This window comes from Pseudomonas promysalinigenes, from assembly GCF_014269025.2.
In the GTDB taxonomy this organism is placed as follows: Bacteria; Pseudomonadota; Gammaproteobacteria; order Pseudomonadales; family Pseudomonadaceae; genus Aquipseudomonas; species Aquipseudomonas promysalinigenes.
This window is the reverse complement of the sequence record NZ_CP077094.1, coordinates 2,966,658-3,024,328: the sequence shown is the minus strand read 5'-3', so window position 1 is coordinate 3,024,328 and position 57,671 is coordinate 2,966,658. Positions and strand designations below refer to the sequence as shown.

Genomic DNA, 57,671 nt, shown 5'->3' with positions numbered 1-57,671 from the left:
ACTGGTGTAACGATCATCTTCGGTGCGATGGTCGCCGGTAGAATGGTGAGCAGCCTAGGTCTGGGTAAATTGTCCATGCTGGGGGTTACATGCATGGCGATAGGTGCGACGATTTCCCTAGGATCAGCCGCTTTAGGTGTGGGGCTGACGGGAGTGGTGGCAGGGATGGCTATCGCACTTTTTGGTCTGGGTGTTGCTGAGTCAACACTGATGTCGCTGGTAATGTCATCGCAGGAGAAAGCGTTGGGTTCAACAGCGGCACTCTTGGGCGCATTCCAGCTTTCAATTTCCTCTACCGCCACACCGGTTGCCGGCCTGGTACTGGAATACGGGCCAGTGGCTTGGGTGGGCCTACTTGCTGCCAGCGCTTTCGTCGTATGCCTCCTTACCAAGATAAGCGTACCTAGTTCGGCTTCTGAGACTTACAATCTCGCGGAACACTGAGCGGAGGCTGCATGACGTATAAAGATCTGAGTGCAACGGCTGGGCGCATTGCCCAGCTTGCACTCAACCATTTTGCTGAGCGCGGTTACGACGCGGCCTCCATGAATGATATTGCCGTGTTGGCTGGGCTCAAGAAGGCTTCGCTTTACGCTCATTTCGAAAGCAAAGATGCTCTCTACGTCACTGCACTGGAGATAGCTCTGGATGCGGAAATCGGCTACGTGCGTGCTCATTTTGCCAACAGAGAGGGGGCGAGCGTTGTACCAGGCGAAGGATACTGGTCTCAACTCCGCGATCGATACACGCAAAATGACTCACTGCGATTTCTGTTGAGGGCAGCGTTCTACCCGCCTCATGCGCTTCGACAAACGGTTATGTCGGGCTACGACGTCTATTTGAGAGTGCTCCGAGGCTGCTTCACGAAAGTCTGCGTGGCTGAGCGTCAGCATCTTTCAGCTGAGTTCGAGCACTGGCTGGTGGAGGCCTACATGGCGGTGATCGACAGTCTGACTGTCGAGCTGATTTATGGAAACGATGATGGTTACCGGCGACGGATAGAGGCCTTCAGTGGTCTGTATGTATGGGCGAGCCAAGCTGCGACGGCCAAGAATCGATGACCAAGGATCTAACCGGATATCTGATTGCGGGGGCTTGATCCTCTTGTGTCGCGAACTGTTTCAGCTGGATGCGGAGGCGGTTATGCACCTCTGCATCTCACTCAAGCATGAACTCAGGTCACGTTCACAAACACAAGATCACCGATGCGCTGTGCTGCTGCTTTGGCGCAGAAGACGTCATTCGCCTCACTTGATCCAGACACCCCGATGGCGCCAACGACTTGCCCATTGACCAGAAAGGGTTCGCCGCCGCCAAACAGGGCTATGCCTGGTTGAAGAGGAAGTCCAGTTTGTACAGCCGCAGAGCAGCCTTGCAGGCGATCTGTCCACTCTGACGTGGAACTGGCGAACCCAACGGCGGTTAGCGCTTTATTCAAAGCGATAGCTTGGGATGGGCGTGGCGCCCCGTCCATATGACACATATGAATTGTCATGCCACCAGCGTCAACGATGACTAGGCTGACTTTAACATCTACCAGTTGCGCTTGCTCGATAGCGGCTTGCATCCCTTGGATGGCGAGGTCAAGCGTAATCGTCGGTTGCTGTCTCAACCAAACAGTCATTCTATGGCACCTTGGCGACGAGTGAATACGTAATGGCACTAGCAAATGACGCCGCGTCAGTGCCGTGGCGATGTGGGCTCACTTGGCACATGAACCATTCGCGGTCGCAAGTAGACGGTAGCTCCGAATTCGATCATCTAGGCTATGCGTCACGGTCACGATTCCAACTTCGTCGCTGCCGAAAGCATGAGCCAGTTCCTGGATTTTTTTATGGCAGTTTTCGGGTGATCCAACCACCATGTCGCCAAGCGTGGCGTCGAATTCTAAGCGCTCTAGTTGGGTCATTTTCTGGTAACGCGTCCTAACCTCAGAAGGGGAGAGAAGGCGCTCCCGTGGAGCCCCCGCCGCCATCATTTTTCGGTGCACAGCGGTACCGGCTATAAAACGCGCTTCTTCGTCTGTCGGCGCGCAAATTACCGCCAAGGCGAGGAGTCGAGGAGGGGACGCCCCATGGCCGGCCTTCTGGTAGACGTCGGCGTGATACTTGAAAATGGCGGGTGAGCAAAACCGGGGAGCAATGAACTTCGCTAGCGCCAACCCCATTCCCAGTTGGCCGGCCAGATCCGAACTTCCGCCACCAGATCCGAGCATCCACAGTGAGGGCATGGTTGACGCTTCAGATGGGATCGCCAGCGCTGAATACGGGTGTTCAGTTGGAAAGCTACTCCGGATGAAGGCGCAGAGTTCGGCCGCCTGCTGAGGAAAGCGATCCTCCTGAGTGAGAGTTCCTGGCGCCGCCAACGCCGCAGAGCTGAGGTGATTTCCTCCAGGTGCGCGTCCGATTCCTAGATCGATACGTCCTGGGAACAATCCTCCTAGCAATGAAAAGGTCTCGGCGACTTTGTAAGGGCTGTAATGAGTGAGCATCACGCCACCGCTGCCGATCCGCATCCGATTGGTGGCGCTCGCAATTCGAGTTATCAAAACCTCAGGAGCGGCTCCTGCGAACTGGATACTGTTGTGGTGCTCAGCCAACCAATAGCGGTGATAGCCCAATTTTTCGCATTCGATTGCGAGATCTACTGATGTCGAGGGCGCGGTTACCGAGGTGCAATTTTCATGGATGGGTGTTTGATCAATTACGGTCAGGCGCAAGGTCACAGGCGTGCTTCCGTCATACGGTAGGTTGTGCGCAGATCGAGCTTCGAGGCCAAAATCTCACTGATCTAGCTTAGGGGGCCCGAATCCACTGCTTTGTTCAAATGTTAACTAAACCTTCAGGGGGCTGCGACAGGAACCGAATATTTCCCATGAAAAGTACAATTTTCCGCTCGTAACGTGCATTTCAGTCGGGAAGGTGGCGTCACATACTGGATTGGTCATCGAGCATAAGGCGAGCTGAGTTGGCTTACGCACCTACATGGGCGGGCACCAGCTGCCGGGTAATAATTTCCCAATAATAAAGAGACCATCCATGAAAAAGCCCAATCCGCTGCTGGAAGATCTGAAGTCCGTCCTGCCTACCATCGCGGCCAATGCTCCGCAGGCGGAGAAAGACCGTTGCGTGCCGGCCGAGAACATCGCCTTGCTAAAGGGCATCGGTATGCACCGAGCCTTCTTGCCAAAAAAATTTGGCGGCATGGAAATCTCGCTTCCTGAATTCGCGGAATGTATCGCTGTCCTTGCAGGTTCTTGCGCAAGCACTGCTTGGGCGATGAGCCTGCTTTGCACCCATTCGCACCAAATGGCGATGTTCCCCGCCAAGCTTCAGGAGGAGGCGTGGGGAACCAATCCTGACGCAACTGCCAGCAGCAGTATTGCCCCCTTCGGCCGTACGGAAGAAGTAGAGGGTGGAGTGACCTTTAGCGGTGAAATGGGTTGGAGTTCTGGATGCGATCACGCTGAGTGGGCGATCTTGGGATTCCGGCGTAAGAACGCCGAAGGTACCCAGGACTATTGCTTCGCCGTTTTGCCGCGTAGTGACTACGAAATTCGTGACGACTGGTTTGCCATTGGCATGCGTGGCAGTGGTAGCAAAACCCTCATCGTCGAGAACGCCTTTGTGCCTGAGCATCGTATCCAGAAGGCAAAGGACATGATGGAAGGTAAGTCGGCTGGGTTCGGTCTCTACCCAGACAGCAAAATTTTCTATGCACCTTACCGCCCTTACTTCGCAAGCGGCTTTTCTACAATCAGCTTGGGCGTTGCTGAGCGCATGCTGGAGGTATTCCGTGAGAAGACCAAGAATCGGGTGCGTGCATACACCGGCGCTGCGGTTGGCGCTGCTACGCCTGCCTTGATGCGTTTGGCTGAGTCTACTCATCAGGTAGCCGCTGCTCGCGCTCTGCTTGAGAAGAGCTGGAATGAGATCGCCGACTACAGCGAGCGTCATGAATATCCTGACCGCGGTACGCTGGCGTTCTGGCGAACCAACCAAGGCTACGCTACCAAAATGTGCATCCAGGCGGTCGATCGCTTGATGGAAGCAGCCGGCGGTGGGGCTTGGTTTGAAAGCAACGAGATGCAGCGCCTCTTCCGTGATTCCCATATGACTGGGGCTCATGCGTACTCGGATTATGACGTCTGCGCGCAGATCCTCGGTCGCGAACTGATGGGCTTGGAGCCCGATCCTTCGATGGTCTGAAGCATCTTCGCGACCCTACTGCCCCATAAAAACAATGAGAGCAGGCTACTAGCGGCCTGCTCGGGAGTCTTGCATGGCCTCTGAAAACGTAGATTTTGAGTTTGACGCGCGCGCGTTCCGTCGCGCCCTGGGTAACTTTGCCACTGGCGTAACCGTGATTACGGCTCGCGATGCTGATGGCCGCCAAGTGGGGGTTACCGCCAATAGCTTCAACTCGGTGTCGTTGGACCCGCCGCTGATTCTGTGGAGCATCGACAAACGATCCGGTAGCAACGACGTTTTTGAATCGGCGACGCATTTTGCTGTAAACGTTCTGGCAGCTGATCAGATCGACCTCTCCAACAACTTTGCTCGGCCGAAGGATGACCGTTTCGCTGATATCGAATATGAAGCGGGCGTCGGCGGAGCCCCGGTGTTCGAGGACTGCTCAGCGCGCTTCCATTGCGAGAAATACCAGAAGCTGGATGGTGGTGATCACTGGATTCTGGTCGGAAAGGTATTGGCCTTCGATGACCTAGGCCGAGCGCCGCTGCTCTACCATCAAGGCGCCTACTCCATGGTGCTGCCGCACACCCGTATGACAAAGCGCGAAGAAGGGCAGCCGCCTAGCAGTAATTTCCAGGGGCGTTTGAGCCACAACCTCTACTACCTCATGACCCAAGCGCTGCGTGCGTATCAGGCGAGCTACCAGCCTCGCCAGCTCTCGACCGGACTGCGTACCAGTGAAGCGCGGATGCTCATGGTCCTTGAGAATGACGCCGGTCTCAGTCTCACAGATTTGCAGCGTGAAGTCGCAATGCCTGCCCGAGAGATCGACGAGGCCGTCGCAAACCTGAAACGCAAAGGCCTAGTGGAAGATGCTGGCGAATGTGTGCGGCTTACCGTTAAAGGTGTCGATGAAACAGAGGCGCTTTGGACGATCGCAGGTGAGCAGCAGGAAAAGGTATTCGGCCAGTTCAGCAAGGAGCAGGTTGAAACCTTTAAGGAAGTACTCAAGGCAGTCATCCGGACTTGACCTCTAGCTAAGTACAAAACGGCGCTCAGGCGCCGTTTTTTTGGACCGTGTACTGCGCGTTGCGTAGCTGCGAGACGCCGTTGATTGGTTCTAAATGGATGCCTTCATGATTAAGTTCCGGCCATCGCTGACCCTAAATTTGCTCCAGGCCAGAGAGGTTGCCATGCGATTTTTCCGCCCTTCATTGAAGGAGCATGGGCTGACCGAACAGCAGTGGAGGGTGATAAGAATTCTGCATGAGCAGGGGCCAATCGAGATTCTGAAATTGGCAGATTTAGCCTGCATTCTCGGCCCAAGCATGACGGGGGTTGTCTCACGCATGCAGAATGCGGGGCTCGTGGTGAAGCGGAAGGTTCATCACGACCAGCGGATCGTATTGGTTGACCTGACTGTGGCTGGCTTGGAGTGCTTCGATAGCATGAGTGCCCGCATGAACGATAGCTACCTGCGCCTGCAAGATCAGTTGGGCGAGGAAAAGCTAGAAGTATTGCTGGGGCTTTTGAATGATCTCAAGCATCTGAAGCGCTGACAGCGCAAGATGTGAATGTGCTGGAGAGGGTTGGCTCTGTCGTCGGGCGAATGAAGTTAACGATGCAGCTGACCTATGTTTCCAGTCCGAAAATCAATCCTTACCGGGTGTCCGAAAAGGGCAGGCAAGGCGAGATTACGCCTTGCCTGCTCCTGATGGGTATCAGTAAACACCACCAGCAGTGCTGTCGAGCGTTGGCAGCTCTTTGAACTTGCTCGCAAGCGTTTGCAAGCCACGCATCAGTACAGTGGTATCCACGCCTACTGCAACAAACGCTGCACCTAGCTCAATGTAGCGTCGAGCCAGTTTTTCATCCGCACTGAGAATCCCGGCAGCCTTGCCTGCCTTGCCGATTCTTACGATTGCATCCTCGATGATCGCCTGGACTTCTGGATGACCAGGATTTCCGCGATGACCTAAAGCTGCGCTTAAGTCAGCTGGCCCAATGAAAACGCCATCTACGCCCTCTACAGAAAGAATCTCGTCCAGGTTTGCCAGACCTTCCTTGTTTTCAATCTGCACCAGCAGGCACATTTGCTCGTCCGCGAGATCCAGATAGCCCGGGATGCTATTCCAACGAGACGCACGAGCTAGCGCACTCCCTACACCACGAATGCCACTTGGGGGATAGTGAACGGCTCTCACCAACTGCCGTGCCTGCTCCGCGCTTTCCACCATTGGCACAAGAAGAGTCTGTGCGCCGAGATCCAGAACCTGTTTGATGAGTGCAGTGTCGCCAATCACTGGACGAATCACCGCCTGGCTAGAGTAGGGCGCCACCGCCTGCAACTGTGAAAGCATGCCGCGCAGATCGTTGGGCGCGTGTTCGCCGTCGATCAGCAGCCAGTCGAAACCGGCATTGGCGGCCAGCTCTGCGCAGTAGGCATCTGCCAGGCCGAGCCACAGGCCGATCTGCGGCTTACCATTGCGCAGGCGTTGCTTGAAGTGATTGATGGGCATCTCCATGGTCAGGTCCTCAAACAAAGCGGCAGGCGATTGAGCCGAGCATGTCGTAGTCGACGTGGAAGGTGTCGCCAGGGCGCGCAGCGACCGGGCGGGTGAAAGAGCCACCAAGGATGATCTGGCCGGGTTGCAAGGTCACGTCGTACGGGGCCAGCTTGTTGGCCAGCCAGGCAACGCCTTTGGCTGGGTGGTTGAGCACGGCGGCGCTGACCCCGGACTCCTCGATCACTCCATTGCGGTAGAGCACCGCCGGCACCTTACGCAGGTCGATCTCGGTAGGACGCACGGCGCGGCCTCCCATGACCACGCCGGCATTGGCCGCGTTGTCGGAAATGGTGTCGAACACCTTGCGGGTGGCCTGGGTTTGCGGATCGACCTGCTGGATGCGCGCGTCGATGATTTCCAGTGCCGGGATTACCCATTCGGTGGCGTCCAGCACGTCGAACACAGTGACGTTGGGGCCCTTCAGCGGTTTGCCGAGGATGAACGCCAGCTCCACTTCAACGCGTGGCACGATGAAGCGCTCGAAGGGAATGTCGCTGCCTTCGTCAAACAGCATGTCGTCAAGCAGGGCGCCATAGTCAGGTTCGGTGATGTTCGACGATACCTGCATCGCACGGGAGGTCAGGCCGATCTTGTGGCCCACCAGCTTGCGGCCGGCGGCAATCTTTTTTGCCACCCAGGCGCGCTGGATTGCGTAGGCGTCCTCGATGGTGATTGCCGGTTGGTCCAGCGAGAACTGGCGCACTTGCTCGCGGCTGCGCTCAGCCTGGTCAAGGCGTTCGGCGGCTTGTTGAATGAAAGCATTGTCTAACATGGTTAAAGTCTCTTGATTCAAGGATTGACGATGGCGGCTTGGGTGCGCAGCACCAGCAGGGCGCCTATGGCGATGAAAATGGAAAGTACGTACAGGGCCAGGCTCGGACTGTGGGTTGTGTCACGCACCCAGCCAATGAAGTAGGGGGTAGCGAACGAGGCGATGCTGCCCAATGAGCTGATCAAGGCAATGCCCGCGGCTTGAGTGCGCGCATTAAGAAACGCAGGCGGAAGCTGCCAGAACATCGGCAGTGCGGCACTTGCCCCCATTCCGGCCAAAATCAAGCCGGTCAGTACTGGAAGTGGCTGCTCGGGTGCGAGGGCTGCAATGGTGATCCCGACGGCAGACATCAGCAGCGGCACGCACAGGTGCCAGCGTCGTTCACGCCTGCGGTCGCTAGAACGGCCGCACGCAAGCATGAACAGACATCCGGCCAGGTACGGCACAGCGCTGAGTAATCCGACGGTGGCGTCACTGGCAATCCCTGTACCGTGAATCAGGCTTGGCATCCAGAAAGCAAGCGTGTTGACTGCCAGCATCACTGCGCAATAGACCGCCACCAGCAGCCACAGCGCTGGGCTTGCGAAAATGGCGCTGAACGAGGTCACTGGCTTGCGTTGTTCTTCCACACCAAACTGGGTGCGCAGCGTGGCTTTTTGCTGCACGCTCAACCAGGTCACGCGCTCGAAGTGCTCTGGCAACACGGCCAGTACTACTAGGCCTAGCAGAACTACTGGCGCGCCTTCAAGCAGGAACATCCACTGCCAGCCACGAAGCCCGGCGGTATCGTGCATGAACGCCAGAATGGCCCCGGAAACCGGCCCGCCGACGACTCCGGCCAAGGGCACGGCTATGGCGAACAGCGCAGTGACCTGGGCGCGCCGCCCGGCCGGGTACCAGCGGTTGAGGTACACCAGGATGCCTGGGAAGAACCCGGCCTCGGCCGCGCCCAGGGCAAAGCGCAACAGGTAGAACGCGCTGCTGCTTTCGATCAGCAGCATGCTGGTCGACAACAGCCCCCACACCACCATCAGGCAGGCAATCCAGCGGCGTGGGCCAACGCGGTCGAGCATCAGGTTGCTGGGGACGCCGAACAGTGCATAGGCGATGAAGAACAGCCCGGCACCCAGGCCGTAGACCGTGTCCGACAAGTGCAGGTCCTGGCTCATCTGCATCTTGGCGAAGCCGATGTTGATGCGGTCCAGGTGGGCGAACAGGTAGCACACCAGCAGCAACGGCATCAGCCGCCATGTGACTGCCCAGTGGGTCGAGTCGGCCCGTTCAATTTTCGTCTCGCTGTGCGAGGCTTGGTCAAGTGTGCTCATGTTCTTGTACTTATTTTGAAATGAGTCAGGAGGGTGTTTGATTCAAAAGCGCTAGCGATTGAACAGCGGGTGCAAGGTGCTGTGTTTGGCGTCGTAGACTTGGGCGGTGCTTTGGTCGATCTGTAAGGTGATGCCGACCGGGCGCTGTTGCAGCAAAGGATCCAGACGGGTTTTGAGTACCGCCAGCAAGTTGTCCCCCACTGCCTTGTGAACATCAGAACTACGGCCTGCGCCCATGCGCAGGTTGGCGTACAGGAATCCATACTCCCCTTTGCCGTCGGCCACTGCGCAATGCGCGGCAGGATAGGCCAGCACACGAGTGCCGCCAGTTGGGAACACGGCTTTGCCACTGGCATCGCGCTGTTCGAGCATGGTGTCTGCCAAGGCGCGGCAGAGACCTGGAATGTCGGCGTCGGACTCCAGGTCGGGGGTGTAGAGCAGAACCAAATGTGGCATGACGGGCATCCTCGGCTAAGCGCAGCTGGCCATTAGCAGGAGAGCCAGCTGCGGACGGGTAGGTTAAAGGCGGCTGGTGGAAACCACAGAGGCTGGATTGGAGGCCTGCGCGCCAGGGATGGCAGAGCCGTCCTGAGGGGTGACAGGGAAGATCGCGTTGATCTGGCCGGTTCCCGACGAGCCGAAGTAGGGCGTCACCACTTCCGCCTTGCCATCGTATTTCGACCAGCCGAGAACACCGAGCAGCATGGCGGTGTCATGCATAAAGCCTTCACCGTGGCCTTTGGCGGCGTACTCTGGGAGCATCCCGCAGAAGGCATCCCATTCGGCGTTCTCCCACATGTTCACCACGCGGTGGTCCAGGGTCTCCAGGAACGGGCTCCAGACCTTGGTGGCAAAGTCAGGTGCCTGGCCGTTCTGCGCGAAACGATGGGACAGCGAGCCGCTGGCCAAGAACGCCACGGTACCGTCGTAGTGATCTTCTACCGCCTTGCGCATGGCCCAGCCAAGACGGGCGCTATCAGCGAGGTAGTGCGAGGTGCACAGTGCCGAAACCGAAATCACCTTGAAGTGTTTGTCTTTGTTCATATAACGCATTGGCACCAGAGTCCCGTATTCCGGGCCTAGCGTTGTAGCGTGATGCGCCATTGTTTCAACGTTGAAGCGGTTGCATTCCTCAGCCAGAATCAGTCCCAGTTCCTTGTTTCCAGGGAACCCATATTCCATATTGCTGATGAAGTGCGGCAACTCGTTTGAGGTATAGACTCCCTCGAAGTGATCGCCGCAGAGAATGTGGTAGTTGGCATTGACCAGCCAGTGGGTGTCGAACACCACGATGGTGTCCACGCCCAGCTCACGGCAGCGTCGACTGATCTCGTAGTGCCCGTCGATTGCGGCTTGACGGAACCCTTGTCGCGGGCCCGGCAGCTCGGACAGATACATGGAGGGTACGTGGGTGATTTTGGCTGCAAGTGCCACTTTGCCCATGACAAAACTCCTTATTCTTGTGGATCCCGCGGCACCGGGTGAGCCTGGCGGTCGTCAGAACAGCAGGCGACCCGGTGCGTTGGGAAAAAGGTCACACACCCCAGCGAGGAATGTGATGGCTACCCATAGAGATGCAGACGTTCTTGATCTCGGCGAATACTTCAAAGCTGTACTGGCCACCTTCGCGGCCAGTACCTGAGCCTTTGACGCCACCGAACGGTTGGCGCAGATCGCGAACGTTCTGGCTGTTGATGAACACCATGCCTGCCTCGATGCCACGGGCCAGGCGATGAGCCTTACCAATGTCCTGAGTCCAGATGTACGAGGCCAGGCCGTACTCAGTGTCGTTCGCCAGTTGTAGGGCTTCAGCTTCGTCTTTGAACGGGATCAGGCAGACCACTGGGCCGAAGATTTCTTCCTGAGCGATGCGCATCTTGTTGTTCACGTCAGCGAACACAGTCGGCTGGATGAACTGGCCCTTAGAGAGATGAGCCGGCAGGTTGGTCGGACGATCCAGACCACCTGCGAGAAGGGTGGCGCCTTCTTCAATACCGATACGGATATAGCCGGTGACCTTGTCGTAGTGAGCCTGAGTGATCATCGAGCCAACCTGAGTTTTCGGGTCGGTCGGGTCACCGACGATCAGGCGCTTGGCGCGAGCGGCGAATTCGGCAACAAACTGCGGGTACACGCTCTCTTGGATGAAGATCCGGCTGCCAGCAGTGCAACGCTCACCGTTCAGCGAGAAGATGGTGAACAGCGCGGCGTCCAGGGCGCGTTCCAGGTCTGCGTCTTCGAAAATCAGTACTGGCGACTTGCCGCCCAACTCCATGGAGTACTTTTTAAGGCCGGCGGTTTGCATGATCTTCTTGCCGGTGGCAGTGCCGCCGGTGAAGGAGATAGCGCGTACGTCCGGATGACGTACCAGGGCGTCGCCAGCGGTGGCACCGTAACCCTGGATGACGTTCAACACGCCATTGGGGATGCCTGCCTCTACGGCCAGACGACCCAGCTCATTAGCGGTCAGCGGCGACAGCTCGCTCATCTTCAGTACCGCAGTGTTGCCCAAGGCCAGGCATGGCGCGGTCTTCCAGGTGGCGGTCATGAACGGCACGTTCCATGGGCTCACCAGACCACACACACCGACCGGCTGGTACAGGGTGTAGTTGAGCATTTGGTCGTCGACCGGGTAGGTGTGGCCGTCCATGCGCGTGCAGACTTCGGCGAAGAAGTCGAAGTTGTGCGAGGCGCGCGGGATCAGCACGTTCTTGGTCTGGTGAATCGGCAGGCCAGTGTCGAGGGTCTCCAGCTCGGCAAGCTTCGGCACGTTCTGGTCGATCAGTTCACCCAGCTTGCGCATCAGGCGGGCGCGTTCCTTGGCAGGGGTGTTGGCCCATTTCGGGAAGGCTTCCTTGGCTGCGGCCACGGCCTGGGCGACTTCCTCAGCTCCACCACTGGCAACTTCGCCGATGGCTTCGCCGGTGGCTGGGTTGTAGTTGACGAAGGTGTCTTTGCTCTCGACCTCACGGCCGTTAATCCAATGCTTGATCATGCGAGTTAAGCCTCAGCGAGTTTTTTGTTTTTGAAGAAGTCAGCTTCGCTGACGATTCGATTGACCAGGCGACCGACGCCTTCTACTTCCACCACCACTTCATCGCCCGGCACCACGTCAGCCAGGCCTTCTGGCGTACCGGTGGCGATCATGTCGCCCGGTTGCAGGGTCATAAAGCTGGAGAAGTATTCGATCAGGTGTGGGATGTCGAAAATCATGTCCGCGGTGGTGCCTTCTTGCTTCAGCTCACCGTTGATCCAGGTGCGAAGCTTCAGGTTGCTCACGTCCGGCACATCAGCGGCATCGACGATCCACGGGCCGACCGGAGTGGTGGCGTCGCGGTTCTTCACCCGCAGGTTGGGGCGGTAGTAGTTCTCAAGAAAGTCACGGATGGCATAGTCGTTACACACTGTGTAGCCGGCGACATATTCCAGAGCGTTCTCACGCTTGACGTTCTTTGCAGGCTTGCCGATAACCGCGACCAGTTCGCACTCGTAGTGCATGTACTCGACGTTGTCCGGGCGCCATGTGATCTGATCGTGGCCGGTGTAGGTGCCTGGCGACTTGATGAACGCCAGCGGCTCGGTAGGCGGGGCGAAGGCCAGTTCGCGGGCGTGGTCGGCGTAGTTCAGACCCAGGGCGAACATACTGCCGTTGGCTGGCGGAAGCCACTCAACGTTTTCTTCAGCAACTAGACGGCCATCGCTAAGGCGAACCGCATTGTTGGCCTCAACGGTGACAGCATGAACGCTGCCCTCATAACGGATGCGAGCGTGTTTCATGCTTGGTCCTCTGATTCAGCCACGATGTTGTTAGCCAGACGGCCGAGGCCGTTTATTTCGACTTCGACAAAGTCTCCAGGCTGAACGTCGACGCGCCCTTCAGGCGTACCGGTGATCAGCACGTCGCCTTCGTGCAAGGTCATAAACTCGCTCAGTTCAGCGATCAGTTGTGGGACGCCCCGTACCAGATTGGCAGTGGTGTTCTCTTGCACAACCTTGCCGTTCACAGAGAGCTTGATTGTCAGTTGGTGTGGGTCTGCAATGGCCGCAACTGGTACCAGCTCTGGGCCAATGGCACAGAAACCATCGCGGCACTTGGCCTTCACAGCCGGGCGGTAGTAGCTGTCTTCAGGCAGACTGAACTCGTTGACGATGGTGTAACCGGCCACATAGTTCAGCGCCTCAGCGGCGCTCACTCGGCTGGCGTCCTTGCCAATAACCACACCCAGCGCTGGGCCTGGTTGCAAGCGCTCGCCAGCGGGCTGAACCACTTCGGCGCCATGAGCGTTACGAGTGTTGGGGGTTTTGATGAACAGCACCGGCTTGACCGGGGCTTGTTTGTAGGGCGGTTGCTCAAACTCGGCGAGACGTTTTTTCAGCAGACCGGTGTAGTTCAGCGCAACGCCAAACAAGGTGCCGGTTGCAGCGTTATGCAGGGCAAGGCTCATGCTTTTCTCCTGGCAGGGGTAGGGCAGCGAGAGCCCTACAAAACTCGTTAATGTGTTAACGTTATATTTAAGATGTTAACGACCGTCAAGCATTCATGCCATAGCGCTTCCTCTGACACAGGTGCACCATGGGCGTAGCGGCCAATTGCAACGACAAGAAAAACGAGTAGAAATCGATGACTGATCGCCAGCCAATACCGAATATCAACATCGGCCAGGTGTACGACCAACGCTACAGCGATAGCGAGGTTCACTACGACCGACTGGGCAATCTCGCCGGATTTTTTGGCAGGAACATGCCTGTCCATCGGCATGATCGGTTCTTCCAGGTTCACTACGTGAAAACGGGTACCGTCCGTGTGTATCTCGATGATCAGCAGTACATCGAGTCCGGCCCGATGTTCTTCCTTACGCCCCCGACGGTCGCGCATTCCTTCGTCACTGAGCAGGACAGCGACGGGCACGTGTTGACGGTTCGCCAGCAACTGGTATGGCAGCTGATTGAGGCAGATGGCAGTCTCGTGTCTTCTGGTCTCCAGGTGGCGCCGGCATGTGTTGCGCTGACCGGCCTTTCGTCGGCTTATGCGGCTGAAGCGAGGCGTGTTGAGCTGATGTTTGAAGAGCTGAGTAATGAAATCGCTGATCAACGACCAGGCCGCGGTGCGGCTTTGGAAAATCTGACGAGATTGATCATGATCAGCCTGCTTAGGCTGTGCTCCAACTCTGTGAAGGCGACGCCGGCACGACGGGAGGATCTCAAGATTTTTCACCGATTCAATGAGCTGATTGAAGCTCATTACCGTGAGCATTGGCCGCTTTCTAGGTATGCAGCTGGTATTGGAGTCACAGAGCCAAGGCTGAACGATGTATGTCGTCGAATCGCAGACCTTCCATCGAAGCGACTCATCCAGGAGCGGCTCATGCAGGAAGCCAAAAGGCTGCTGCTTTTCAGTGGCAGCTCCGCGAATGAGGTCTGTTACCAGCTGGGTTTCAAAGATCCGGCCTACTTCAGCCGGTTTTTCCAACGGTACGCTAACCTCACGCCGGGAGATTACCGGCAACGACATTCTGGACTGAGCTGATCTGGACACGGCTCAAGCGCTCCGGTCATCTTGATTGTTGTACCCAGATGGTCGCAGCTAACCCCTCCCTGGAGAATGAGGTTTTCGTGGGAGAAATTGTACTTTTCATAGGATTGGCTCAAGCAACCTCTGCGATGCATCCCAAGGCTTTAATGGTGATGCGACAGAGCTTGGCCTTTCTTGCACCTATACAGGCATACTAATAAGCTGCCGTTTCGCTCATTTGACGTGGTTTGATCATGGCTAAACCTAGACCTTCTCTCACTCTGACTCTCCTGCAAGCAAGAGAGGCCGCAATGGCATTTTTCAGGCCGTCACTGAATGAGCATGACCTCACTGAACAGCAATGGCGGGTCATTCGTATTCTTAGCCAGCAGGGTGAACTTGAAAGCCATCAGTTGGCACACCAGGCGTGCATTCTGAAACCCAGCATGACCGGTGTGCTCAGCCGACTGGAGCGTGATGGTGTCGTTCTGCGTCAAAAATCACAGCAGGATCAGCGGAGGGTTTTCGTCAGTCTCACTGAGCGGGGGCAGGCTCTTTTTGCTGCCATGAGTGGAGACATGGAGAGAAACTACCAGAAGATCCATGCCCAATTTGGCCAAGAAAAAATGGACCAGCTCATTGCCTTGTTGAACGACTTGAAGAAGATAGAGCCCTAGGAACAACGTGCTCGCAGAGAGAAGGTGCGCGACATAACGTTAAGATGTTATCGTTTTTCTCGCCCTTTGAAATCGCTGTGGAGCACACATGCTGGACAACCCGCGACGCCTGATCATTTTGCTGGCTGCCCTTGTGGCGTTTGCACCGTTATCTATAGACACGTACCTGCCCAGCTTGCCCTCCATAGCAGACGATTTGAACGCTAGCGCTGCTAGTGTGCAGATGACCATCGGTGTCTTCTTGACAGGTCTTTGCATTGGCATGCTCTTCTACGGCCCGCTTTCGGATCGGTACGGGCGAAAGCCATTGCTGCTTGGGGGGATGGCGCTGTATCTGGTGGCTTCGGTGGGATGCATGTTGGCGACTTCGGTGGAACAACTTATCGCCTGGCGTTTCCTCCAGGCGCTCGGTGGCGCCGCAGCATCCGTGCTGGCGCGTACCATCGTCAGGGATCTTTTCTCCCTGGGCGAAGCCGCTAAAACCTTGTCCTTGATGCATCTGGTCACCATGCTTGCCACGCTCGTGGCTCCGCTGGCGGGCAGTTTCCTGATGCTTATCGATGGCTGGCGGGTGATTTTTGCCGGGCTGTTCGTTTTCGCGACCACTTGCCTGCTCGCTTCTATATTCAGCATCCGGGAGACGCATCATCCCGACAATCGGAGCCAGTCGGTCGCTGCTGCGCTGTTGGGTTACTGGCGCATCGCGACCGACCCAACGGCGGTCGCCTACATTCTGTGCATGGGGCTTTCGTTTGGTGGAATGTTCGCCTTCATCACGGCGTCTCCCTACGTTTACATCGGATACTTCGGCGTCTCTCCACATGGCTACGGCTGGTTGTTCGCACTGAACATTGTCGGCGTGATAATCATGACAGTCGCTAATGCCCGCTTGGTGAGCCGGCTCGGCGCCCTGCCTATGCTGGGGATCGGGGCGACATTCGCAGGCGTCTCCGCAGTGGGCTTGATCGTGCTAAGCAGCAGCGAGACGATGACGCTCTGGGGTATTGTTGGTTTCGTGATCCTGTACGTCAGTGTCACGGGGCTAATGGGCGCGAACTGTGTTGCGAGCTTGCTCAAACGCTTTCCTGAGAACGCGGGAGCCGCCGCGGGGCTGGCGGTCTCGACCCAGTTTGCACTGGGCGCCGTGTTCAGTGCCTGGGTTGGAAGCCTCGCCCATGACTCACCACGACCGATGTGTATCGTGATTGCTGCCGCAGGTATAGGCTCTGCGTTGAGCTACCTGATGATCAGGTTGCGATCCACCTGTGCAGTGGCTCAGGCATGATAAGACACCAACGAACACGAGCATCTTGAGGCGCTGCCAAATAGTCGCTTGGCTCAGGAGGGGGAGTATGGAAAGGCTGACATTGGAATCATGCTTTGCCGAGAAAGAACTGCCTGCCATTCACTCGACGATGCAAGGTTTGCTTTGGAAAGTAGAGCTACATACGCTCGATGGGAATCGTAGCTTCAAGGGGCAGTTCAGTACTCAATCCATAGGGGCCTTGAAACTGACTCGCTCTGAAGTCTCGCCCCATCTGATCCGCCATCAGGCTGACCATACCGGTACAGCACCCTATGCGGTGACAGTTAAGTCATCAGGCAAGGCAAATCTCAATGTAAATAGTCAAGCGGTCGAATTGAAAGATGGTGAGATTTTTTTTCTGGATACTGCGTTCGAATATGACTTTTTCTGTCAGAAGTCTGCGACCTTCACATCGTTGATAATCCCACGGTCAAAATTTGATCGGAGATTTCCCTGTGCAAAGATGCTGTCGGGTAAAGCGCTGCCTGACTCCGGGAGCAGCCGAATCATTCATGAGTTGATGGAGTCGATTTTTTCTAATGGCCCGTCTTCTCAAGAACTGGACAGTGATTTCCTGGCAGAAATGCTGTTGGCGACCTGTCAGACCGCGTTTACGTCATATTTGTCTAACGGTAATAGACAAGCTTCTGTCTCTAACTCAATGCTTCTGGCGTCAGCCGTCCGAGAAATCGATAGCCGGCTTCGAGATCCCGAGCTAACGCCCGAGCAAATCGCTATGGTATTGGGTGTGAGTTGCCGCCATTTATATACCGTTATGAAGCAAATCGATACCTCGCCCGCAAAGTACATCAGGGAGCGACGATTGGACCTGAGCAGGAAAATATTGCGGGAGCCAGCATTCAGGCATTTCACCATCAGTGAAGTGGCGTATCACTGCGGTTTCAACAGTAATACGCACTTCTCCCGGGAGTTTCGTCAGCGATTTGGCATGCCCCCAAAGGCGTGGCGCCAAGGTGGGGCCTTTGCGCTTTACTGAGGTGAGTTTCGCTTCAAAGTGTCATGGTGTGACTGATCGCGACGCTCGGCTCAAAAGTACCAGGGCCAGTGAGGCTGAACACAGAGCTGCTGAGCCCAGGAGTGTGAGGGTATAGCTGCCCTGTGCCTGGATCAGCTGCCCGGCCAGGGCGGGCCCCAGCGCCAAACCGCCGCCCACCACCAGATTGGTGACATTCATCAAGCGGCCGGATGGGTCGAGGTCCGCAATGCACGCCATCACCAAAGGAAGAACGAAAGTCCAAGTGAACTTGAATGCCAACGCCGCGAAGGCGAAGCGCAGCAGGTCAGGCTTATCGACGAGTAACAATACCGAGGTGATCAGTGCGGCATAGCCCATTACCGTCATAGGGATTCTCGATGGGCGGCTGCCTGTCAGCGAGGCAGCACCGGCACCTGCAACTCCCATAAGCGTAGCTACCGCGAGGATGGTACTGCTGCTTTGAATCGAAATACCACTGGCAGCAGCGATGCTTCCAATGAATGTCCACACGCCGCTTATGCTCAAATCAAACACGAAGACTGCAAGCAACCCGAGTATGACGCTCCCTTTATGTGCCAGTGAATGGGTTGTTGCCGTTCCACTAGGTAGGGATCTGGGGAATGCTTTTGTAAGCGTCAATGTGGCTGCCATCAGGGCTGCCATCAGCATATATCCAACAGCCAAGCCAAATCGTTCGAACAACCCCGGTAAGATCTGGATGCCTATCGCGCCCATGAGCAGTTGCCCGAGAACCCAAAGCCCATAGGCTTTAGCAGGGTTAGGAAGGGTCGCTGCGGTACTCATGCAAATGATCATGAGTGATCCGCCACCTAGGGCCGTGAAGAAACGTAGAGGCAGTAAATAGCTGTAACTGGGAACAGTGGCGGATAACAGGTTACCAGTCAAAAATATCAAGCTTGAAACCACCGCGGCGGTACGAAGATTCACGCGCTTGATCCAAAAGAGTGCAGGCAGTGTCGCAAGGCTCATTGCACCCAGTTCCGCCATGAATAGGCTGCCGATCTGAGCAGGGTTCAATGCCAACTGTGTAGAAAATTGAGCAGTGAAGGCCGGCGCGGTCATCATGACAAGCGGAAGGAAGGAAGCCAGTACAATAATTGCTGTCAAGCGTAGCGTTGAAGAAGAGGACACCTCTGTAACTGCATGCTGTCCGGTTGTGCTATTTATAGTCATTATGGTATTCGCTCAGATCAGTATACATGAACAAAACGAAGCAACGCTTGCGCGCCCTGGAATGTATTGCTTGAATCCAAGTCCTTTGTTAATGCGAGCATGAGTTGGTTTTTTTTATCGAGCTTGTTCCCAAGTTCAAGGCCGAGTTGGGTATAATCCTGCTCGGTATCAGCAAGGGTCGCCCCATCAAACCGAGCCTCTCCGCCGTGCCCCTGAATGAAGCGAAGTGCGCCATAGGTGTTATCGGTAAATGCATAAGACAGAAAAGTCTGGAGCCGAAAGACAGGCTTTTGCTCCAACGATTCGCCGTAGTAATCGTCGTTTTTACCAAATAGCAGAGCTTCGATATCAGCTTCGACGACCCAGCGCTCGCCAAACCCTTGAGTGTAGTTGTAAAGAAGATCAAGCACCCACCTGTTTCCACCAGGAGAAACATCAGGACTTTGCGAGTGATATTCACCAATCGGAACCGTCAGCAGCGTCATAAAGCCGCTGTAGGTCTGCGTGCTGGGGTTATTGACCAAAAATAGTGTGCCGCCAATTTGAGGGTCGCCCACGCCGCTACCAGACCGACTCCCCATCTGCCCTGGTGATCGGCTGTCAATGTCGACATAGGGAATGACGAATTGCGGTGTACAGATAACGCCGCAGAGGTCGGTATACAAGACCTGGCGGAAAGCGAAGGCTGAAACAGTAGCTTTTGCATTTTTATAGATGTCACTGTCACCGCGATAGCGGGTCGAGTGTGAGTAGGATAGGTAGTAGGCGCTTAACACTGTTCCATCAGGTGCCGCTATGAAGTCTCGTGCATTCATATCGGCTGCAAGCGTATTAAAAGATACAACGATTGCAGTGAAGCAAGTGATGAGGGTGCGCATTGTCATAGCCTTTGCTTGTAATTGATTTAGGCTTGCACGCAAATCTGCGTGATGAGTTGAGTGGTGCGTAAATTGACGGTGCTCTGCGATAAGAAAACGATCGCAGTTGGGTGCCGGTATTCTTAATAAATTGGTAAGGCTCTAGTGTCTGGCGTGCACGATGGGAGGGTATGGGTATCTATGCGCGTAATCGCTGGCGTAAGTGCTCGGCAATGACGTTTGCATCGGTTCCAAGGCTGATCAAGGTTAGGCTCGTATGGGTATTACCTTTGAACGGAAGGGCTTCTGGTTGCATAAAGATCCCGCGCACACCATGTATTACAACTGGAGTGCTCACTTCCTTGATATTGACAACACCCTTTACACGCAATAGGTTTTGTCGGTAGGTTTCGCTCAGTTCATCCAGTGCGCACGCCAGAAATTCCCAAGGCAGGGCATCTACAATGGGGACATTGGCCGCACTGTATTCCAGAAGATGGTCCACTGGCGGTTTGCTAATTTGACGCATGGCGTGTGTACGAGTGGGGCCTTGAAAATAATCAGCCGCGGACTTCATATCCTTGCTGCCGGTTCCTTTGATCTTCACACGAGGGTTTATCTTCAGTACGCACTCGGTGAGAAGCACGGATTTTTCAGCGCTCACTTTGTCTTGTTTGCTCAGCATTACAGTATCGGAATAGATCACTTGATCAACTGCAAGCTCAGTGGATTCAAGGGTTTCCAGGCCGAATTCGCAGTCAATGATTCCAATGACCTGTGAGAGTCGGAATCGACCTCTCAACCACTGATCTTGAGCCAGTTGAAGGATGACGGACGCAGGGCTTGCAAGACCGGATGTTTCGATCACAATCTTGTCAATCGGCGGCCTGTTTCCATCGGGCCATTTAAGGTACACGTCTCTCAGTGTATAACCGAGGTCATACTTCATCTCGCAGCACAAGCAACCCCCTGCTAGCAGTATGGGATCTTCAGCACCGGAGGCTTGTAGCAGTTGTTGATCTAGGCCCACTTCGCCAATTTCATTGACGATGAACAGTGTTTTTTTAAGATCGCCTGCTTCGATCAACGTGCGTAGAAAGGTTGTTTTTCCTGCACCTAGAAATCCGGTGACCACGACAATAGGAATGGGTGAATTCATCATGGTAAACCTCATGCCTCCAGTGGATAGCACATGACGGCTTCGCACAGCCACTCTTCCCCGGCCCACGTCCAGAAGAACAGTGCTCTAAATGTCCAAGGTTGAGCATTGCTGTTCATGGGGGTGACATGCCAGTTTCGGCAGTCCCACCCCCTAGTCTCGCTGAACGCGCTTGGGCCTTGGCTATGGGACACCGTCTGAGCGGTGACGACTTCGCAGAACATCTCCCTGAGTTGCTCGTGACCCCGGCGTTCCGGAAGCCCGGCGCCGCTCCAGAACGCATCGAACGTGAAAAAGTCAGCAAGCAGTTCATCGACCTGGCCGGCATTGAAGTGCGTGCAATGCCGGTCGTATTTCTCAATGACTCGTGGAGGAACGAAATTTGTGGTTTTCATCGAGAGCCAGCCTCGGCCGAGTAAACGGTTTTGCCTTTGAACACGGTCTGCAATACCTGGGTATCGCCAACTTCATTTTTTGCGATTTCGAAGAGGTTGCGATCAAGCACAATGAAGTCAGCGGACTTTCCTGCTTCCAGCGAACCAAATTCATCTTGTCTACCAACCGCTTGTGCACCTGCCATTGTCATCATGAACAATGCGGTTTCTAGATCCACACTTTCAGTATCACGGAGCAGCATGCCTTGGAGGGCAGGGAACAGATTAGGATTCTCAGTAATGATCCAATCCGATCCCACCGTGACGTGTGTACCCAGCCTGTGCATCGTATTGAACTTGAAACCGGTGCGCAGACATTCGAATTCAGGTGAGGTATTGTGCCAAAGCGCTGGTGACATCTCGGCGACCACGCGAAGCCCTGCCAATCGATCTCTGTCTTCCACGTGGATGAAGCCGGCATGCGCAATTTCATGAAACGGGCCTAGATTCCCGTTGTGCACCCGCATGCGTTCAACGGCATTGAGCGCGACGCGCGCAGCACCCTCTCCAGCGCAATGCATCTTCAGCGTCAGGCCATCACGGTCAAATCTGATCAGGGCAGCAGTCAGATCATCTTCGCTGATGACGATTTTGGAGAGATCGATTTTATTTTCGTTGTCTATTCGAGACTCAGTGAAATAAGGGGGAAGCGGCGCTCCATCCAGCCAGCACTTCACAAAGCGAGTGTCGACATGCTGCGTCAGATGCTCCCTGTGCCTCGATATAAGGTCGTCCTGTTGCTCAAGCGAGGCGCCACCCGAGAAGGTGACTTCTTGCCACACCAAGTGGGCAGCAACGTGCAGGTTGAGTTCATCGATTGAGTCCAGCGCCTTCAGTGCCTTTAGCTCAGGCAATGACGCAGACGCTTCCTGAACGGAAGTGATGCCGTATCGATGGGCCATGCTCACCGACCAGCGAAGTGCATCTTCGTAGATATCCGATGAGTACTCGGGAATAGCGGCACTTACGGCCCATCGCGCCCGCTCGACGAGTTCGCCAGTGAGTTCACTGCTTCCTTCACGTCTGACGAAGTGGCCGCCATGAGGATCCGTGACGTCGCTGCTCAAGCCCGCGATTTCCAGCGCCTTGGAATTCACCAATGCATTGTGGATGGTGTAATCGGATATGAAGACCGGCCGGTCGGGGAAGTGCTCATCCAGCAGTTTTCTGTCAAGGTGGCTTTTCTCTATTGCAAAAGGGTTGTATTCGCCAGCAATAACCCAGCCGCTAAGCGTCCCGCTTTTGCATTTTCGGCAATCGCAGATGTCTTCGATAAGTTGCTTGCTATTTGCGTTTGGTCGGATGCGGCACTCAAATCCAAATTTCAGCCCGCTAAGCAGCAAATGTATGTGAGCGTCGTGAATCCCAGGCATTACCATTTTTTGCTTGAGATCAGTTGCCGCTCGGCCTTTGATTATCTGTTGCAGATCTGACGCAAAACCGACGGCTACAAGTCGGCCGTTTTCGATGAGCAGGGTGTCCGCCCATGGTTGAGAGGGGTTGCCAGTGAAGATTCTACCATTGGTATATATTGTTTTTTTATCCATCGGATTCACCTTAGCGGCGCCATTTGCACAAGGCGCTAGAGCAAGAAGTCACCATCTCCGTCAGGATGGGGCTGCCAGATTAAGCGCTAATCCATCTATAAATGTCTTATCTATGCTCGCTCGAATCGTTATCCAACAGCGCTTCCCGCATGGTTTGACTCGAAGGGAGGAGATAGCCTCAATGACCTGATGCTCTAGCGCAGGCATTCAAGGGGGCAGCGGTGGTGTTTTGGGCGCGGGTTCAAATCTCAAATCGGGCTTACCGCTTTGTCGAAAAATACAGCCGAAGGTCCCCATTTCCTCAGCGTCGCGCATCAGACGTTGGATGCGGACAATCATGACGAAGCTTCTGGGACGCTTTTCTGCTCGACAACATGGATAGATGATTGGCAGCGAGTGAGGCTTTTCTGTGCCAGAAAACACAAAAACCGTTTTAAAACAATAACATATGCTTTCGTATACCGTTTGGCATATGGACGTCCTCATGACTCATACCTACCTTCCTTTCTATCGATTCGATGATTGATAAATCAGGAGGAAGCGTAATGGGACGTCTTGCAGGAAAAGTCGCTCTGATCACGGGCGGGGCAGGAGGCTGTGGTCTCGCCGCATCCGAGTTGTTTGCTCGTGAAGGAGCTAAGGTAGCTATCCTCGACCTACCGAGCAGCGATGGGGCCGCCGTTGCCGATCGCATCAACGCTGAGGGTGGGAGCGCCTACTTCCTAGCCGCCGACGTATCAAATGGCGCGCAGGTGCAGACCGCAGTGGCAAATGTCGAGCAGCACTTTGGAGCGATCACGGTACTGATGAATCATGCGGGTACCATTCATGTCGGGCCGTTTCTGGAAACCCGTGAACATGACTGGGATCGACTGATGGCGATAAACGTGAAGAGCATGTTTCTGGTAACCCGTGCGGTGTTGCCGAGCATGATCGCAGCAGGTGGCGGCAGTATAATTTGCACCTCATCAATCTCTGGGGTAGTAGGTACGCCTATGGAAGTCTTGTACTGCACCTCTAAGGGTGCTTGCCACATGTTCGCTCGTGCCATTTCAGTTGAATTCCGAGAACGAAACATTCGCAGTAACGCCATCTGTCCAGGTTTCATCGGTACCGCGCATGGTCGTCGTGAACTGGACTTGCTACGTGAACATGGCACCTATATTTCCGACGCTACTCTACAGAGCATGCAGGGCCGGATGTGCGAACCAAGCGAGGTAGCGAAAGCCGCACTATTCCTTGCCAGCGATGATTCCAGTTTCGTAAATGGTACGCATTTGTTCGTCGATAACGGCTACACCGCGGCCTAACCACTCGGAGCCCGTGCACAAGCTCCACACTAATAAAGCGCGGCTCTTGAAAGCCTGTACTGCCAAAAAACAAAATTTACAACACCCGGCAAGAAGGAACAAATAATGGAGATCGAAAGCAGAAGTGTAGAATTCATTCCCGAGAATGAACGTTATGGATCGCCCAAGCGGCTCTTTACTATCTGGTGCAGCGCCAATATGCAGGTCACCACAATGGTAATTGGCGCACTCGGCGTGGTGGCGGGGCTTAATCTTGGCTGGACCGTGGTAGGCCTGATCTTGGGAAACCTGATTGGCTCGATCTTCATGGCGGCACACTCCGCGCAAGGCCCACACCTAGGGATCCCGCAAATGATCCAAAGTCGAGCGCAGTTCGGCGTTGTTGGCGCCGGCTTGCCGCTTGCTATTGTAGTGCTCGCTTATATCCTGTTCACGGCGGCGAATGGCGTAGTGATGCGGGACTCAATCAAGGCAGTTGTACCGGTCTCTGACAATGATGCAATCATCCTATTCGGCGTACTCACCCTAATCGTAGGTTATGTGGGATACGAACTGATTCACCGTATCGGCGTTTGGATGAGCGCGATTTCCAGCATCATCTTCGCACTAGCGGCCTATACCGTGCTTAAACACGGCTTGCCGGACGGTGTGTGGCAGTTGACAGGCAGTACTTTCAAGTTTGCCATCTTTTGCCTAGTCGTAACTCAAGCTGCTTCTTGGACCCTCGGGGCAGGTCCTTACGTTGCCGATTATTCGCGTTATCTCCCAACCAGCACTGCTACGCGATCCACATTTTGGTACAGCTATTTGGGTATTGTGGTGGGATCCTCTGTTGTAATGCTGCTGGGGGCGGTCATGGCTACAGCGGCTTTGGACGTTATTTCTGACCCTGGTAGCGCGATTGCAAAACTGTTTCCCGGTTACGAGAAGATCGCTTATATAGTGATTATTATCGGTGTGCTTGAGTGGAATGTGATGAACCTGTACAGTTCGTATATGTCCACTACCACCATTTTTACCGGTTTTAAAGGTACCGCGCGGATCGGAAAATTGGCTAAGTTTTTAATTATGGCTGTCGTGGCCGTTATCGTCACTTGGATCGCTATAGCAGCTCAGTATAACTTTAGTGCGTACTTTAGTGATATTCTGATCGGTCAGGTATATGTTTTGGTACCTTGGAGTGCAATCAATCTCGCGGATTATTACTGGATTCGCAAGGGGCGTTACAGCGTTGTAGCGATGTACGATGTCAATGGAATTTACGGCAAAGTCAACTGGAATACGCTGTGCATCTACGCACTCGCCGTGGTAGTACAGATTCCTTTCATGGAGCTTTCCTTCTACAAAGGCCCTATCGCGCATCTCGTTGGTACTGACATCTCGTGGCTACCTGCTCTGGTCGTTCCAGGTGTGCTGTACTACCTCGTTAATCGTAACAAACAGTTGCATTTGACTCCTTTCGAAAGCACACCATCAATCGCAGCGTCCGTCAGGCCACTGAAGCGCGCATGATTCGGAAGGTTCGCAGAGCCCTCAGACGGCCTCTGCTTCGCAGAACCGCATTTGTGCTCAGTGCGCTAGGCAAAGCGCCCGCGAAATTAACCGGCGTTTCGGATAAACATCGCCCGGCCGCTGAGAGTGATGTGACTTCTTAGCCGAGCGTCCCGTAATCTTTGATTCTCATTAGCATGCGGCATGGACGCCGATCCGCTATGCATTTGCGTATTCTCCATGTAGGTCGTGCAGGCCATAGGTTGTCTGTTCGTCGAAAAAAAGCCACTCCATCCCCAGAAAAAGACGCGGTTACAACGCTATTTCAATGATTTTTAATCGCATTCTCGCGTCATTTTCACCATGGTTGGCCAGTTTGCGTCATAGCCGATTCTCTGCCATCGGGCGAAAGATGTAGGTAGAAATGAATCTTGGCACTCTATATGTCACATATGAGGAACCCCAGGATTTTGCTCGGATTGGTCGTGTTTTGGTCGTAGATTCCCTACGTCTGACTGAGATAGCATAGTAGGGTGATCTCTTCAGGATATGAAGAGTGTCGTCGAGCCGGGTAAGCCGCTTTGACAAGTGGAGCGAGAGCGCTATCCCTCCAGGCGTCGTCGGACAGGAGAATTATGATGGACGGCCAAGATGCCAGCGTTGTGGCAAAGTTGATTACGGCCATCGGTAGCACCAATCTTGGACAGTGTGTCTGTACGCTACTGGATGGCATGGTCTGTTTCGATATGAGCTGCCTCTACCTATTTCGCTTCGACCAACCAGCGGTACTGCTTTATAACGGCTATAACGGACAAATTTCCTCACGCACGCTTGATGCTTATAGCCGAGGTGGTTACCTGCTCGATCCCTTCTACGTTGCTAGTATGAACCGCCATCCTGGTGGGCTATGGAGAATGGCTGAGCTTGCTCCGGATAGTTTTTTTTCTTCCGGCTTCGCCATCTCGCCTGACATCCATCCCTGTGTGTCATCCACGCACGGCACACAGATAGACGAGATTGGTTATATCGTTCATTTGCAGGCACGCGCCGCGCTCGTATTCAGCTTTATGAAAGCTCAAGAGCATGGCTCCTTCAGTGACAACGAAGTCGTTTATTTGCAACAACTCACGCCGCTGATCCGTGCCGTGCTGGAGCAACATGGTCGCCAATTGCCCTACGCTGTAGAAGCCGCTGATGTGGACAGCAAGCTGGAGAGTGCGTTCGTCGGTGCACTCGGCCAACTGACCGAGGCCCAGCGATACATAGCCAAGCTACTGCTTCAAGGCCATAGCAGCACCTCCATCGCCCGTCAGCTCGGCCTCTCTGAGGGAACGGTAAAAGTCCACAAGCACAACCTCTATCAACGGCTGGAGATTTCCAGCCACTCTGAGCTGTTCCGCCTCTTTATCAGCTATATCTCACAGACGACGCGATAAGAACCGCATCACGCCTTTGCCTGCATTGCTGAGCACTGCGGCAGAGGGGATTGCGGACTGCTAATGAGCGGTACGGCTTAGGCTACGTTTCCACTCCTATGGACGACCCTGACTAGAGAGAGGGGATGACTACATCTGGAAGCAGGGGCCGCGTCAGGCGTGACAACCTATACGATTGTGATGAGCCCTGACTGGCCACAAATATCTAGCGAACTTCGGTTGGCGCAGCGGGCGCGCTCAAGAGGAAGTGGCGTACGTTCCAACGGTACGCCACAGAGGCGGAGCAATAATGTACTTGTACTTTGCTAGCCGGGTAGGAACTCCTGCATTGCATCCAAAATTGCGCCGTGGAAGTAGTCGCGCGAAGCTCGGTCGAACAGCAAGTGATAACACGGTGTGTCATCCCGCTTCGAGCGGATCACAATCACATTGATGCGAGCTGCTGAAGTCTGAGCCACCTGACCTTCGCTGAAGGACGTTGATCGAAGATCGACGCCGCAAACCTTGGCCATCACTTGCTCGATTGCCGGGCCGCTCAATTCGAACCAAGCGTGGCTATCCTCCCGTGGTAAGAGGTAGTTTGCACGGTGGTCGAGTTCCCAGGTTGCTTCCTCATCCGCAACGCGTTGACCCAGATCGCTGCCACATCCAAGAATGAAATACTCCGTTTGCGATAAGCGCGCCACGACTGTCCCGTCCTGCTGAGCCAGCGCTCGGTTGGGGGTATCTGGCAAATCGAAGCCGCGGCCTCTCAGGTACTCAGCCGCATCTGCACCGCGAAATCCAACTCGTGGAAATTCCGTCAGGTCCTGCAAGGCGACGGGGAGAACTGCCGTGCTGCTCGCACTCCTTACTAGCTGGAGATTGCTCATCATTATAGCTCCTGTCGCTTGTTGTCAGGATCGAAGAAGGGGAGCGCTTCAACCGTTGCGTTTACCATCACGCCACCTTCGACCCGGATCGGGATTTGTTGGCCGACGGTGCTTTGATCGAAGCCTGCATACGCCAAGCCGATTATCTTGCCTAACGATTCGGAGTATTCGCAGGAGGTGACATTGCCGCTGATGTCATTTCCCTTGAGAACCAAATGACCTTCTAGCGGTTTGGGACTTCCCTTAGGCAAGCTAAAGCCCACGAGTTTCCGAGTCATCGGCTGCGCTTCCAGGATGTCCACTGAGCGTCGGCCGACGAAGAAGGGTTTGTTACGGCTGACGGCCCAGCCCATGTCGATTTCCGATGGATGAGTCATGCCATCGGTATCTTGGCTGATGATCACATGGCCTTTTTCCAAACGCAGCAAGCGTTGGGTTTCGACACCAAATGGACGAATGTCGAATTCTTGACCCGCTTCCATAATGGCATCCCAGAGCTTCAGGGCATGGCGAGCAGGGACGTGAATCTCATAACCGAGTTCACCTACAAAACCAACGCGCAACAGGCGCGCTTTAATACCTGCTACTGTGCCCTGGCGGACGCCGAGATAAGGGAAGCCTTCTGGCGAAACGTCCACATCGTTGCAAATCTTGGCAAGCACCTTGCGAGACTCAGGACCAGCTACGTTCACTGCGGCAATTGCGGCCGTGACGTTGGCGATATCTACATTCAACCGCCACTGAGCATTCCACTTCAGCATCTGTTGGTAGATGCGGTCTACGCCACTGGTTGTCGCGGTCACATAGAAGTGGTTGTCCGCAAATCGAGCACAGACACCGTCATCGATCACGACGCCATGTTCGTTTGTCATGAGGGCATAGCGGGAGCGCCCAACTGGCTGCTTCAGGAAAGCGAAGGTGTACATGCGGTTGAGAAGCTCCGCCGCATCAGGACCACGAACATCCAAGCCCCCCAGCGTCGAAACATCAATAATGCCGACTTTGTTACGTACATGTAGGGCTTCTGCCTGCATGCACTTTTCCCGCTCATGCGATTTGCCGTAGAAGGCAGGACGTTGCCAAGCTCCTGCCGGCATTAGCTTGGCACCAAGCTCTACATGGCGGTTGTGCATTGCCGTGTGACGATAGGGATCGAAGGACCTGCCAGCTACGTGGGCTAATTTCTCCGGCGAGAATGGTGGGCGTGCCGTCGTTACTCCGGTCTCGCTTACGCTTCGGTTCGTTGATGCCGCTACGAGCCGTGCAGTTGGCAAAGCAGAGTGCCGGCCTTGCGAAGGGCCCATGCCAACTGTCGAGAATCTCTTAACAAGCTGTACATCGCGATAACCACTTTTCGTCGCATTGATGATGTCTCGGACCTGAAGGTCCTCGTCGAAATCGACAAAGTCCTTTCCCTTAGGGTGAGGGAAGATGGGCCATGGGAAGTTCACCTTGGGCTCTTCGCAGACAGGGTTCTGGCTCTTGACTGATTCAAAACCCAAGTCCTTGAGTGCGTCCACAGTCGCGTTGGTAGCATCCGCCAAGACGTTATCGAGGTTATGCAGACTGTTAGCTGATCCAGCAATGCGCACGATTTTTGGGAGCCCGCTGATTTTGAACTCAGCCGACTCATCGTCGTAGGCAAGCTTTGCTCCTGCTTGGCACAACAGCTGATAGACAGGCATGTAGCCGGCTGACATACAGACGAGGTCACAGGGGATGACTGTGCCAGCTTGCTCAACTTGGCCCTGCCCGGTGATCTTACGTACATCAACTGCCGTAACGTGCTTCATCCCCTTGTTGTGCATTGCCTCATAGATAGTTGAGCTGCTGAGGCACTGAATTCCTCGTTCACCCAAGACCCGAGGCAGACTACGATCGTCTGCGGTTGGACGCATATCGAGCAGAGCAGCCACTTTCACGCCTTGCTCATGTAGATCCAGAGCAGCGTAGTAACCATCGTCGTTGCCGGTGAGCACAACCGCTCTTTTGCCCGGCTTTACCGCCCACAGCTTCATCAGGCGTTGCGCGGCACTGGTCAACATGACGCCCGGCAGGTCGTTGTTGCGAAAAACGACGGGCTGATCAAAGGAGCCGCTTGCGACCAGGCATTGAGTGGCGCGCAATTTGTACATGCGCTTGCCTTGGATCACTGGCAGATAGTTATCGGTGAACCAACCATTGCAGGTGGCCTGCTTGAGGATGGTGATGTTTGGGTGGCCCTCGACTGCCGCTACCAGCTTGCGACGAAGCGCATCGGCCCGAACACCTTCAACATCAAACCGTGCGTATGTCAGCGAGCCGCCGAGGATAGGTTGCTCCTCGATCAGGACGACCTTGGCGCCCGCGTTACCTGCGGTCAATGCCGCTTGCAAGCCAGCAGGACCAGCCCCTATGACCGCAAGATCCGAGAACAGATAAGCCTTATCATAATATTCGGGCTTGAAGTTAAGATTCAGTACGCCCAACCCAGCTTTCTTACGGATCAGCGGCTCCCACACCTTCCACATGCCCTTGGGCTTGTAGAAGGAGCGATAGTAGAAACCGACAGGCATGAACCTGGAGAATTTGCCCAGGTAGGCATCCTTGTCACCTTCCAGCGAGCCATTGAAATTCTGGCCCGTCACAGTGAGACCATTTCTGATCAGCTGCGTATCAGCCAACACGTTTGGCTCCTCAGGGAGCTGTACCAGAGTATTGGCGTCCTGGCCTGCCATGGTAAGTGGCGCGCGAGGCCGGTGATACTTGAATGACCGAGATAACAAAAACTGCCCATTGGCGAGGAGGGCGCTAGCGATGGTGTCGCCCTCAACACCCTGATAACTCCGTCCATCAAAACTGAAGGTCATCGACTGATCACGATTGATCAGCAAGCCCATCGGGGGAAGTAGTCGGCTCATCTGGCGATCTCCTGGGCGGGGCTAGTGAAGTCAACCCGGGTTGCGAACATTTCTTTGGGGTCGAACGTACGAATCACCTCATCTGTAGCGGTATGGCGTTCGGCCAGGAACCAGTAGCTAGAGGCGTTGTGCAACCACCATTCAGTGACAACCCCAATACGGTTGTCGCTGTTGAATACGTAGTCAGCCCACTCGATGTCGCTGCAAGTGGCTGGGTCAGGCATGGTCTTGAACTCACCGCCATAGGTGAACTCGCTGATGTTGCGCGGACCGTTCAAGGGGCAGGTCAGGATCTTCATCTTCGTTGCTCCTAGTGGCTGGCCGCAGTCGCGCCCATTTCGTTGACTTGCTGGAAGCGGCTGAAGCGCTCCAGGGCGAACGGCGCGATCAAGTCTGGCACCTTGCCACCGCTGGCGACTAATTCGGCCATGGTCTTGCCGCAGATCGGCGTCGACTTGAAGCCCCAGGTGCCCCAGCCAGCGTCCAGGTAGTAGTTGTCGACCGGCGACAGGCCCATGATCGGGCTGTAGTCCGGGGTCATGTCGGTCATCCCGGCCCACTGGCGCATCAGCTTGGCGTTGGCCATGAACGGGAACATCTCGATGGCGTGTGCCAGTAGGCTTTCCTTCAGATCCAGGGTAGAGCGGGTGTTGTACAGCGGATAGGGATCGGAGCCGCCACCAAATACAATCTCGCCGCGGCTGGTCTGCTGCACGTAGCAGTGCAACGCCGAGGAGCTGACCAGCGGATCGAGGAATGGCTTGAACGGCTGGGTGACCATGGCTTGTAGCGGGTAAGTGTGGATCGGTGCGCGAATCCCAGCCTTGGCCATCAGCAGCGAGCTGGCTCCGGCCACCGCCTGAACCACGCAGCCACACTGCACGGTGCCGCGGTTTGTCTTGACCTCCTCGATGCGACCATTACGGATGACCAGGTCTTGCACTTCGGTGAGCTGATGGATTTCTACACCGCGTTTGGCTGCCTGCTTGGCGTAGCCCCAGGCCACTGCGTCGTGGCGTGCGGTGGCGCCGTCGATGTGCCACAAGCCTGCAAGCACCGGCAGATGACCGGGGTCGAGGTTCAGGCTTGGTACCAGCTCGCGGATCTGCTGGCGGTCGATCATTTCGGTGCGCCCGCCGAAGTGCTTGTTGACCTCGGCGCGCTGACGGAAGGCACGCACCGTGGCGTCGGTGTGCGCCAGGGTCAGCTGGCCGCGCTCGGAGTACATGATGTTGAAGTCGAACTCGTTGGACAGGTTCTGGAACATCCGCACCGATTCGGCGTAGAAGCGCACGCCTTCGGATGTCAAGTAGTTGGAGCGGATCACCGCGGTGTTGCGCGCGGTGTTGCCGCCACCCAGGTAGGCCTTTTCCAGTACCGCGACGTTGGTCACGCCGTGGTATTTGGCCAGGTAGTAGGCGATGGCCAGGCCATGGCCGCCGCCACCGATGATCACCACGTCATAGTGGGGCTTGAGTTCACACGGAGGCGGTAGATCGACCTCAACTGGATAGTCGGCACTCAGGCCATACTTCAGGAGATTGAAAGGCATGATGCCTCCGACTTAGCTCGTGATTGAGTTTGCTGTTTCGCGGCGGTGAGTGTGTTTCGCATGAGGAATGCGATAGTCATCGGGCCTACGCCGCCAGGAACAGGGGTGATGGCTGATACTTTTGTCAACGCGCTTTCCATATCAACGTCACCCACGAGTCGGCTGCGGCCACCAGCGTTGATTCGATTGATGCCAACGTCGATGACTACTGCCCCTGGCTTAAGCCAGTCAGCATCGACCATCAAGGGGCGACCAACTGCTGCAACAACGATGTCAGCTTGACGGCAGATAGTTTCAGCTCGTTCGCTGCGTGAGTGCAGGATGGTGACTGTGCAATTCGCTTTGAGGAGCAAGGCTGCCATCGGCTTGCCAACAATGTTGGAGCGCCCGATAACAACTGCGTGCTTTCCGCTCAGATCACCCAGTGTTTTGTGCAGCAGGTACATGCAACCAGTTGGGGTGCAGGGGGCCAGAACATCAAGACCTTGGCTGAGCCCGCCGACGTTCTCGCTATGGAATCCATCGACGTCCTTCTGCGGGTTGATTGCTTGAAGGACTACAGATTCATCGATGTGCTTAGGTAGGGGGAGCTGCACCAATATGCCGTGCACCGCAGCATCCTGATTGAGCACCTCAATCATATGAAGAACATGGGCTTGACTGGTGTCAGAGCCCACCTTGTACTCCAGAGAGGTGATCCCACACTCTTCGGCGCGCAGCACTTTGTTACGCACATAGACTTCACTTGCTGGATCATCGCCAACGAGAATCACCGCGAGGCAAGGGTGCACGCCACCGGCTTTCATGATCTCAACGTCATTTTTGACCTGCGCGAGGACTTCGGCGGCTGCAACCTTGCCGTCGATCAGTAGCGGGCTATTCATCGGAAAATCACCGTGCGGTCGTTGTTCTGGAAGACGCGATGTTCAAGGTGGTACTTGACCGCTTTGGAAAGGGCGACGGTTTCGGTGTCTCGTCCGACTGTGACTAGATCTTCTGGTTTGTAGGCGTGGTCGACGCGTTGAACCTCTTGCTCAATGATCGGCCCCTCATCCAAATCACTGGTGACATAGTGTGCGGTTGCGCCGATCAACTTCACGCCACGCTCGTAAGCCTGGTGGTAGGGTTTGGCGCCCTTGAAGCCGGGAAGGAAGGAGTGGTGAATGTTGATTGCTCTGCCCGAAAGCTGCTTGCAGAGATCGTCGGAAAGGATCTGCATGTAACGCGCAAGCACCACCAGATCAGTCTGAGTTTCATCGACGATTTTCATCAGCTCAGCTTCCTGGGCCGCCTTGGTCTCTTTGGTGACCGGCAGGTGGATGAACCGAATTCCTTGGCGCTCAGCCATAGGACGAAGATCTAGGTGATTTGAAACTACTGCCGTAATCACCATGTCCATCTCGCCCTTGCCATGACGGTAGAGGAGATCGCTCAGGCAGTGATCGAATTTACTCACCATGAGCAAAACGCGCATTGGCTTGCTGGAATCGAACAGTTCCCAGGACATGCCAAACTTCTCGGCAACGTCGGTGAAACCACTTTTCAAAGCTTCGATGTTGCCGTCGATGCCGGCGTTGAAGCGAAAGACTGCACGCATGAAAAACCTGCTGCTTGTCTCATCGTCAAACTGCGCCATTTCTCCGATGTAGCATCCGTTTTCAGCGAGGTAAGACGTCACTGCGGCCACGATGCCAGAGGTGGCAGGGCAGCTTATTTTCAGGACAAAAGCGTTGGGTTGGCCTTGCATGGTGGTTCCTCCGGAGGGGCGACGGGCAGGTCATCACCAAAGAATTGAGACGGAAAATGACTGTCAGGAATATTTTATTCTTTTGCGTGCTTTATAAGGGAAGCGAAGGGGTGTGTCCACCTTATAGGAATAAAAATTTCCTCCTGGGAAATCTTTGTTGGCGCGACCCACCCCGCGTATGGGGCGAGCCGATGCCGGGCTCAGTCGTCGTTGGAGCTGTAATTCACTACGGAAAGGAGGCGAATTGGTACTTGGGCAAGCTGCTCTGGACCATGGGGTATATCGGCTTCGAAAGTCAGGCTGTCTCCAGCCTCCATTGCGTAAAGCTGGTCACCATGGCGATACGTAAGCGCTCCCTCCAGCAGAAAAAGGAATTCGGTGCCCGGATGGGAGAAGGTTGGAAATTCTTCGCTCGCATCATCCATGCTCACCATGTATGCCTCGAAGCTGCGTTTCGGCCCTCTGACGTGGTTGAGTAGATGATAGGTATGCCCTTTGTCCGTTCCTCGTCGAACCACCTCCAAGCCCTCATGAGCCTTCACCAGCAGTGCCCCACCACCTTGCTGGTCGTACTGGCTAAAAAGCTTTGACATTGGGATCCCTAGTACATCGCAGAGGCGAGAGAGGGTGTCCAAGCTGGTGGATACCTGAGCATTGTCGATCTTGCTCAGCATTCCCTGACTTATTCCGGCTATCCGCGCGACGTCGGCGAGCTTCAGATCTTGAGCCTGTCGCTGCTTCCTGATCTGAATTCCTAGGTATTGCTCCAGCTTTAAGCGGGGCTCTTGATCATCGGCTCTAGGCATTTTTTTGCTCTTTTTGGTTGCGTGTCTTCTGAACGTGCACCGAATGCGAGCGATCGCTCGAATCGTGGCCCCTCCACAAGACCATAAAAATATTCCCTTTGTGAATATTTTTTTCACGAAATTCACGGGCTGCAATGATTTTTTGAGCTTTCGATGGACCTCAATACCAGGAATTGGCAAACGGCTTGCATTCTCGGAGGGAAATTAATTTTCCTTGTGGGAATTTTGAGGGTGGGTTACAAAGGCGCTGCGATCGCTTCGGTCACTCGAATGGTTCAGCCCAGCTGCTCTCATCCAGTCAATGAAGCGTGTCTATTCAGGAGTTCAACCATGTTGCCAGCGGAAACCCAGCGTCTGATCGAGGAGCACGGAATTAAGTACGTGCTTGCTCAATTCGTCGATATCCACGGCGCTGCGAAAACCAAATCTGTACCGATCACCGGTCTCAAGGCTGTGGCCGAGGATGGTGCCGGTTTTGCGGGGTTTGCGATTTGCGGTATGGGGATGCAGCCTCACGGTCCAGATTTCATGGCTCGTGGTGACCTTTCCACACTTACCCCGGTGCCTTGGCAGCCTGGCTATGGGCGGGTGGTCTGCATCGGTCATGTGAACGGTAAGCCGTGGCCGTACGACAGCCGATACGTATTGCAGCAACAGGTCGAGCGCTTGAAGGCTAAGGGTTGGACGTTGAACACGGGGCTGGAGCCAGAATTCAACCTGATGCGCCGTGATGCCAACGGTGTTCTTCAGCTAGTCGATTCTAGCGATACCCTCGACAAGCCTTGCTATGACTACAAAGGCTTATCTCGTTCTCGGGAATTCTTGGAGCGTTTGACTGAGGCGCTGCAACCAGTCGGTTTTGACATCTATCAGATTGACCACGAAGACGCGAACGGTCAGTTTGAGATCAACTACACCTACAGCGATGCGATGGAGTCGGCTGACCGGTTCACCTTCTTCCGTATGGCTGCCGGTGAGATTGCAAACGATATGGGGATGATCTGCTCGTTTATGCCCAAGCCAGATCCTAAGCGTGCTGGCAATGGAATGCATTTCCATCTCTCGATCTCTAGCGCTATTAGCAAGAATCTGTTCCACGACGATTCCGACGTTAATGGCATGGGGCTCTCAAAGCTGGCCTATCACTTTGCCGCCGGACTTCTCGCACATGGCCCCGCACTGTGCGCCTTCGCGGCCCCAACTGTTAACTCATATAAGCGACTGGTAGTGGGTAATTCACTTTCCGGTGCGACTTGGGCGCCAGCTTTCATCGCGTTCGGCGCCAATAACCGATCGGCGATGGTGCGTGTGCCCTATGGGCGATTGGAGTTCCGCCTGCCTGACGCAGGCTGCAACCCATATCTGGTTACTGCGGCCATCATTGCAGCAGGTTTGGACGGTATCGAGCGGGAGCTGATGCCCGACCAGATCTGTAATGAAAACCTCTACAGCCTTGGGCTGGAAGCTATTGCTGCAAAGGGTATCCGCACGCTTCCTCAATCGCTGAAAGAGGCCTGTGATGCACTGGAAGCCGACCCGCTATTTGCCGAGGTTCTCGGCAAGGAAATTGTTGGTGAGTTCATCAAATTGAAACGCATGGAATGGGTTGAGTACAGCCGTCACGTCAGCGATTGGGAAGTGAAGCGCTACACCGAATTTTTCTAATCAGTTAAGTCTTGATCATCAATCAGGTGCCCTTGAGTGGGTATGGGTACCTTTTGCCCTGGAGTCTGAAATATGTGTGGAATTGTGGGTCTTTACCTGAAGAATCCAGCGCTGGAATCGCAGCTCGGTAAACTTTTTGAGCCGATGCTCGAAGCGATGACTGACCGTGGTCCTGATAGTGCGGGTTTCGCAATCTACGGGGATGAGGTCTCTGACGGCTGGGTTAAGTTGACCCTTCAGGCGACAACTGACGAGTACGATTTCAAAGAGCTGATTGGCACACTTGAGGGGCGTCTCGGTGCTCCGCTTGACTGGTTCCAGAATGCGAGCGCTGTAGTCCTGAAGATTAAAGCTGATGAGGCAGTAGTTCGTGCGGCTCTTTCGGAGCTGGCCCCGAGCGTGCGCATCATGAGCGCCGGACAGAGCATCGAAATCCTCAAGGGCATGGGGCTGCCGGCGGAAATCTCCAGCCGTTTCGGCCTGGCCGGCATGAAGGGTAGCCACATCATTGGCCATACCCGCATGGCCACCGAAAGCGCGGTGACCATGGAAGGTAGCCACCCGTTCTCCACCGGCGCTGACCTGTGCCTGGTGCACAACGGCTCGCTGTCCAACCACTTCCGCCTGCGCCAGGAACTGCGTCGCGAAGGCATCACTTTTGAAACCGAAAACGATACCGAAGTAGCCGCTGGCTATCTGACCTGGCGTTTGCAGCAGGGCGATACCCTGGCCCAGGCCCTGGATGGTGCTCTGGAAGATTTGGACGGCTTTTTCACCTTTGCCATCGGCACCCGCAACGGTTTCGCCGTGATCCGCGATCCGATCGCCTGCAAGCCCGCAGTGCTGGCTGAAACCGACGACTACGTGGCCATGGCCTCGGAATATCAAGCGCTGGCAAGCCTGCCTGGTATTGAAAAGGCCAAGGTTTGGGAGCCGGCCCCGGCCACTCTGTACGTTTGGGAACGCGAAAGCGCCTGACCCCCACCGAATCACTGGAGATATTTATGAAGACGATCGACCTTTCCAGCGCCTCGGTGCGCGAACTCAACCAGGGCCTGCATGGTGAAGTGCAGGCTCAGGAATGGCGAGTGACTCATCCCGACGGTAAACACAACTTGGCCGTGGGCATCAATGCACCAGTTACCGTCGATATCGAAGGTCACGCGGGCTACTACTGCGCCGGCATGAACCAGCAGGCCAATATCACTGTGCATGGCAACGTTGGAGTTGGTGTAGCTGAGAACATGATGTCCGGCATCGTTCGGGTGAAGGGCAGTGCTTCCCAAGCTGCTGGCGCCACTGCTCACGGTGGTTTGCTAGTGATCGAAGGCGATGCCGGTGCGCGTTGCGGTATTTCGATGAAGGGCGTGGATATCGTGGTCGGCGGTAGTATCGGCCACATGAGCTGCTTCATGGGCCAGGCCGGACGCCTGGTGGTGTGTGGCGATGCCGGCGACGCGCTGGGCGACTCGCTGTACGAAGTACGTATCTACGTCAAGGGCTCGGTGCAGTCGCTGGGCTCGGATTGCATCGAGAAAGAAATGCGCGCCGAGCATTTGGAAGAGTTGCAAGAGCTTCTGAACGACGCCGGCCTGGACCACAAGGCCGCCGATTTCAAACGCTACGGCTCGGCTCGCCAGCTTTACAACTTCAAAGTCGACAACGCCAGCGCGTACTGATCCAGGAGCATTCCCATGAGCGAACAATTCCCCCCGGTACTGCGTGAGTCGGCCACCTTCGATCGGCTGACCATCCAGGAAATCCAGCGTGCCGCCGAAACCGGTATCTACGACATCCGCGGTGGCGGCACCAAGCGCCGTGTGCCGCATTTCGACGACCTGCTGCTGCTGGGAGCCAGCGTGTCGCGCTACCCGCTGGAAGGCTACCGCGAAAAGTGCGGCACCGATGTGGTGCTGGGCACGCGCTTTGCCAAGAAGCCGATCCACCTCAAAATCCCGGTGACAATCGCCGGCATGAGCTTCGGCGCGCTGTCGGCCAACGCCAAGGAAGCCCTGGGCCGTGGCGCGACCATTGCCGGCACCAGCACCACCACCGGCGACGGCGGCATGACCCCGGAAGAGCGCGGCCAGTCGCAGCACCTGGTGTACCAGTACCTGCCATCGCGCTACGGCATGAACCCCGACGACCTGCGCAAGGCCGACGCCATCGAGATCGTCCTCGGGCAGGGCGCCAAGCCGGGCGGTGGTGGCATGTTGCTGGGCATGAAGGTGACCGAGCGGGTAGCCGGCATGCGCACTTTGCCGATTGGCGTCGACCAGCGCAGCGCCTGCCGCCACCCGGACTGGACCGGCCCGGACGACCTGGCGATCAAGATTGCCGAGATCCGCGAGATCACCGACTGGGAAAAACCTATCTACGTGAAGATCGGCGCCAGTCGTCCCTATTACGACGTCAAGTTGGCGGTGAAGGCCGGTGCCGACGTGATCGTGCTCGACGGCATGCAGGGTGGCACTGCCGCTACTCAGGAAGTGTTCATCGAGCACGTGGGTATCCCAATCCTGCCGGCCATTCCCCAAGCGGTGCAGGCGTTGCAGGAGATGGGCATGCATCGCAAGGTGCAACTGATCGTTTCTGGTGGCATCCGCAACGGCGCAGACGTGGCCAAGGCAATGGCCTTGGGCGCCGATGCCGTGGCGATTGGTACCGCCGCGTTGATCGCGCTGGGGGACAACCACCCGCGGCTGGATGCGCAATTGAAGGAAATCGGCTCGGCAGCTGGCTTCTACGACGACTGGCAGAACGGCCGCGACCCTGCCGGCATCACCACTCAGGATCCTGAGCTGGCCAAGCGCCTGAATCCAGAAGAGGCGGGGCGCCGCCTGGCCAACTACCTGCGAGTGTTGGTGCTGGAGGCGCAAACTATGGCCCGCGCTTGTGGCAAATCGCACTTGCACAACCTCGATCCTGAGGACCTGGTTGCGCTCACAGTTGAGTCGGCCGCAATGGCTCGCGTCCCCTTGGCGGGAACGAACTGGGTACCCGGACAGGTCAAGTACTGATCCATTAAAAACCGCCGGCCTGATAGCTGGCGGTTTTTATTGTTGGGGTTGTCTATCGAGTCAGCGGCGGCCGTTGGTGTATCCAACCAGCTGGTGACTTATCTTCCCCAGTGAGCAGATTAGGTTTCGCCAGTTTTCTTTCCCTAACACCTGAGTCGGCTTGATCGAACTCATCACATCCCAGTGGCGAGAGCCTCCGAGCATCCCTTCTGCTACCACTTGGCTGACGACATGGCTTGGAGTGACTCCAAACCCTGAGTAGCCCTGGACGAAGAAAGCATTCGGGTGACCAGGGATGGTCCCGATTTGCGGGAAGAGATTTGCAGTGCACTCCATTGGCCCACCCCAAGCGAGGTCGATCTTCACATCCTTCAGGTAAGGGAACACATTCAGCATCAGGCCACGGTTCCAGGCTTTCAGGTCGTTCGGGATGTACTCAAGTGCTTTGGTTGCAGAGCCAAAAAGCAACCGGTTCTCTTTAGTGACTCGGTAGTAGTCAATCACCGGGCGGATATCGCTGAAGGCGCCCCTGATAGGGCTTATCTGGCTGATCAGTTTGGAGGGCAGGGGTTCAGTGACAAGCTGGTATGCGTACGTATTGATCGTCCGTTTATGGAGAAATGGCTCCAGTCGGTCCAGGAACGCTCCGCAGGACCATAGAATCTTTTTGGCACGCACCAGCCCTTTTGCCGTTCTGACCTTGATTGTGTCCCCATACGTAACCTCTAGAGCAGGCGTATTCTCAAAAATCCGACCGCCTAAATCGGCCAAGGCTTTGGCTGATCCCAATAACATGTTGAGGGAATGAATGTGGCCATTTCCCATATGCTTAAGGGCGCAGCTGTAGTAGTCCGAGCCTATGATTGACTTTACCGCAGAGCCCTCAAGGTATTCGATCTCTTGATCAGGACTGAGTTGTTTGAATTCCTTTTCCCAGGACTGAAGCAGCTTGGCCTGGCGTTTGTTGAACCCCATGTACCCGTAGCCGTGTTGAAAATCTGCGTCTATACCGTACTTCGCGATACGTGACTGTATGATTGATGAGCCAAGATCGCTGATTTCAAAGACTGCCTGTAGCCCTTGCTCTCCCACGCTTTTGCGAATTTTTTCTAGGTCATGGCCTATACCTGCCATTACATGCCCTCCGTTGCGGCCGGACCCTCCAAACCCAAGATAGCGTGACTCTAAGAGTACGATGTCCTTCACGCCGCGCTCTGCAAGCTCCAGAGCGGTGTTAACTCCTGAAAATCCGCCGCCGATGATGACAACCTCTGTGTCAATATCATGCTCCAAATCGGGGTATTTCGGATCGTATTTTCGAGTCGCGGTGTAGTAAGTAGTAGGCGTTTCGACAGATAGCATGGGGAGCACCTTTCTACCGACGGAAGCGGGCAGGCATAACTAGCTGGGCTCGTCGGTGAGTCTATTTTTGGAATGATGGACCATGCCGGCCCTTGGTCCATGTGCGCCAATATTTAACGCTCCAGCTCACGTAGAGGACATGATTCAAAGCGCAAGGTGTTGTCTGAGGGCGCCAAGGTCGTATTTTCCGCGTTTTCGCGCCCGCTGCACGCTCAAAAAAAGACCCCGGCCAAGGCCGGGGTCTGGTGTCACATACTGAGTATCAGTAGCGAATCATCACGGACTTCAGCTCGGTGTAGTCATCAATGAACGCAGCACCAAACTCACGGCCGATGCCCGAAGCCTTGACTCCGCCAAACGGCACTGCCGGATCCAGCATGGTATGCATATTTACCCAAACCGTTCCCGCCTCGATCTCTGGCACCAAGCGCAACGCCTTGGAGAGATCATTGGTCCAAATGCTCGCGCTCAAACCGTACGGAGTGTCGTTCATCAGGTGAAGCAGTTCCTCCTCGGTGTCGTAAGGAAGGAACGTAGCGATGGGGCCGAAGGTTTCTTCATTCAGCAAGGTGTCTTTGGCCGAGTTCGCAAGGATGATGGTCGGCTCTACATAGCAACCTGGGCCGTCAATAGCGTTGCCACCGAACACGATGGTGTTGCTTTCGTTCCGGGCGGTTTTGAAGAACGCCTCAAGCTTTTGCTGATGCTGCTTGTTGGTAACGGGGCCGAATTGGGTCGACTCATCCAGGGGGGAACCAATCTTTAGGGTCGCCAGACGTTGTGCCAGTTTTTCCATAAGTGATTCGATCTGAGAGCGATGCGCGAAGAAGCGTTCAGCCGCAGCGCAAATCTGGCCGGAGTGCAGGAAGCCAGCCTCGATAATGCCATCTGCGGCCTTGTCGAGATCCACATCACGCAGGAACCCGACGGAGTTCTTGCCGCCCAACTCTAAGGTGGCGCGTGTCAGCTTGGCTTCCATTGCGCTCTTGCCTACCGCAATACCTGTTGGGACCGAGCCAGTGAACGACACCTTGTTTGTGCCGGGGTGGTCAATGAGAGCCTTCCCGGACAGGCCGCTGCCTGTCACTACGTTGAGGGCACCAGCTGGCAGACCGGCCTGTGTTGCCAGCTCAGCGATGCGCAGGATTGTGAGAGGAGTGAATTCACTAGGCTTGATGATGATGCTGCAACCTGTGGTTAGAGCGGATGCAAGCTTCCATATAGCGATCATGGTGGAGAAGTTCCACGGCACAATCCCAACGACAACGCCCACAGGTTCACGCAAAGTGAAGGCGGTGTAACGCTCGCCGGCAAAGGAGGGCAGGGAAGGCGTGATGGTTTCACCGTTGATCTTAGTCGCCCATCCTGCGTAGTAGCGAAGGAAATGAGCTGCTTGGTCGACCTCGAATGCCCGCGAAATCTGGATGATCTTGCCAGATTGTACTGTCTCAAGCTGAGCCAACTCTTCTCGGTTTTGCTCTAAAAGATCTGCAAGCTTGAACAGCACAGCTGCCCTCGCTGCTGGACTGGTTTTCGACCAGATCTTGAAACCTGCTTGAGCACTCAAAACCGCCTGGTCGACATCAGCCTGACTACCTTCGCTTACTTGTGCAATAGCTTCGCTGTTAGCAGGGTTGATGACCTTTATTTTTGCGGACGTGGAGCTGGGGGAGTAACCGCCATTGATGTAGTGACCATGGTCACGTGCAAGGAAACTGTTAACGCTAGGCAGAAGGGTGACATCGCTCATTCGGGCAGGCTCCATCAATGAGGCAGAACGGCAGTAGCCGTAAAGCTGGCGGAATAATCCTTGACGGTACTCTGGGCAGCCTCATCTATCTTGACTGAGGCTGTCAGGAGCATGACTTACGGTGCCAATGTTAGCTTTGACACCTGCTGAATCAGACCTTGAATTGGTCCATGAGCTGCTTTTGATGACTCGCGAGCGAGTTGAGCTGGCTGCTAATGTGAGCCGACTCATTAGCTTGTTCGGTCAGCGTTTCAGTCACGGTACGTATCGCAGACACATTGCGATTCACCTCTTCCGCTACCGCGCTCTGTTCCTCGGCGGCGCTTGCGATTTGAAGATTCATGTCGCCGATAAGCGTGATGGCCTCACCTATCTTCGCCAGCGCTTGGGCTGCCTCTTGGATTTGCGAGGCATTCGTCTGTGCCTGGACTTGACTGGAGTGCATGGTTGCAACAACGCCACGGGTGGCGCCCTGTATACGCTCAATTACGCCGCGGATTTCCTCGACAGAGTCTTGAGTTCGCCGTGCCAAGCTACGGACCTCGTCCGCGACCACCGCGAAACCTCTTCCGCTTTCACCTGCGCGTGCTGCCTCGATTGCAGCGTTCAACGCTAGAAGGTTTGTCTGCTCAGCAATACTGCGGATCACCTCCAGCACAGAACCGATCTCATTGCTGCTCAATGCCAAGGCCTCGACCTCGACTACCGCCTTACTCACTTCGGCCGCTAATGCACTGATATCTCGGGTGCTGCGATCGATGATGGTGATTCCGTCTTTAGCGGCCGCATCAGCAGCGATCGCTGCTTGTGCTGCGTTAGATGCGCTATTCGCAACATCATGAGCTGTGGCGCTCATCTCGTTGGCTGCGGTGGCAACCTGATCCACCTCGCGGAACTGGACCTGCATGCCTGAACTGGTTTGACGAGCGATTTCGGCGGACTGGTCGGCAGTGCCACGAGCATCAGTGATGCTCTGCTTGATGTTGGCAATAGTGGGCTGAAGTTTTTCAAGAAAGCGGTTGAACCATCCAACCAGGTTGCCCAGTTCGTCTTTCTTGCTATAGGCCAGTCGCTGGGTCAGGTCACCGTCGCCACTGGCAATATCTTTGAGCATGGCTGCCACGTTGTTAATCGGCCGCGTGACGCCAGTAGCGGTAAGCCAGATCAGAAGTAGGCCGAGAGCCGCAGTGATTACTGCAACCAGTACCGTTTTAGACACGCCTTCGATTTGGACCTGATCTAGCAATTCTTGAAGCCTGTCGGAATCGGCAAGCAGCACCTGCTGGGGTAGTTCGATAGTGACCCCCCAATTCTTGCCTCCTGGGAAGGGCTGTACCGGATGAATCGCGCGGATTGTGCCGTGCTCAGAGGTTATCTGTGTGTCCTGCTGCGCCAAACCCTCCAGCACAGTACGGCTGTCTGTGCCCAATACCTCGTTTATAGGCTCGCCTACCTTGCTCTGGTCTGAGCTGAATCCAGCAATTACACCGCTCGTGGAGGTGACAACTATGCGGCCGGCCCCATCAAAAATCTCGCTTTGTGCCTTGTTGATAGTCGCCTGGATTGTGTCAAGAGCAATGTCTACACCGATTACACCCAGAACCTTGCCTTGAAAGATCACTGGCATTGAAAGGGTTGTCATGAGCAAACGCTTACCGGCAACCGTATCGGAGTATGGATCCATTAGGCACGCGGCTTGGGAGTCCCGGGGGCACGTATACCAGCTATTGTACGGGGCGCCGCTGAGGCTTAGGTCAGTCTTGCTGAGGTCGCTCTCTGTGAAAATCAATTTCACTGACTGACCATTGCCGCGGTTGAAAACCCTACCGAATCGACCTGACTCGTTGGAGGCGCGCTCCGCGTCACCAATGAAGTCGCGGTCTTTGCCATCGAGAGCATTGGGTTCGTAAGCGAGCCATATGCCGACTACGTCTGGGTTGTGATCGAAGGCCGTTCTAAGCTGCCGATCCAGCTCTTCGCGGAGAACACTGGCGCTCAATCCACGGCTTTCAGCCATTGATCGTAGGTCATTAGCCTGATCCACCAGGGACTGCATCAGTTGCAAGCTTGAGTGAAAGGTTCTCTGCAACTCAAGTGCTTGCTCAGCAGCTTGAGCCTGTAGCTGAGCCTCTGCGCTCTTGGTGAGCATCTTCCGACTCTCAATACTGATCAGACGATTGCTACTGCTGTTCTGGTAGATGTTCATGCCCGCGGTGAGGCTCATCATGACCAGAAGACAGAGGCCTGATAGGAGCACAATTTTCAGGCGAATGGACATCGAGCTAAGCATAAAGGGGCTATCTCACGATGGGCAGCCCCGCTGATGGTGACCTTTGATCGTCGAAATGCGGGGCTGCTAGAGGAAAGCGCGCCTTGCCTCGGCGCGCTTCTAGGATCAGAAATTGGTAACGAACAGTAGTTGGGCGTAGACGTTGGTTCGATCGCTACCGAGCTGGCTTCCACCATTTTCGGCACTGTTATCCGGCTTGTAGAAGCCAACAAGCGGCAATACGAGCAGGTGTTCGTTAACAGTCCATTCGCCATAGATATCCAGCTCTTTACCAGAGAGGTCCAAGACATCTTTGTTGATGGTATCGAACTTGTAGAGAAGGGCGCCTGCGTTGAAGGTTGGGGTCAGCGCAAGCTTCAACCCGACCTGCTGGATCGTCGAGTTGGAGTTGAACGGGCCGGCGTAGTTGCCTGCAACTTCGCCTTGGAACCAGGTGCCCAGCTCTCGGCCGTTACCATAGAACAGCGGGTCGTAGGCTTCAGAGAAGCGGCTGTAGCGGTAGTTGACCTTGGGAGTGAATTGTACGTCGTTGAAGGTCCAGCCTGCTTCAAGGTACCAGGCGTTCTCATCCGTCGTGGTTTTATGCTCCTTTGCATACTCACCGGCCAAGAACAGCCCTGGAACACCCGCATCCCCTTTAGCGCGCACGCTGTAAATCTTCATATCCTTGCGTTCGGGATAGAGGATATCGGCGAACTCCTTATCGGTGTCCACTACCTTCAGCGCGGTCAAGCCAACGGTGCCTTTCTCTGTTACGTTTTCGAGAGTGGCAACGACAGTCTCTGGTGAAGCTTGCGCCCTGTTATCTGATTTGAGCCACATCAGATCCCCGCGTAGGCCCTGTGAGCCGCCTAGGCGTAGTACTGCCGTTTCGTCGAAATTTTTGCGCCCGGTCAGGTAGTAGGCTCCCCCGCGATTCAGGCGACCGTCCAATAAGCCTTTACCGAAATCGAGAGCATCACCCGAGACAATGAAGCCATCACCAACCACGATATTCTGCCGCCCAAAGGAGACCTCAATGCCATCCTCGCCCAGCATAGGGGCTAGATTCCCCGACTTCCATCCTGCGTAGGCGTCTTCAATTTTGGTAGTCCGCTCATCTCCGACAGACCAACCAGCTGCGTCACCATCTCCAAATGTGGCGCTAGAAACCCAGTTCAACGCTGCGTACGTGCTACCAAGATTTTCGGTTTTGTGTTTGATATCGAGGCCATATTGGAAAACAGCTTCTTGCCAAGAGACAGACCCCTTTGTTTGTTCGGGGTTTTGCGCATAACTTTCCCGGCTAGTGAATATACCAAACGATGCAGCGAGCTTTGCGTCGATCGTTGTCGCGTCGTCGCTATACAGCGGTAGGCTTTGCGCTGTTGATGAGATTATTGACAGGGCGGGTGCCGCACACGCTAATGCAATACGCAACGACAATTTACTGCGGTGTACAAGTTTCATCAACGCTACCTCTGCTGCATTTATTAGAGTTCTTCGAGAGCGAGACACAACTCCTCGTGTGTTGACCGAAGGCTATCTCTGAAAATACGCGTCCATCTTGACCGTAGGAGTCAAGCACTAGCCTCACAGTGCCAAAATTTCACTTGCTTGATGGTTAGCCTTGTGTACTTGAGAGTCGCCACCTCGCGCATGCGCCGAGCGGTGATGAGGTTGACACCCTGAGGCAACACTTGGCACTGATAGCCAAGACATGTCCGGAATTGCGTTCCTATGATGGAGGCGTCTCGGCACAGCCGAAATCGTAACGAGGAAACATCTGTGACCTACCAGATTGAAGAAGAAATGAAGGCCCAGGCGTACATCCCGACTGCGGATTGGCCAACGCTCGGAGAGATGGCCGAAGGCTTCGAAGGGCACAAATACGTAAGCACTGACTTTCTCTCTGGGAAAACGGTGAACATTCGTTTCGAAAATGGATGGCTGATCGAGCACCGATTCGAAAGCGCTACCGCTCTGAGCTGGAAAATCCTGGAAGGCGAAGGGACTGGCCTCAGTGCCACTGAAATCTACGAAGCTATTGAGGTCCGGCCGGGCATCCTTTTTGTAGAATTTCTTAAGCCTGCTCACCAGGAATCTGCAACCCTGATCTGGAAAGTCGAGACCGGCGATATCCTCGCTGCCGTTTCCTCCTTCCATGAGCAGGCTGGTGAAAAACGCACTCAGACTGGCTTTGCTGCGGCGGTCGTCGATGGCATGCCTGGTGGCTCACCCATCAGAAAATCGTCCAGCCTGGCAGGGAAGCGCGTCCTCTACCGCTACAGCGAAGATGATTGGTATGAGCACGTTTACTTCAGCGCAGAAACGATGGCCTGGAATTGCGTTAACGGTGCCGAGAAGGGCATCGCAGACGTCGAGAAGTGCGCTTACTACGACGTGGCTGATGATCTATATGTGCTTTTCTGGACCGAAACCGTGATGCCGGTTGAATCAGTCGTCGTTGTCGATCTCAAGCAGATGCGGTCAATAGGGCGCTTCTTCTGCTGGGACCCCAAGCCTGCGCAATTGCTGCACATGACTTTCGGTTCCAAAGCAACCTTGCTCAACGAAACGCATTATCCGAAATCGTTCGAAGAGTGATCACTCTCTATTAGTAGTGCCAAGTCCGGATCCCTGTGATACCCCTTGCATGCATAGAGGGGTTCAATCTCAGGCCTTTGGCGCCTTAAACGACAATTACAATTTCACGTTTACGAGGGCGTAATCATGGAGCAGACCTCTACTCCAGCTGGAGCATTGCGGAAAAACGCGCTAGGGATGTGGAACATCGTATTCTTTGTTCTCGCTACAAATGGGCCATTGACCGGCCTAATCGGGGTTGTTCCTACAGCCATTTTAATGGGGAATGGTGTTGGCCTGCCCGGAGTTTTCCTAGTGGTGGGCGCAGTTTATCTGCTCTTTGCGGTCGGTTTTGTCGCTATGGGGCGACACATCCGGAACGCAGGCGCGTTCTATGCTTATGTTGCCACCGGGCTCGGCCGTCCGATGGGAGCTGCTTCTGCGTTTTTGGCCATCGTTGCTTATGCTGGCATGCAGATCGCGTGCTATGGTCTTATCGGGTTCTTCACCTCTGAGGCGTTCCATCGTTTAGGCATCAATCTTGAGTGGTGGGTCGCAAGCATAGGCTATGCAATCCTGGTTCAACTGTTTGGTACCCGTAATGTCGAGTTCAATGGGCGATTCCTTGCCTTGTTGATGCTCGCGGAGCTGGTTGTCATTGTAATATTTGACATCGCAGTTGTTGGGCACGGTGGTGGGCCTGAAGGCTTCAGTATGGTTTCCTTTGAGCCGACAAATGTCTTTGCTACCGGACTGGGTGCCGCACTGGTATTCGTCGGTGGTGCGTTCATGGGCTTTGAGACAACTGCGATTTATGCAGAAGAAGCTCGCGACCCTGCCAAGACCCTACCGCGGGCAACCTTTACTGCTCTGATTTTGATCATGCTCTTCTATGCAGTGTCTTCTTGGCTGTTGCTGGTTGCAATCGGTCCATCGGTCGCCATCGATACGATCACGCAGGATCCAGGTGGAGTGTGGTTCCAGTTGTCGACCAAACTGGTTGGCGTTGCACTCGCTGATGCCATCAACATTTTGCTGATCACTAGCCTGTTTGCAGTGTTGCTCAGCTTCCACAATTCGCTATCCCGTTACCTCTTCTCGATGGGACGTGAGCGGATCCTGCCTAGCATACTGGCCGTGACCCATAAGAAGCATCAGACCCCGTATGTTGCTAGTACGCTCCAGACCGTCATTTGCCTGACCCTTCTGGTCATTTTCGGTGCTGCGGGTGCCGATCCGATTACCCAGGTACTCCCATTGGGTAGCGCTCCGGCAACGATCGGAATCCTGGCCGTGCAATGTCTGGCTTCGATCGCGGTTATTCGCTACTTCCGCAAGGACTCGATGGGGGTCAGCATTTGGAAGCGCTTGATTGCCCCTGCGGTGAGTGCGCTAGCCCTTGCTTACGGTGTGGTCTTGATCATCAACAACATGTCGTTGCTCACTGGTGGTGAGTCGATCTTCAACTCGCTGATTCCTGTCGGGATGCTCCTGGTAGCGATTGCCGGTATGTGCTTGGCCGGCTGGCACAAGTGGCGCAATCCGCAGATCTACGCCAACCTCGGTCGTGTCCTGAACGAGGTGTAGGTCGATACAGTTCATATCTTCTGAGGCCACTCACCTTTGGTACCTCAGCTTGACCGGCATTCGAAAGAATGCCGGTCTTTTTTATGCGCGCATTTGAGCTTTCTGATGCAAAGTCATTTCTCAGCTCAAGCCTTGTATCTAATTTGATGACAGTAACGTCATAGCCCGTGACTAGCCAGGTCAAGACTGAGCTAGAATCAGACCTCTGCGTCCGGAGATCGCGGCGATCATTTGCGCGGGGCCATTTACTAGAATGTATAATGTCTCGCCGCGCACGACCATGATGAGCTTTTGCCGTTCGGCATAGAGAATTTCAAGTTCTATGGGTCTAATTATCTCCCAAGCTATCGAAAGGGCGATACGCAGATATGTTTTGATTTTTGACTTGGCTGCATGGTTTTCAGGGGGAGAATGTTTTGCCGAAGATAAGGGTCGCAATAATTGAAAGTCCTAATCCTATTGATCTATTTGCGGGGCGGTCCGAGGCGAGGGCGCTGGAGGCAACTTGCAAGCTCATGGGGCATGAAGCCATTTCATTTGTGGTGAAATCAAGAATGGAATTTAAAGATGTAATTAAATTCCTTGCTTCGTCAGATTCAAATCATGATATTTTTGAAGGTAACATCCCTCTTTTTTTACACATTTCATCCCATGGCAACACAGGCTGTGTAGCTATTGGAGGGGATGAGGTGAAATGGGGTGAATTGCTTCAGGATTTGACTCCCCTTCTCATGAACTCGGCATACGAGGGGCAGTTGGCTATTTCTATTTCTGCGTGTGGGTCTGGGGGAAATTCCGTTTCAAATCATGCTGTAAGATTTCTTGATGAAAATCCTAGTGCAAAAATCCCAGCATATATTTTTTCCATCTTGGGGGAGCATGTTAATTGGGATGATGCGTTGATTGGTTGGAGTCTTTTGTATCACATGATCTCCAGGGTGGGTATTCGAGATCATAGAAAAATTATACAGTCGATAAAGAAAATCGCTGCATGTACAGATGTCGAATTTTCGTATAGACGCTGGAGTGCAGCCAAGCAGCGTTACCGCATGCCAAAGATGGTGCGGCCTAATTGAATTTTGTTACTGGATTCTAGGGGGTATCAGCCCCCTAGAGGTAACGTCGTCAATCCAGGAAAAATCTTAGTTTGTAGAGATTTCTTGGAACTGCCCCTTGCTCCTAAAGCCTCGTGGAGATACTCCAAATCTTGATTTGAAGGCTCTAGAGAAGTGGCTGACGTCGTTAAATCCCCAGGCGAAGGCAACAGCTGAAATTTTCTGAATATCATTGGCTGACTCAAATTCAGAAGCACACTTGTCTAGTCTTCTGTCCAAGATATATTTGCTAATTGAGAGTCCATGTTGGGCAAAGATACGATGAAGCGTGCGCTTCGATGTGCCCAGTTCAGATGCGATCATCTCCGGCGTCAGTTCAAAGTTAGCAAGCTGGGCCTCAATGCATCGTTGAGCCCTTTCAAAATGAGATTTCAGGAGCTTTTCATTATAGCTGCAAGACTTATCCTCGGAAGAGGTCAGACTTGGGCGAATAAGATTCAACAAGGCATCCATTACAGCATCAAAATCTTCAGATTCAACTGCTTCATTAAAAAACTGATTCATGATGAAGCCGGCGACTGCGCCTGCCCGGGACGTTGAGGGTATTTTCTGGTTGAGAGAGATTTTTGAGCTAGCGATATGTTCGATTTTGTGCCTGGGTATCAAAATCGATATTTGTTCCGACATTCCTGAAAAATAAAAGTCGCTTGGTCGTGAGCTATCCAGTAAAACCAAATCACCTGGGTTGAGAATGCTTTGGGTCCCACAATGATCCATAGTGGCATTACCGGCTACTTGATGCACGATGTAAAAGAAATCGTGTCCATCGCGCTTGATATCCCTCACATTACGATGAATGTGGGGGCAGTTGGTGCCGATCTTCGCGCCTGCATAGCCGGGCACTGTCATGTGCGCCGGGAGGATAGCACCTTCGAAGCTCTCGATACCGTCGTGGCGGGGTGGCTCAGGATGAAAGGCCCCGCACTGCTCAGCTAGTGTCGACTCCCACAGTTGGTAACCGATAGCCCCTTGCAAGCGATCATTGAGAGTCGAGTGTTGATTCATGGTGCACCTGTTCTTGTGTTCAGATGGGCGACTAAGGCCGGCATCTGCTGGTGTGCAATTTATAGGCCACCGCTTTTCCATAAGGGCAAGCCACTGAATTCTTTGGCTTTTGTCATAAAACCGTGAAGAGGCGGAGGTCCTCTTCGCCCTTCCTGAGAACTCCAGTTACCCAGGGAGCCCAAAATGGGGTTCTTCAGTAACATGTTAACCATCATGATGGCATGTGGTCTAGCCCATTCCGCCTTCTGAGTGAGCTGAAATGAACCAGCCTGAGAATTACAGTCACGCGTGCCTCCATAGATGTTCAAGCTAGAGGCGGAGGCATGGGCCACTAATGGTCAGGCGGCCGAAATGACTGTTCTGGCTCGTGAGGACCGAGGAAGTTGTCGTAACTCATCTTTCCTGCGGAACGCGAGCGCAGATGCAAAACGACTATGTGGTGGGGAGGAGGCTAAGGAGTGATCATCGCGAGATGACGCTGAGGTGTCAGCGGATGGCTCTCAGCTCACAAACGCAACCGACCTCGCTGGCCGGTTGCGCAGATGGGAAGCTTAGGCGACAGCGAGATAGTGCTTCACGAAGGTATCGGTAAGGACCTCCCAAAGAACCGGTGTGCCCTTTTGAACGAACCAAGTGTCGCCAACATCGAAGCGAGTTACCTTGCCAGTAGACTCGTCAGTAAGCTGCACTGACCCTGTGACTACAACTGCATGCTCGTTGAAAGGGTAGGTCATCCTGAATTTGCCGCGGGTTAGCCCGAAATAGGCGCTGCTGACGGCATCAGTCGGCTCCCCGTGGGTCATCTTGCCAAATGCCTTGGCTTCACCTTCTAAGATGACGGAGCCGAGATCAGCAACGGTGCCCCAAGGCGCCAGCTCGGAGATATCTACGTTCTTTTGTACAGCGGTGAGAGTCATAACGATCATTCCTATTTAGGCTACGAATTTCAGCGACGGCCGTTGAAGAAGCCGGATATCTGGTGAGCGGTTTTGCCTATGGTGAGCAGCAAAGGTCGGATACGATCCTTGCCTACGATCTGTGAATGTTTTATAGAGCTGAGTAGGCCGTATCGGGACGAGCCTGCATTCATCCCTTCAGCAAGAATTTTGCAGACTATGTGGCTGGGGGTGACGCCAAAACCTGAGTAACCCTGCACATAGAATGCGTTTGGGCGGCCGCTAAGCGTACCTATCTGAGGGAAAAGGTTGGCGCTGGTGGCCATTGGGCCACCCCATGCTAGGTCGATTCGCACATCTTTCAGATAAGGGAAAATTTTGAGCATCAGGTTGCGATTCCAGGCCTTCAAATCCCCCGGAATCCGCTCCATGAACGGCGTCGCCGCACCAAACAGCAGTCGGTTTTCCCGCGTAACACGGTAGTAGTCGATCACTGGGCGAATGTCACTGTACGCACCGCGGATCGGGCTGATGCGTTGGATCAGTTCGTCTGGGAGCGGCTCAGTCATTAACTGGAATGCGTACGTATTGATGGTCTTGGCGTGCAACTCTGGCTCTAGTTTGTTGAGGAAGCTGTCACAAGCCCAAAGCAGCTTGCTCGCGGTGACAGAGCCGCGTCCTGTACGAACCCTGATCCTATCGCCATAGATCACCTCCAGTGCGGGGCTGTGCTCAAAGATTCTGGCCCCGTAGCTTGTGAGCGCCTTGGCTTCGCCGAGTAGGAGATTCAACGAGTGGACATGTCCGCCGCCCATGTGAAGAAGGGCGCTTGAGTAGGCGTCAGAGCCTATGATTTGCTGAACCTCATTACCGGAGAGGAAGCGGATTTCATCCTTCTGATTAATGGCCTTGAAATCTTTCTCCCAGGTTCGAAGCGTTTTTGCCTGGCGGGCGTTGAAGCCCATGTAGCCGTAGCCGTTACAGAAGTCGGCATCGATCTCATATCGGGCGATGCGATCTTTAATGATGCCCGCGCCAAGCTCGCTGATTTCGAAAATCTCGCGCACCCCCTCGTCTCCAACGCTGCTTTTTATCTTTTCCAGATCATGGCCGATACCAGCCATGATCTGCCCGCCGTTACGGCCCGTACCACCGAAACCTAGGTATCGGGCCTCTAATACGACGATGTTCGTGATGCCCTGCTCAGAAAGCTCTAAGGCAGTATTGATCCCTGAAAAACCACCTCCGATCACCACGACATCTGCCTCGATATCGTGCTCAAGAGTCGGATAGCTCAGGTCGTATTTCTTTGTGGCTGAGTAGTAAGTGGGTGTTTCGATGGAGATCATGGCTCGTCCGCTATTTGGATTTATTCAAGGAGTGAGCTGCGCAGCTGTGTGCTGCCGTGAATTAAGCGCCTACCGACCGGTTGGGTGCTTGATCCAGAATGCCATTCACTTGATTTTGCGTGCCACGAAATCTCGTGCGCTTCACAAAATCAGTCGATTGGGCCTCCCAGGGCCTCACGGAATCGTTAGAGGTTGTGAAAGGGTCAGCGCGATTGAGCTAACTGAGGGGATGCAAGGCTACCCATCAGAACGCAATTGGCCTGATGGGTGCCTGTGGAGAAGGGCGGAGGAAGACTATTTTCTCGACAGCAGTACCGCAGCTGCCCCCAAGATGATGACTGCGGTTACCAGATAAAGGCCGCTATTCAATGAGCCGGTACTGGATTTGATCCAGCCCATTACTGCTGGGCTGGCAAATCCGCCGATCAGCCCCAGGCTGTTGATGAGTGCAATTGCAGCAGCTGCATTGGGGCTTCCAGAGTATGCGTCAGAGGCTAAGGACCAGAAGAGTGGCATAGTCGACACGATTCCGGCGGTGGCCATCGTGAGGAGGGCCACCACTGCAACTAGATTGGTACCAGCCGCCGGCAGCAAAGCTAAAGCGATTGCTCCGAAAACTGCGGGTACGGCGGTGTGCCAGCGCCGCTCGCTACTAGAGTCCGAATGTCGGCATAGAAGGACCATCACAGCCACGGTTGCGGTATAGGGAATTGCCGAGAGCCACCCAATTTCAGCCGGTGTCACGGCTCCGCCGACCTTCAGCATGGTCGGTAGCCAGAAGCTGACTGCGTAGGTGCCACAGATAAACGCGAAGTAGGAGAAGCTCAGGGTGTACAGTTTCTTGCTACGTAGTAGTTGGCCCAGCGAAGCTGCGTGATTGGTGTTTGTTTTTGAGTCCTTGGATAGCGCGTCCAGAAGTACCTGCTTCTCTGGTGTGCTCAGCCAGCCCGCCTTGTCGATGCTATCGTCCAGTACGAGGAAAGCAATGACGCCTAGAACTATGGCTGGTAGTGCCTCAACGATGAAAAGCCATTGCCATCCTTGCATTTGTGCCACCAGGTCGAGGCTCTGCATGGCCCAACCCGAGACAGGCCCACCCAGTAGTCCCGCAACAGGAATTCCCACCATGAACATGCCCAAAACCTGACCTCGGCGAGCTTCAGGGAACCAGCAGCCAAGATAGTAAACGATGCCAGGGAAGAATCCGGCTTCGAACACCCCGAGCAGGAAACGCAAAACATAGAATTGAATTGGCGTGGTGACGAATGCCATCATGCATCCTACTACGCCCCAACAAACCATAATTCTCGTTACTGTCTTTTTGGCTCCGATTTTCTGCAAGAGTAAATTGCTCGGGACCTCGAAAAGGAAATAGCCGACGAAAAATATTCCCGCACCTAAGCCGTAAACAGCATCACTGAACCCGAGCGCGTCTTGCATTTGCAATTTAGCGAAGCCGACATTAATGCGGTCAAGGTAAGCGATGACGTAGCAAATCAGTAAAAAAGGAACCAGGCGCCAGATTACTTTGCGATATAGCGCATTCTCGTCGATTGGCGAAGCGGTCACGGTTTCGACACGCTCTGATAAGTAAGGCTGTTGATTATACATTGTAGTGCCTCGATCAGGTTAAGGGGCTGTCAAACGCTCCATACGTCGTCCAGAAGGCGAAGCCAGTTTTCTCCCAATACCTTTTGAATCACCCGGTCCTTCATCCCAGCTGCTTGCATGGCTTCTGTTAGGTTCGGATATTCGCCGAGGGTGCGAATACCCAGTGGGTTCAAAATCGGGCCGAAATTGGTGAGCTTCCTATAGGATCCCTTGTCGTGAGTGATCCAGTCGAAAAATCCCTTGTCATAGCCTTGTGTGAAATCAGTGCCGATTCCCACTGCATCCTCGCCAACGACGTTTAGGGTGTATTGAATAGCCTCAACGTAGTCATCCACTGTGGCTTCGATTCCTCGCTTCAGGAACGGCGGGAACATAGTCACTCCGACGAACCCTCCGCGGTCAGCGATGAATTTCAGCTGCTCGTCGGACTTGTTGCGGGGGTGTTCTTTGAGCCCAGAGGGAAGGCAGTGCGAGTAGCAGACGGGCTTTGAAGACGCACGAATGGCCTCGTCGGAGGTAAGAGGTCCGACGTGTGAAAGGTCTACCAAAATCCCTACACGGTTCATCTCCGCAACGATCTCATGGCCGAAACCGGAGAGGCCTCCATCACGCTCATAACACCCCGTCCCTATTAAGTTCTGGGTGTTATAGGTGAGCTGGGAGATCCCGACCCCTAGCTCTTTGAATACGCTTACATATTCAATGCGATCCTCAAAGCAATGGCTGTTCTGAAAACCTATGATAAGCCCGGTTTTTCCCTTGGCTTTGGCTTCATGGATTTCTGCTGTGTTTCGAACCAGTGTTACAAGGTCAGAGTTCGCATCTATAAGTTTCTTGAAGTCAATGATGTTATCTAACGTACCAAGGAAGTCCTCCCAGATAGATACGGTACAGTTTGCAGCCGTGAGGCCACCTTTTCTCATGTCTCTAAATACGTCTTCGCTCCATTTGGACACAACCAGTCCGTCCACTACGATGGAATCGTTATGCAGGCTCATCTCTAATTTCCCGTCTTGCTTGTGTAATGACAAAACTATAGAAACTGGGATAACGTAGGTCTATAGGTAACGATTACCTAGGTAATCGTGGAGGATTCCGTTGGCGATTTGGTCCAAAATCGTGCGTGTTTCGCTTAGGAAGGACACCAGGGCACCAAAATGAAACTATTACAGACAGAGATCGAGTACGGTGAGCTGTTTGTTCATCTTCCCGTGGCTGTAATCGTGGCCAAGAATAGGATCATGGTTGAGTGTAATGAGCGCGCGCTAGAGCTGTTCCGGGCAGGGCGTGAGGATATCGTCGACCAGTCGTTTGCTGTGTTGTACCCAGAAGAAAAGGATTTCGAGAGCGCTGGAAAGCGAATTGAGCCACTGCTTGCCCGCCAGGTGGTTTTCACCGATGACCGCATCATGCGCCGAGTAGATGGTACGCACTTTTGGGTCACGGTCCGTGGATACGCTTTCAACCGAGAGGATCCATACGAGCTTGCAGCTTGGGCGTTCGTTGATTTGTCGCCATCTGACCGAGACAATCAGGTGGCCGCGTCACTCACGAAGAGAGAGCGGGATGTCGCAGCTCTGGTCATCGGTGGAGGAACCAGCAAGGAAATCGGGAGGGAGCTGGGAATTAGCCCCCGTACCGTCGACATTCACAGGGCAAGCCTTCTCAAAAAGTACGGTGTGAATACCACGGCCGACCTGATCAAAAAGCTGATTGACTGAGGCGGGCACGCCTAATCCGTCAGGCGCTGAGGGCTCGCTTTCCGGGTCCATGCGTAGTGCGGTAGCGCAAGGCAAAGTCGAACCTATAATCATCTATAGTTGACCATAAACCTTATAAGGCTGAGGATTTTATAGTTAATAGCTGAAATTTAAAAAGTCGGCCTGGCACGATTTTAGGCGCCTTACAAAAAAGGACACGTTGCCTGCGTGGCGCGCTATTTTGCTCGGCTCAGCCTCTGATGCGTCCATTCGGCTGACCCTTGGCCTGCATTCGCTCACGGCAATGCAGATACAACTGATGGGGCTTCAAGGGACGGGTGAAACGATTAATATGTACGAAGCTACGGCCGCGAGGTATGCGGGTGAGATGCTCCAGATTATGTACTGTCTGATGAAGAGGGCTAGCTGCGCGTCAAAAAGATATTAAAAGCAATAGTGCACACAAGGAGCGGTCGCTATTGCAATTAAAAGCTGGCGTCTTCAAGAGGAATTGCTAGGTTGCTTATTTAAGAGGGCTCCTTTTCTGGGCTGTTATCGTGTTGCGCGCAGTCATGAGCTTGAATTTTTCATTGCTCGGAAACTGTATCGACAACGGGGCCTTGCAAGCATAGGTACTCCCAGATTATCGTTGCCGCCGCCAAAGAAGTTAGTTCAGCATGATCATAGGGAGGTGCTACTTCAACCATATCCATCCCGACGAAGTTCAACCCTCTGAGCCCTCGTAGAATCGCCTGAACTTGCCATGAAGCCAAGCCGCCAACCTCAGGGGTGCCCGTGCCTGGCGCATACGATGGGTCAAGCGCATCGATATCAAAGCTCAGATATACAGGCTCGTGTGTGCCCATACTTTGGCGGATCCGTTCCACGACAGCGCTTGTACCGATTTCGTGAACAGTCTGCGCTGAGAGGATGGTAACTCCCTGCTCTAGGGTCCAGCGAAGTACTTCGGGCTGTACCGGCGAGCGAATTCCAACTTGCACAAAATGATGAGCGTCCACCAGATCTTCTTGGATTGCATTATAGAATACAGAGCCGTGACCGTACTTCTGTCCGAAGCTGTCAGGCCAAGTATCAACATGGG

Annotated in this window: 51 protein-coding genes and 2 pseudogenes (2 of these 53 cut by a window edge); 20 read left to right on the top strand and 33 right to left on the bottom strand. The window is 54.5% G+C overall.

All coding sequences use genetic code 11. The annotated features are described in order from the left end of the window. Together HU725_RS13805 and HU725_RS13800 are read left to right on the top strand one after the other, a co-directional pair. A protein-coding gene (locus HU725_RS13805) for a multidrug effflux MFS transporter (protein ID WP_186478093.1) crosses the window boundary here: on the top strand, positions 1–444 show its 3' portion. Its footprint begins 777 nt before the window's first position; the window shows 444 of its 1,221 coding nt (coding positions 778–1,221); its start codon lies beyond the left edge, outside the window; it ends in the stop codon at positions 442–444. An 11-nt stretch (positions 445–455) separates the two neighbouring features. Further along, the gene (locus HU725_RS13800) at positions 456–1,061 is read left to right on the top strand and encodes a TetR/AcrR family transcriptional regulator (protein ID WP_186478094.1); all 606 of its coding nucleotides are present in this window, start codon (positions 456–458) and stop codon (positions 1,059–1,061) included. A gap of 113 nt (positions 1,062–1,174) precedes the next feature. Here HU725_RS13800 and HU725_RS13795 read toward each other — a convergent pair whose 3' ends face one another. After that, positions 1,175–1,624: a GlcG/HbpS family heme-binding protein gene (locus HU725_RS13795; RefSeq protein ID WP_186478095.1), complete on the bottom strand. Its 450-nt coding sequence runs from the start codon at positions 1,622–1,624 to the stop codon at positions 1,175–1,177. A gap of 78 nt (positions 1,625–1,702) precedes the next feature. Next, a complete protein-coding gene (locus HU725_RS13790) occupies positions 1,703–2,725 on the bottom strand; it encodes an MsnO8 family LLM class oxidoreductase (RefSeq protein WP_186478096.1) in 1,023 nt (340 codons plus the stop codon). Between the two features lie 313 nt (positions 2,726–3,038). Here HU725_RS13790 and HU725_RS13785 point away from each other — a divergent pair, with 313 nt between their 5' ends. From HU725_RS13785 to hpaR (HU725_RS13775), 3 genes are all read left to right on the top strand, one after another. Continuing rightward, positions 3,039–4,208, top strand: a complete 1,170-nt coding sequence (locus HU725_RS13785) for a p-hydroxyphenylacetate 3-hydroxylase oxygenase component (protein WP_186478097.1) — start codon at positions 3,039–3,041, stop codon at positions 4,206–4,208. Between the two features lie 73 nt (positions 4,209–4,281). Continuing rightward, complete coding sequence (locus tag HU725_RS13780; RefSeq protein WP_186478098.1) at positions 4,282–5,223, top strand: p-hydroxyphenylacetate 3-hydroxylase reductase component; 942 nt, start codon at positions 4,282–4,284, stop codon at positions 5,221–5,223. Positions 5,224–5,329: 106 nt separating this feature from the next. Further along, a complete protein-coding gene (gene hpaR / locus HU725_RS13775) occupies positions 5,330–5,752 on the top strand; it encodes a homoprotocatechuate degradation operon regulator HpaR (protein ID WP_186478099.1) in 423 nt (140 codons plus the stop codon). A 162-nt stretch (positions 5,753–5,914) separates the two neighbouring features. Here hpaR (HU725_RS13775) and hpaI read toward each other — a convergent pair whose 3' ends face one another. The 8 genes from hpaI to HU725_RS13735 all read right to left on the bottom strand — a co-directional run bounded on the left by hpaI (position 5,915) and on the right by HU725_RS13735 (position 13,302). Then, entirely contained in the window at positions 5,915–6,718 is an 804-nt protein-coding gene (gene hpaI / locus HU725_RS13770; RefSeq protein ID WP_186478100.1) for a 4-hydroxy-2-oxoheptanedioate aldolase, read from the bottom strand. Positions 6,719–6,728: 10 nt separating this feature from the next. Then, positions 6,729–7,532 carry a 2-oxo-hept-4-ene-1,7-dioate hydratase gene (hpaH, locus tag HU725_RS13765; RefSeq protein WP_186478101.1) on the bottom strand — a complete coding sequence of 268 codons (804 nt, stop codon included), beginning with the start codon at positions 7,530–7,532 and terminating at the stop codon, positions 6,729–6,731. Between the two features lie 17 nt (positions 7,533–7,549). After that, the gene (locus HU725_RS13760) at positions 7,550–8,857 is read right to left on the bottom strand and encodes an MFS transporter (protein ID WP_186478102.1); all 1,308 of its coding nucleotides are present in this window, start codon (positions 8,855–8,857) and stop codon (positions 7,550–7,552) included. A 51-nt stretch (positions 8,858–8,908) separates the two neighbouring features. Next, positions 8,909–9,313: a 5-carboxymethyl-2-hydroxymuconate isomerase gene (locus HU725_RS13755; protein WP_186478103.1), complete on the bottom strand. Its 405-nt coding sequence runs from the start codon at positions 9,311–9,313 to the stop codon at positions 8,909–8,911. Positions 9,314–9,376: 63 nt separating this feature from the next. After that, complete coding sequence (gene hpaD, locus HU725_RS13750; RefSeq protein ID WP_186478104.1) at positions 9,377–10,300, bottom strand: 3,4-dihydroxyphenylacetate 2,3-dioxygenase; 924 nt, start codon at positions 10,298–10,300, stop codon at positions 9,377–9,379. A 91-nt stretch (positions 10,301–10,391) separates the two neighbouring features. Further along, entirely contained in the window at positions 10,392–11,852 is a 1,461-nt protein-coding gene (gene hpaE, locus HU725_RS13745; RefSeq protein WP_186478105.1) for a 5-carboxymethyl-2-hydroxymuconate semialdehyde dehydrogenase, read from the bottom strand. A gap of 5 nt (positions 11,853–11,857) precedes the next feature. Continuing rightward, positions 11,858–12,634, bottom strand: a complete 777-nt coding sequence (locus HU725_RS13740) for a fumarylacetoacetate hydrolase family protein (RefSeq protein ID WP_174369499.1) — start codon at positions 12,632–12,634, stop codon at positions 11,858–11,860. After that, complete coding sequence (locus HU725_RS13735; RefSeq protein ID WP_186478106.1) at positions 12,631–13,302, bottom strand: fumarylacetoacetate hydrolase family protein; 672 nt, start codon at positions 13,300–13,302, stop codon at positions 12,631–12,633. The genes HU725_RS13740 and HU725_RS13735 overlap by 4 nt, the downstream gene beginning before the upstream one ends. 176 nt (positions 13,303–13,478) lie before the next feature. On the opposite strand from HU725_RS13735, the gene hpaA reads away from it, so the two are divergent. The 4 genes from hpaA (at position 13,479) to HU725_RS13715 (ending at position 17,349) form a co-directional block, all read left to right on the top strand. Next, on the top strand, positions 13,479–14,384 hold the full coding sequence (gene hpaA, locus HU725_RS13730; protein ID WP_186478107.1) for a 4-hydroxyphenylacetate catabolism regulatory protein HpaA: 906 nt from the start codon (positions 13,479–13,481) through the stop codon (positions 14,382–14,384). Positions 14,385–14,623: 239 nt separating this feature from the next. After that, entirely contained in the window at positions 14,624–15,046 is a 423-nt protein-coding gene (hpaR, locus tag HU725_RS13725) for a homoprotocatechuate degradation operon regulator HpaR (RefSeq protein WP_174369502.1), read from the top strand. A gap of 88 nt (positions 15,047–15,134) precedes the next feature. After that, positions 15,135–16,331 (top strand): Bcr/CflA family multidrug efflux MFS transporter, encoded by a 1,197-nt coding sequence (locus tag HU725_RS13720; protein ID WP_186478108.1) that lies wholly within the window; start codon positions 15,135–15,137, stop codon positions 16,329–16,331. Between the two features lie 67 nt (positions 16,332–16,398). Continuing rightward, positions 16,399–17,349 (top strand): helix-turn-helix domain-containing protein, encoded by a 951-nt coding sequence (locus tag HU725_RS13715; protein WP_186478109.1) that lies wholly within the window; start codon positions 16,399–16,401, stop codon positions 17,347–17,349. 21 nt (positions 17,350–17,370) lie between these two features. On the opposite strand, the gene HU725_RS13710 is transcribed toward HU725_RS13715, so the two are convergent. From HU725_RS13710 to HU725_RS13690, 5 genes are all read right to left on the bottom strand, one after another. Beyond that, on the bottom strand, positions 17,371–18,543 hold the full coding sequence (locus HU725_RS13710; protein ID WP_186478110.1) for an MFS transporter: 1,173 nt from the start codon (positions 18,541–18,543) through the stop codon (positions 17,371–17,373). A gap of 17 nt (positions 18,544–18,560) precedes the next feature. Further along, the gene (locus HU725_RS13705; protein ID WP_225915487.1) at positions 18,561–19,421 is read right to left on the bottom strand and encodes a transporter; all 861 of its coding nucleotides are present in this window, start codon (positions 19,419–19,421) and stop codon (positions 18,561–18,563) included. Between the two features lie 178 nt (positions 19,422–19,599). After that, the gene (locus tag HU725_RS13700) at positions 19,600–20,562 is read right to left on the bottom strand and encodes a CobW family GTP-binding protein (protein ID WP_186478112.1); all 963 of its coding nucleotides are present in this window, start codon (positions 20,560–20,562) and stop codon (positions 19,600–19,602) included. Between the two features lie 8 nt (positions 20,563–20,570). Beyond that, positions 20,571–20,954: a hypothetical protein gene (locus tag HU725_RS13695; RefSeq protein WP_186478113.1), complete on the bottom strand. Its 384-nt coding sequence runs from the start codon at positions 20,952–20,954 to the stop codon at positions 20,571–20,573. Continuing rightward, positions 20,951–22,540 carry an amidohydrolase gene (locus HU725_RS13690; RefSeq protein WP_186478114.1) on the bottom strand — a complete coding sequence of 530 codons (1,590 nt, stop codon included), beginning with the start codon at positions 22,538–22,540 and terminating at the stop codon, positions 20,951–20,953. Before HU725_RS13690 ends, HU725_RS13695 begins: the two co-directional genes overlap by 4 nt. Before the next feature lie 545 nt (positions 22,541–23,085). On the opposite strand from HU725_RS13690, the gene HU725_RS13685 reads away from it, so the two are divergent. The 3 genes from HU725_RS13685 to HU725_RS13675 all read left to right on the top strand — a co-directional run bounded on the left by HU725_RS13685 (position 23,086) and on the right by HU725_RS13675 (position 26,777). Beyond that, on the top strand, positions 23,086–23,850 hold the full coding sequence (locus HU725_RS13685) for an SDR family NAD(P)-dependent oxidoreductase (RefSeq protein WP_186478115.1): 765 nt from the start codon (positions 23,086–23,088) through the stop codon (positions 23,848–23,850). 105 nt (positions 23,851–23,955) lie between these two features. Then, the gene (locus HU725_RS13680; protein ID WP_186478116.1) at positions 23,956–25,362 is read left to right on the top strand and encodes a purine-cytosine permease family protein; all 1,407 of its coding nucleotides are present in this window, start codon (positions 23,956–23,958) and stop codon (positions 25,360–25,362) included. Positions 25,363–25,976: 614 nt separating this feature from the next. Next, positions 25,977–26,777 (top strand): LuxR C-terminal-related transcriptional regulator, encoded by an 801-nt coding sequence (locus tag HU725_RS13675; RefSeq protein ID WP_496197687.1) that lies wholly within the window; start codon positions 25,977–25,979, stop codon positions 26,775–26,777. Positions 26,778–27,082: 305 nt separating this feature from the next. Here the strand turns inward: HU725_RS13675 and HU725_RS13670 are convergent, their stop codons facing one another. From HU725_RS13670 to HU725_RS13640, 7 genes are all read right to left on the bottom strand, one after another. After that, a complete protein-coding gene (locus HU725_RS13670) occupies positions 27,083–27,649 on the bottom strand; it encodes a sarcosine oxidase subunit gamma (RefSeq protein WP_186478198.1) in 567 nt (188 codons plus the stop codon). 2 nt (positions 27,650–27,651) lie between these two features. Next, positions 27,652–30,549: a 2Fe-2S iron-sulfur cluster-binding protein gene (locus tag HU725_RS13665; protein WP_186478118.1), complete on the bottom strand. Its 2,898-nt coding sequence runs from the start codon at positions 30,547–30,549 to the stop codon at positions 27,652–27,654. Beyond that, entirely contained in the window at positions 30,546–30,848 is a 303-nt protein-coding gene (locus tag HU725_RS13660) for a sarcosine oxidase subunit delta (RefSeq protein ID WP_186478119.1), read from the bottom strand. The genes HU725_RS13665 and HU725_RS13660 overlap by 4 nt, the downstream gene beginning before the upstream one ends. A gap of 11 nt (positions 30,849–30,859) precedes the next feature. Further along, positions 30,860–32,101 carry an FAD-dependent oxidoreductase gene (locus HU725_RS13655; RefSeq protein WP_186478120.1) on the bottom strand — a complete coding sequence of 414 codons (1,242 nt, stop codon included), beginning with the start codon at positions 32,099–32,101 and terminating at the stop codon, positions 30,860–30,862. After that, positions 32,083–32,985: a bifunctional methylenetetrahydrofolate dehydrogenase/methenyltetrahydrofolate cyclohydrolase FolD gene (folD, locus tag HU725_RS13650; RefSeq protein WP_186478121.1), complete on the bottom strand. Its 903-nt coding sequence runs from the start codon at positions 32,983–32,985 to the stop codon at positions 32,083–32,085. The genes HU725_RS13655 and folD overlap by 19 nt, the downstream gene beginning before the upstream one ends. Further along, a complete protein-coding gene (gene purU / locus HU725_RS13645) occupies positions 32,982–33,848 on the bottom strand; it encodes a formyltetrahydrofolate deformylase (RefSeq protein WP_186478122.1) in 867 nt (288 codons plus the stop codon). The genes folD and purU overlap by 4 nt, the downstream gene beginning before the upstream one ends. A gap of 200 nt (positions 33,849–34,048) precedes the next feature. Beyond that, on the bottom strand, positions 34,049–34,654 hold the full coding sequence (locus HU725_RS13640) for a cupin domain-containing protein (protein ID WP_186478123.1): 606 nt from the start codon (positions 34,652–34,654) through the stop codon (positions 34,049–34,051). A 330-nt stretch (positions 34,655–34,984) separates the two neighbouring features. Between HU725_RS13640 and glnT the strand changes: the two genes are divergently transcribed. From glnT to HU725_RS13620, 4 genes are all read left to right on the top strand, one after another. Next, positions 34,985–36,319 carry a type III glutamate--ammonia ligase gene (gene glnT / locus HU725_RS13635; RefSeq protein WP_186478124.1) on the top strand — a complete coding sequence of 445 codons (1,335 nt, stop codon included), beginning with the start codon at positions 34,985–34,987 and terminating at the stop codon, positions 36,317–36,319. A 72-nt stretch (positions 36,320–36,391) separates the two neighbouring features. Continuing rightward, complete coding sequence (locus HU725_RS13630; protein WP_186478125.1) at positions 36,392–37,297, top strand: class II glutamine amidotransferase; 906 nt, start codon at positions 36,392–36,394, stop codon at positions 37,295–37,297. A gap of 26 nt (positions 37,298–37,323) precedes the next feature. Continuing rightward, positions 37,324–37,998 carry a GltB/FmdC/FwdC-like GXGXG domain-containing protein gene (locus HU725_RS13625; RefSeq protein WP_174369520.1) on the top strand — a complete coding sequence of 225 codons (675 nt, stop codon included), beginning with the start codon at positions 37,324–37,326 and terminating at the stop codon, positions 37,996–37,998. A 15-nt stretch (positions 37,999–38,013) separates the two neighbouring features. Then, complete coding sequence (locus HU725_RS13620; protein ID WP_186478126.1) at positions 38,014–39,339, top strand: FMN-binding glutamate synthase family protein; 1,326 nt, start codon at positions 38,014–38,016, stop codon at positions 39,337–39,339. 60 nt (positions 39,340–39,399) lie between these two features. Here HU725_RS13620 and HU725_RS13615 read toward each other — a convergent pair whose 3' ends face one another. The 5 genes and pseudogenes from HU725_RS13615 to HU725_RS13600 form a co-directional block, all read right to left on the bottom strand. Then, the gene (locus HU725_RS13615) at positions 39,400–40,701 is read right to left on the bottom strand and encodes an NAD(P)/FAD-dependent oxidoreductase (RefSeq protein WP_186478127.1); all 1,302 of its coding nucleotides are present in this window, start codon (positions 40,699–40,701) and stop codon (positions 39,400–39,402) included. Positions 40,702–40,963: 262 nt separating this feature from the next. Further along, a complete protein-coding gene (locus HU725_RS13610) occupies positions 40,964–42,451 on the bottom strand; it encodes an aldehyde dehydrogenase family protein (RefSeq protein WP_186478128.1) in 1,488 nt (495 codons plus the stop codon). 151 nt (positions 42,452–42,602) lie between these two features. After that, positions 42,603–43,127 (bottom strand): annotated as a pseudogene (locus HU725_RS23190) (methyl-accepting chemotaxis protein); the annotation flags it as partial. 333 nt (positions 43,128–43,460) lie between these two features. Next, a pseudogene (locus HU725_RS23185) lies at positions 43,461–44,468 on the bottom strand (methyl-accepting chemotaxis protein); the annotation flags it as partial. Positions 44,469–44,846: 378 nt separating this feature from the next. Continuing rightward, positions 44,847–46,190, bottom strand: a complete 1,344-nt coding sequence (locus HU725_RS13600) for an alginate export family protein (RefSeq protein ID WP_437180298.1) — start codon at positions 46,188–46,190, stop codon at positions 44,847–44,849. A gap of 318 nt (positions 46,191–46,508) precedes the next feature. Here HU725_RS13600 and HU725_RS13595 point away from each other — a divergent pair, with 318 nt between their 5' ends. The 3 genes from HU725_RS13595 (at position 46,509) to HU725_RS13585 (ending at position 49,969) form a co-directional block, all read left to right on the top strand. Further along, positions 46,509–47,327 carry a MoaF C-terminal domain-containing protein gene (locus tag HU725_RS13595; protein ID WP_186478130.1) on the top strand — a complete coding sequence of 273 codons (819 nt, stop codon included), beginning with the start codon at positions 46,509–46,511 and terminating at the stop codon, positions 47,325–47,327. A gap of 126 nt (positions 47,328–47,453) precedes the next feature. Continuing rightward, positions 47,454–48,893 carry an APC family permease gene (locus HU725_RS13590; RefSeq protein ID WP_186478131.1) on the top strand — a complete coding sequence of 480 codons (1,440 nt, stop codon included), beginning with the start codon at positions 47,454–47,456 and terminating at the stop codon, positions 48,891–48,893. 380 nt (positions 48,894–49,273) lie between these two features. Continuing rightward, positions 49,274–49,969 (top strand): hypothetical protein, encoded by a 696-nt coding sequence (locus tag HU725_RS13585; protein ID WP_186478132.1) that lies wholly within the window; start codon positions 49,274–49,276, stop codon positions 49,967–49,969. 66 nt (positions 49,970–50,035) lie between these two features. Here HU725_RS13585 and feaR read toward each other — a convergent pair whose 3' ends face one another. The 5 genes from feaR to HU725_RS13560 form a co-directional block, all read right to left on the bottom strand. Beyond that, the gene (gene feaR / locus HU725_RS13580; protein WP_186478133.1) at positions 50,036–51,013 is read right to left on the bottom strand and encodes a transcriptional regulator FeaR; all 978 of its coding nucleotides are present in this window, start codon (positions 51,011–51,013) and stop codon (positions 50,036–50,038) included. A gap of 551 nt (positions 51,014–51,564) precedes the next feature. After that, positions 51,565–51,930, bottom strand: coding sequence for a cupin domain-containing protein (locus tag HU725_RS13575; protein ID WP_186478134.1), 366 nt, complete (start codon positions 51,928–51,930; stop codon positions 51,565–51,567). A gap of 29 nt (positions 51,931–51,959) precedes the next feature. Continuing rightward, a complete protein-coding gene (locus HU725_RS13570) occupies positions 51,960–53,258 on the bottom strand; it encodes an NAD(P)/FAD-dependent oxidoreductase (RefSeq protein WP_186478135.1) in 1,299 nt (432 codons plus the stop codon). A gap of 294 nt (positions 53,259–53,552) precedes the next feature. Next, on the bottom strand, positions 53,553–54,869 hold the full coding sequence (locus tag HU725_RS13565; RefSeq protein ID WP_186478136.1) for an MFS transporter: 1,317 nt from the start codon (positions 54,867–54,869) through the stop codon (positions 53,553–53,555). Between the two features lie 29 nt (positions 54,870–54,898). Continuing rightward, entirely contained in the window at positions 54,899–55,867 is a 969-nt protein-coding gene (locus HU725_RS13560; RefSeq protein WP_186478137.1) for a dipeptidase, read from the bottom strand. A gap of 159 nt (positions 55,868–56,026) precedes the next feature. Here HU725_RS13560 and HU725_RS13555 point away from each other — a divergent pair, with 159 nt between their 5' ends. Continuing rightward, the gene (locus HU725_RS13555) at positions 56,027–56,590 is read left to right on the top strand and encodes a PAS and helix-turn-helix domain-containing protein (RefSeq protein WP_186478138.1); all 564 of its coding nucleotides are present in this window, start codon (positions 56,027–56,029) and stop codon (positions 56,588–56,590) included. A 566-nt stretch (positions 56,591–57,156) separates the two neighbouring features. On the opposite strand, the gene speB is transcribed toward HU725_RS13555, so the two are convergent. Beyond that, positions 57,157–57,671 carry the 3' portion of an agmatinase gene (speB, locus tag HU725_RS13550; RefSeq protein WP_186478139.1) on the bottom strand. Its footprint extends 400 nt past the window's final position, so the window shows 515 of its 915 coding nt (coding positions 401–915); its start codon lies beyond the right edge, outside the window; it ends in the stop codon at positions 57,157–57,159.

Coding starts and splice junctions, on each gene's coding strand:
- HU725_RS13800 (WP_186478094.1), top strand. CDS start 456: ATGACGTATAAAGATCTGAGTGCAACGGCTGGGCGCATTGCCCAGCTT.
- HU725_RS13795 (WP_186478095.1), bottom strand. CDS start 1,624: ATGACTGTTTGGTTGAGACAGCAACCGACGATTACGCTTGACCTCGCC.
- HU725_RS13785 (WP_186478097.1), top strand. CDS start 3,039: ATGAAAAAGCCCAATCCGCTGCTGGAAGATCTGAAGTCCGTCCTGCCT.
- HU725_RS13780 (WP_186478098.1), top strand. CDS start 4,282: ATGGCCTCTGAAAACGTAGATTTTGAGTTTGACGCGCGCGCGTTCCGT.
- hpaR (WP_186478099.1), top strand. CDS start 5,330: ATGATTAAGTTCCGGCCATCGCTGACCCTAAATTTGCTCCAGGCCAGA.
- hpaI (WP_186478100.1), bottom strand. CDS start 6,718: ATGGAGATGCCCATCAATCACTTCAAGCAACGCCTGCGCAATGGTAAG.
- hpaH (WP_186478101.1), bottom strand. CDS start 7,532: ATGTTAGACAATGCTTTCATTCAACAAGCCGCCGAACGCCTTGACCAG.
- HU725_RS13760 (WP_186478102.1), bottom strand. CDS start 8,857: ATGAGCACACTTGACCAAGCCTCGCACAGCGAGACGAAAATTGAACGG.
- HU725_RS13755 (WP_186478103.1), bottom strand. CDS start 9,313: ATGCCACATTTGGTTCTGCTCTACACCCCCGACCTGGAGTCCGACGCC.
- hpaD (WP_186478104.1), bottom strand. CDS start 10,300: ATGGGCAAAGTGGCACTTGCAGCCAAAATCACCCACGTACCCTCCATG.
- hpaE (WP_186478105.1), bottom strand. CDS start 11,852: ATGATCAAGCATTGGATTAACGGCCGTGAGGTCGAGAGCAAAGACACC.
- HU725_RS13740 (WP_174369499.1), bottom strand. CDS start 12,634: ATGAAACACGCTCGCATCCGTTATGAGGGCAGCGTTCATGCTGTCACC.
- HU725_RS13735 (WP_186478106.1), bottom strand. CDS start 13,302: ATGAGCCTTGCCCTGCATAACGCTGCAACCGGCACCTTGTTTGGCGTT.
- hpaA (WP_186478107.1), top strand. CDS start 13,479: ATGACTGATCGCCAGCCAATACCGAATATCAACATCGGCCAGGTGTAC.
- hpaR (WP_174369502.1), top strand. CDS start 14,624: ATGGCTAAACCTAGACCTTCTCTCACTCTGACTCTCCTGCAAGCAAGA.
- HU725_RS13720 (WP_186478108.1), top strand. CDS start 15,135: ATGCTGGACAACCCGCGACGCCTGATCATTTTGCTGGCTGCCCTTGTG.
- HU725_RS13715 (WP_186478109.1), top strand. CDS start 16,399: ATGGAAAGGCTGACATTGGAATCATGCTTTGCCGAGAAAGAACTGCCT.
- HU725_RS13710 (WP_186478110.1), bottom strand. CDS start 18,543: ATGACTATAAATAGCACAACCGGACAGCATGCAGTTACAGAGGTGTCC.
- HU725_RS13705 (WP_225915487.1), bottom strand. CDS start 19,421: ATGCGCACCCTCATCACTTGCTTCACTGCAATCGTTGTATCTTTTAAT.
- HU725_RS13700 (WP_186478112.1), bottom strand. CDS start 20,562: ATGATGAATTCACCCATTCCTATTGTCGTGGTCACCGGATTTCTAGGT.
- HU725_RS13695 (WP_186478113.1), bottom strand. CDS start 20,954: ATGAAAACCACAAATTTCGTTCCTCCACGAGTCATTGAGAAATACGAC.
- HU725_RS13690 (WP_186478114.1), bottom strand. CDS start 22,540: ATGGATAAAAAAACAATATATACCAATGGTAGAATCTTCACTGGCAAC.
- HU725_RS13685 (WP_186478115.1), top strand. CDS start 23,086: ATGGGACGTCTTGCAGGAAAAGTCGCTCTGATCACGGGCGGGGCAGGA.
- HU725_RS13680 (WP_186478116.1), top strand. CDS start 23,956: ATGGAGATCGAAAGCAGAAGTGTAGAATTCATTCCCGAGAATGAACGT.
- HU725_RS13675 (WP_496197687.1), top strand. CDS start 25,977: ATGATGGACGGCCAAGATGCCAGCGTTGTGGCAAAGTTGATTACGGCC.
- HU725_RS13670 (WP_186478198.1), bottom strand. CDS start 27,649: ATGAGCAATCTCCAGCTAGTAAGGAGTGCGAGCAGCACGGCAGTTCTC.
- HU725_RS13665 (WP_186478118.1), bottom strand. CDS start 30,549: ATGAGCCGACTACTTCCCCCGATGGGCTTGCTGATCAATCGTGATCAG.
- HU725_RS13660 (WP_186478119.1), bottom strand. CDS start 30,848: ATGAAGATCCTGACCTGCCCCTTGAACGGTCCGCGCAACATCAGCGAG.
- HU725_RS13655 (WP_186478120.1), bottom strand. CDS start 32,101: ATGCCTTTCAATCTCCTGAAGTATGGCCTGAGTGCCGACTATCCAGTT.
- folD (WP_186478121.1), bottom strand. CDS start 32,985: ATGAATAGCCCGCTACTGATCGACGGCAAGGTTGCAGCCGCCGAAGTC.
- purU (WP_186478122.1), bottom strand. CDS start 33,848: ATGCAAGGCCAACCCAACGCTTTTGTCCTGAAAATAAGCTGCCCTGCC.
- HU725_RS13640 (WP_186478123.1), bottom strand. CDS start 34,654: ATGCCTAGAGCCGATGATCAAGAGCCCCGCTTAAAGCTGGAGCAATAC.
- glnT (WP_186478124.1), top strand. CDS start 34,985: ATGTTGCCAGCGGAAACCCAGCGTCTGATCGAGGAGCACGGAATTAAG.
- HU725_RS13630 (WP_186478125.1), top strand. CDS start 36,392: ATGTGTGGAATTGTGGGTCTTTACCTGAAGAATCCAGCGCTGGAATCG.
- HU725_RS13625 (WP_174369520.1), top strand. CDS start 37,324: ATGAAGACGATCGACCTTTCCAGCGCCTCGGTGCGCGAACTCAACCAG.
- HU725_RS13620 (WP_186478126.1), top strand. CDS start 38,014: ATGAGCGAACAATTCCCCCCGGTACTGCGTGAGTCGGCCACCTTCGAT.
- HU725_RS13615 (WP_186478127.1), bottom strand. CDS start 40,701: ATGCTATCTGTCGAAACGCCTACTACTTACTACACCGCGACTCGAAAA.
- HU725_RS13610 (WP_186478128.1), bottom strand. CDS start 42,451: ATGAGCGATGTCACCCTTCTGCCTAGCGTTAACAGTTTCCTTGCACGT.
- HU725_RS13600 (WP_437180298.1), bottom strand. CDS start 46,190: ATGAAACTTGTACACCGCAGTAAATTGTCGTTGCGTATTGCATTAGCG.
- HU725_RS13590 (WP_186478131.1), top strand. CDS start 47,454: ATGGAGCAGACCTCTACTCCAGCTGGAGCATTGCGGAAAAACGCGCTA.
- feaR (WP_186478133.1), bottom strand. CDS start 51,013: ATGAATCAACACTCGACTCTCAATGATCGCTTGCAAGGGGCTATCGGT.
- HU725_RS13575 (WP_186478134.1), bottom strand. CDS start 51,930: ATGACTCTCACCGCTGTACAAAAGAACGTAGATATCTCCGAGCTGGCG.
- HU725_RS13570 (WP_186478135.1), bottom strand. CDS start 53,258: ATGATCTCCATCGAAACACCCACTTACTACTCAGCCACAAAGAAATAC.
- HU725_RS13565 (WP_186478136.1), bottom strand. CDS start 54,869: ATGTATAATCAACAGCCTTACTTATCAGAGCGTGTCGAAACCGTGACC.
- HU725_RS13560 (WP_186478137.1), bottom strand. CDS start 55,867: ATGAGCCTGCATAACGATTCCATCGTAGTGGACGGACTGGTTGTGTCC.
- HU725_RS13555 (WP_186478138.1), top strand. CDS start 56,027: ATGAAACTATTACAGACAGAGATCGAGTACGGTGAGCTGTTTGTTCAT.